Source organism: Varibaculum sp. C0165D1, from assembly GCF_056590355.1.
The window spans coordinates 173,015-230,685 of sequence record NZ_JBWPVY010000004.1; the positions used below are offsets into that span (position 1 = coordinate 173,015).

A 57,671-nucleotide genomic window follows, 5' to 3' on the forward strand; every position below is an offset into this window, starting at 1 on the left:
TACAGAGAAAATCTCGTTTTTAGAAACCCCCGGTGCTTCTTTCCAGGACACCAGCTTTACTTTTAAAGTCTGGGCTTCCACCCATAAGGTCTACTATTTGCATGATGCATTTGTGCATTACCGGCAAGATAATGAAAACTCTTCAGTAAACTCTCCCGGAAAAGTAGACGCTCTTTTTAATGAATATCGAGAGATTAGCCGTTGGCTGGAAACGGATCCTGGAAAACAGAAGACTTTTTCGCCTATAAAAGTAAAGATGCTTTATGACGCGTTGATCTGGAACTACGAAAGAGTCGCCGAGGAATACAAGGTAGAGGTGCTGCGGAAAGGACGTGCCATGTTCCTGGATGATTTTGCCCGGGGGAACGTGGACATTCGGCTCTTCGAGCCGTGGAAACTACTGGATATGAGGACAATCATGCTTTCTCCGGAACGATATCATCATGATAGAAGCCGAGGAGAATCATTAAGCCAGCGCGTTGGTAGAGTAATCCAAGACCGTGGTTTTGGCGGGTTTGCCCGCGCCGGTGCCGCAAAGGTGGTAAATAAAGGGAAAGGTCTGGTCAAATCGTGCCAACGATATCTGTAATCGTACCTGTCTACAATGTTGAGAAATATTTAGCTCATTGCCTGGAATCGATTCGAAAACAAGACTTTTCCGATCTAGAAATCATCTGCATTAACGACGGTGCTACTGATACTTCCCCCAGATTGCTAACCATGGCCTCTGAACTTGATCCTCGCATTGTGGTGATTAACCAGGATAACCAGGGGGTTTCTGCCGCACGTAACCGGGGTCTGCAGGCTGCTACCGGAAAAATAATAATGTTTGTTGACGGTGACGACTTCTTAGCTCCGGGAGCCTGCAGGACAGTAGCAGAAGCTTTCTCAAAAGATAAACCAGATATTTTTACTTTCGGAGGCAAGGCTATTTCCTATGGGAAGCCGTCACCCTGGTTACTAAATGCTCTTTCTCCCAAGAAAGAGGTTATTCGAGGTCTAGGCGGGAATCTCTTTAAAAAAGCGAAAGAAAGACCCTATATCTGGTTATCGGCTTTCTCTCGTGATTTCCTGGAAACTAACGCTGTGCGTTTTGAAGAGGGTCTCGCAGTTGGTGAAGATCAACTGTTTTACTTAGAGGCCTATGTTAGGGCAAATCTAATAGTAACTTCTCCGAAACCCCTTTATTTCTATCGAGCCAATCGCCTCGGATCCGCAATGTCTAGTCAACATAAAGATGATGACAAGCGGGTAAAGCAGCACTTGAACTTGGCTGACCGGGTATTTTCACGTTGGAAAGCGGCAGGACTATTTGAACAGTATAGGGCGGGGCTGCTGTATTGGTTTCTTGATTTTATTTCTTATGATGCTTTCCATACAGATAGCTCCGAAGAGGCACTTCACAGCGTACGAAAATTGATATTCAAGTATTTTGGGAATCCTAATGATGTTGATCTGGATGTTGCCACCACTTTAGCATTGCGTAATTTGGAGCATCCTGAAAATCCTCTCAGGTACCCCCGTAACCTTGTGGTGATGGTACTGGAAGGTATGCAAGATCCCGTACTTAGTTCCCAGATGGCTCTGGAAAAACTCGGAAAACTAACCCCGGTGAAAATACTTTCAGCCATTTATAGACGAATTTTTCCGGCCAGCAGTTTAATGCAATATTGGTGGATTGCAGGAGCCCGCATTATTACAGCTACCGCCGTGGAAGATGCGCAGTCCTATAATCGTCTAATCGCCGAGTGGATGTTGTATAGACGCTAACCAAATCGGATACCTCTGGTGCAGTTTGGTTAGGGGGTGTGTTTTGCAGTTGTGAATCCACCAGCTGCAGGTAGCCTTGCGGTTTTTGTATTATCAAGTAGATAATAATCAGAGCTTGAGCACGCAAATAGGAGAGTTAAGTGGATGTCGTGGGAGTAGCCTCAAACGCGGATTTCTTTAACTCTTGGCTGCTGTTCTTGATTCCCCTGGCTGTTTCTTTCGCGGTTCTATTCCTGCCCGGTCTGGCGTCTGGCTATGCCTTGGGTTTGCGAGGACGCTGGCTTTGGGGATGGGCACCCGCCGGTTCTGTGGGGATAGCGGTGGTAGCAGCTGTGATAGCTTCCAAGTTGGGATTTACCTGGGGATTTCCAGTTTTGGTGTTCTTCTGTGTTGTCGCAACTCTTATTTGCTGGCTGCTTTCTTTGCTCTATATACGTGTCTGTAAGTTAAAAAATATCGAAACGGGAATTAGTAGTCTCCCTAAGGTAGATCGGGGTAGTAAAAAGTGGGCATACTTACCACCTATATTGCTGCTCTCCATGTTCGTATATGAGACGATTCGTTTCGCGACGGCAGTAAAACGTCCCGGAGCATTTGCGCAAATTTGGGATAATCTTTTTCACTCTAATCTAGTTATGATGTTTCTCCAGCGTGGAGATGCTTCACCGTTCAGTGTTGATCTCTGGGATCCTAGTAGAGCCGGGTTCTATCCGGCAGCCTGGCACGAGGTGGTTTCCTTGGTTGCCAGTGCCTGTTCAGGGGCTGTAACCACCGCTACCAACGCTGTGAGTCTGGTAGTCGCTTTCATTATTTGGCCTTTAGGAATCTTCTGTTTGGCTTCCGTAATTTTTACTTCACGCGTGGTTCAGCTAATCTCCCTGGCTCTGTCCTTAACTCTGCCCCAATTCCCATTCGCCCTCTTCAGTTGGGGTCCTCTTTACCCGAATTTGCTTAGCTCCTCATTGTTACCTATAGTCATCGCCCTATTTGTTAAGTGGCTTTCTGACAATCTCCTCGCTCTCGTCCCAGGATTATTTGCTGCCGGCTGGGGTCTGGTAAGCGTGGGAGCCAGCCAACCTAATAACGTGTTTACTTTCGTCATTGTCGCCACGATTGCTACCTGGTGCTATGGGGTAACTCGGATAAACCTTTCTTCCGCAAGATATGGAGGTCACAAAGGGGTAAGAAGTGCAATCTTGGCGGGCTGGACTGGACTCTGCCTAGCCGTCTACGGTCTTTGGGAGTGGGGCACTTTTCAAATTTCGCTTATCAGAGGGCTGCGTACGAAGACCCCCGATTGGTTTCCTCAAGGATCTTACTGGTCAGGAATAGCTGAGATTTTTTCCTTGACGGGAGGTAAACCAAACGCTGACTTTATGGTTTATCAGCGATTACATCTGTTGCCGCTATCTGCTTTATTGATTATCGGTTTACTCGTGCTGATATTTAGTCGTAAAAAAACCTGGTTGGTTCTTAGTTGGATGGTTTTTTCCGGTCTTGCCCTCGTGGGGCGCTCGATGCAGGATTTGCAGCTCCGGCAGTATCTAGTAGGGGTCTGGTATGCAGATTCTCCCAGGCTTTTTGTGCCAGTCGTAATGTTTTCTATTCCTATAGCAGCCGGTGGTTTAGGTTGGTTGATACGCCAACTTCAAAAGTGGATTTCTCCAAAGGTAACTCGAAAAACTCAAGCCATTATTTTATCTGGCTCCCTGATACTATCGGTGGGAATAGTCGCTGCTCCGACGCATTTGAAGACGTCGTGGTATTGGATTGGCGATGTTTTCTCGATTCGCACCCCCTCAGATAGATCCCTTGGTTTAGTAGATGAGGACGAGCTCAACCTACTACTGGAACTTCCTCGTCTTACGCCCTCTGACAGTGTGATTCTAGGGAATCCTTGGGAAGGAGCTGCTTTTGCTTGGTCATTGGGGCAACGACGAGCTATTTTCCCGACCCTACGATATGCAAGCACTCCGATGCCGGATAGAGCGTTCTTAGCGAACGGGCTATATCAACCTGAACAGAGAAAACAGGTGTGCTCCTTCCTAGGTACCAAAAACATATACGTATTGAACTTCCGAAACCACTATTCGGGAGCCGAGGGGAAGACGGGTATCGAGAAGAAATATCCGTCATTCGACTCCACGAATACGCCCCTATTAGCTCCGGTTAAATCAGTTGGAGAGGCGCACCTTTTCAAATACCTGGGATGTTCTAAGCGAACACCCTAACGGGAAGCCTGATCCCCAATAACCATGCGGGGGGTACCTTTCCACAGCTGCGGATCGGTTACCCGGCGGCCATCAAATAGTAGCTTGATGCCGGGCAGATCTTTCGCGCTGATGGTTTTGTATTCGGCGTGGTCAGCCTGCACGATAGCGGCGGTAACTTCCTCGCCAAAGTGATAGGCATCCCAACCGAAGCCCGCTAGTTCCTCGTCGCTAAACATGGGGTCATGAACCAGTACTTTCGCCCCCCGCTTGCGCAAGGAGTCAACTGTAGCGAACACTCCCGAGAACGCGGTTTCTTTAACAGCGCCCCGGTAGGAAGCTCCCAGTACCACCACTTTGACACCCTTGAGATCCCCTAGCACTTCCTCTACGCGGGAAACTACGTATTCGGGCATCCCGGCGTTATAGGTACGCGCGGTGCGAACCACGGAGGCATCGGGATCGGTAGATAGGTACAGGCGCGGGTAAACCGGAATGCAGTGTCCGCCAACCGCAATCCCGGGGCGGTGAATGTGGGAATATGGTTGCGAGTTGCAGGCGTCGATTACTTTTTGCACGTCAATACCGACTTTGTCCGCGTAGACGGCGAACTGGTTGGCCAGCCCGATATTAACGTCACGATAGGTGGTTTCTGCCAGTTTTGCCATCTCTGCGGCCTCGGCGTTGCCCATGTCCCAAACCCCGTTTTCGCGCGGTAGGTCAGGGCGCTCATCAAATTGCAGCACGCTTTCATAAAACTTGATTGCTGCTTGGGTGCCCGTCTCAGTTAGTCCGCCCACGAGTTTGGGATAGCGGCGCAAATCCTGGAATACTCGCCCGGTTAGCACCCGTTCGGGAGAGAACACCAGGTGGAAGTCTTCGCCCTCTTTCAAACCAGAGATCTCTTCAATCAGCGGCTTCCAGCGGCCTCGGGTAGTGCCCACCGGCAAAGTGGTTTCATAGGAGATCAGGGTTCCCGGGGTCAGATGTTCGGCGAGGGAACGAGTGGCCGCATCCATCCAACCAAAATCTGGCTGCCAAGTTTCGTCATTAACGAAGAGCGGAACCACCAAAACGATGGCATCTGCTTCGGGGATAGCTTCCGCGTAGTCGGTAGTGGCGCGCAGTTTCCCCGCAGGTACTAGCTCAGAGAGTTTTTCTTGCAGGTGAGCTTCCCCCGGGAAAGGTTCTTTGCCCTGGTTAATAAGCTCAACGGTCTTTTCATTAACATCGACCCCAATCACGTCCTGTCCACTAGACGCAAACTGTACCGCCAGAGGCAAGCCGATTTTTCCCATTGCTACAACTGCTACGCGCATGAAAACTCCTTTGAGGTCTTCAACAACTCAACAAACTCTGAAGCTATTCTACGCGGGAATGGGCAAACAGTTCACATTCCCTGCGCGTAGAAAATAACTTATCAAGGTTATTGCTGTTGACATGGTCCCTGTTTTTTGATGAGGAAAAAATTTTAATCTAAACTGTATATACTGCGTATTGTTCCCATATAGATAGTGGATTGAGGTCTCAGTTATGACTGGTAAAAGCAGAATGATAAGAGGGCTGACGTGTTTTACCGCAGCTGCAAGTTTGATATTGGCAACAGTACCGGCCTATGGCGCTGAAGTTACACCTCCGCCAGCTCCGCAGTCTCCGGTACCGGCTGGAAGTGACAGTTCAACAAGTGTAGAAACTCCGGATCCCTCCCCAGCTCCGAACGGCACCGCAGCCGAGGAAACTGAAAACAGCGCTAACGATGGACTGGAAATCCAGGAGTCCGGCCCAGAAACTGCTACTCCCCAGGCCGCGAATCCACAGCAGATTCCTTATACAGGAGGAACAGTTCTAGCAGGGGCGAGCAATTCTTCCGGCAAACCGTTAACCAATCGGGCGTATCCCCGTCTTTCCATGTCCAGAGCCCAAAAGATAGGGCAAGGCTGGCGTACCGACGGGGTATTGATGCTCGGAGATATGACCGGTAATCGACGAGCTGATTTACTTTATTTCACCAAGCGTGACGATGACGTGTTTATCCGACTTTACGAGGGTTATGGGGTTGGAAAAGTCGTCGACCGGGGAGAGATCGGACACGGTTGGGGTCATTTTGATACCGTTGCCGCTGGTGATATGAACCGAGATGGCTTAGCGGACATGGTTGGTCGCGATCACCAAGGAGATTTATACCTCTACCGGGGGCTTGGCAATAAGAAACGGTTTGCCACTGGAAAGAAGATTGGTCACGGATGGAGCGATATGCGTTCTTTGACAATCTTGCCAAAGTCCTACGGTAATTTACCAACAATTGTAGCGATTGATAATGCCGGGCAGATGCACCTTTATCCGTATTCCGTTGGACTGGGGGGATTCATGAAGCGAATTTCTCTAGGGAACGGCTGGAAACCTTTCACCAGGATTATGAATGCTGGAGATTGGGACAGAAATGGGCGTGGCGATTTCATTGCCACTGATAGCGCGGGGTATATGTATATGTACCTGTCCGCACCTTCTGCTAAAGGTTTCAGCAGTTACCGTCTGGGACAGGGCTGGAACGGCATGTCCCAGATTTTGCCCATCGATGCGTCTTTGGTAGGCGCGGGAATCATGGCTATTAACCACTCCGGTCAGTTATTTTACTATTCGATGCATGTCCGTCCGCGGCATGTTGCGAGAGCTAGGCATTCTCGTTATCTGATGCCGGTAAACAGGATTACCCGAGTGCGCGGGACTGTTACTCCTCGTAGAGGCTGGAATGGAACTAAGGTACGCCAGGTTCGTTTAGCTGTAGGGGTGGGCGCACCGCAAAACGCCAGTATGACTTTTGACGGCTCTACTGAAGCAGCAGTTAAGAGGGTCCAAAGAAGACACAATTTGTCTGCATCCGGTGTGGTTTACCGTTCTACTTGGACTAAGTTGACTGGAAGATCCTGGTACATGGATAACTTCCAGATGAAGCCAGCTTTCAGTAGCTCAGTATCTCGAGCTAGGCGTATAAACGCAATGATCAACTTTGCCAAGAGCCAGACAGGGAGTGTTTACACCTGGGGAGGCGCTGGCGGCTATCGCGATGGGTATGATTGCTCCGGTCTCGCCTTGCAAGCGCTGTATGTGGCGGGGATTGATCCGCAACCTATCAACGTGTTGGCTCACGCCGCACCCACCTATCGCTCTTCAAAACAGCTGTATGCGCATCCTAAACTACGTAAAGTATCATTTAGGAGCCGTCAACCAGGAGATTTAATCTTCTGGGGTGGTAGCGGAGGCGTCTACCACGTAGCGATTTACATTGGTGGAAACCAGATTGTGGAATCAAACTATGGCGTTGCCAGGCAGCGGGGGCTCTACAAGACGGGCGCGATCATGCCCTATGTAGTGCGCCCTTAAAGTAGCTAGCCGAGCAGGAGCGGCCAGGTGGGCATGCACCAGGTTATTTGATCTAGTGCGGTGTCCACCTGGTTTGCGGTACGCACATATTCGGGGTTCTGAGTTGGCTGTTTTCCTTCCGCAAGTTCGCGTTGACTTTTTTCGAGATTACTGTATTCGGGAATCTTGCCAGTTAGAAGCTTAGGTTGTTTTTCGACAACTATCTTAATGTTCTTGACTGCTTCCTCCGCAGAGCGATCAGAGGCAGCTAACTGTTCAAATTCCTCATAGTGTTTGGGAAGAATCGCCAGGAAAGATACCCATTCTTTGCTGGCGTTTACCGGATTTCCCGATTGCGAAGACTGGTCACCATGTACCTGGGCGTAACGAGTGGTAAATGCTTGTCCCTCGGGAGTGTTAGTCAACAACTGGGAGAACTTTTTATCCAATGCAGCGCAACTGTTTGTCCCGGCACGGGTAGGGGGCATGGTCTTGTTGGGCCCGACCGAACTAGTGATAGTTGGTCCGGTTGCTTCAGTAGGACCTGTGTGAAAAAACCAGATAAAATAACCACCAGCAATCAGAGCGATAAGCGCTGCACTCACAGCTGCCCCTAGAAAGTATTTCCGTTTCAAATTGTCTCCCGTCTTCGCGTAATTTCTATTACCTATGAATTAAGTTTCCAGAGCGGTTTCTTCCTCTGTAGAATAGCAGGACTAGGAGAAAGGATAATCTATGACCCGCATAGTTGACAGTGCAGATGTTTCCCCTGAAGCGCAGATTGGGGAGGGCTCCAGTGTTTGGCACTTAGCGCAAGTACGTGAACACGCTCAGCTAGGTAAGAACTGCATCATAGGGCGCGGCGCCTATATCGGCGAGGGCGTGCATATGGGCGATAACTGTAAAGTGCAAAACTACGCCTTGGTTTATGAACCGGCATCTATAGAGGACGGAGTGTTTATTGGGCCGGCAGTGGTGCTGACCAATGATCATTTTCCCCGGGCGATTAACGAGGACGGCTCAATTAAGTCTGCCTCGGACTGGGAACAGGTGGGGGTCACTATTAAGCGGGGCGCGGCGATTGGTGCGCGTTCAGTTTGCGTAGCTCCAGTAACCATCGGCGCTTGGGCGCTGGTGGCGGCAGGTTCAGTAGTCACTAAAGATGTTCCCGAATATGCCCTGGTGGCTGGGGTTCCGGCGCGCCGTATCGGCTGGGTAGGGCCAGCGGGAGTAAAACTGCAGCCAGTTGCGGGCGAAGAGGGTGTATATGAGTGTCCCCAGTCCGGTAAACGTTTCCGCGAGATTTCCGATAACCAGCTGGTCGAGATCTAAGGGGATCCGTTTTGGTTAGCAATAACTGCGGCTCAGTTCAGGTAGTTTCTCGAATCTATATGCCAGAGGCAGCTGCTGCCTCTTTGCGCTTAGAAGGGTGTGTGAACGCTCTGAGAGAGGCTGGGATTGAGGTAAAAGTTATGACGACCACCCCTCCGAAAGGTACCCGATTTTCTGCTGAAAAAGACGTGTCACGTTTCCCGGTACTGCGTAACCACGAGGGGTACGTTAGAGGTTACCTGCAGTATTTGAGTTTTGATATTCCCGCGTTTTTTCGGTTGCTTTTTATGAATAAGTCGGACGTTATTCTGGTTGAGCCACCTCCCACAACCGGAGCTGTGGTTAGAGTAGCCGCAAGAATACGAGGTATTCCCTATGTGTACTATGCGGCAGATCTGTGGTCAGAAGCGGTAAAGAATATCTATCCTGGCTGGGTCTTCCGAGCATTGAGGATCGTGGAAAAGTTTGCGCTCCAAGGCGCAGAACAGGTGATCGCTGTCAACAGCGAGGTAGCTAACCAGGTTAAAGATATGGGTGCCAGGTCTGTTGCAATCGTCCCCCAGGGGGTGGACACCCGAAAATTTAAAAGGCAGGGACCTGCCCCCACCGCGCAAATGCGCACAGCAATGGGTGTAGGTGATTCGCCATATTTCATCTACCCTGGAAATGCTTCCGAATGGCACGGTGCCGGGATTTTTATTGAAGCTCTTAAGTTAATATCCAGTTCTCAAGATTGCCACCTGGTGTTTTTAGGTCGCGGAGGACAATGGGAGCTACTTCGAGAAATAGCTAAAGATAAAGGCCTGGAGGGGAAAGTTCATTTTTCAACTACAGTTTCCCCGGAGGTAGCTTCTCAGTGGATTAGGGGTTCCATATGTAGTTTAGCTGCTATAAAACCTGGCTCAGGGTACGAGTTCGCCTATACCACCAAAGCTCTTTCCTCTTTTTCTTGTGGTATCCCAGTACTCTATGCGGGACCGGGATCAGCCGGAGAAGACATCCGGGAAAATCAACTTGGGTGGGCGGTTAGTTACTCTCCCAGCAGTGTTGCTGCGGGGATGAAGCGTGCTATAGACGATACTAGAAAAGACTCCGACCTAGGAATTCGTATACGCGAATGGGTTTGTAATAATCGCTCGCTTACGGAATCTTCTGGAAAAGTTGCTGAACTATTGATGAAGTCTGCTCGCAGCAAGGGAAGGGAAAAGTAAAACCGATGAAAACGGCTTTTATCCGGCTGGGACAAACGCTCCCGTATCTACCTGCAGGGGCTAAGCGCTACATGAATATCTATATGATGGTGGCCTCGCTCCTAGCTATCTTGGACATTACCGCATTGATGGCGTTGGCATTTTCAGTCACCGCTATCTTGGGTAAACGCGATATCGTGGTTCCTGTTGTCAAGTGGACGTTTTCTCCCAACCAATATGTATATGTGATTCTTGCTATCTCAGGTGTTATCCTGCTTAAATCATTTCTGTCTTTGGTTCAGCAATGGTTCGCAACTAGAAAATTCGCTGAATTTGAGATGGTGCTAGGGAAAAAACTGTTTGATGCCTATCTAGGTGCTCCCTGGGTGGAGCGTCTGTCCCGGTCAACCTCGCAACTGGTAAGAATGGCTGACGTGGGGGTAGCGGCGATTAATGCCGGCTTGATATTGCCCATACTGGGATTGCCAGCGATGCTAGTGTCATCAGCATCAATTATCATCATCCTGCTAATTGCACAGCCAATAACGGCGGTAGCCACTATTGCGTATTTAGGAATTATTGCTGTCGGGATTTATTTTTTGCTCTCACGCAGAACGGTTGAAGCGGGAATTGTAAACCGCAGATATTCCTATAAAGCCGCCGGGCTTATGACGGATATGGTTGGGGCTTTAAAAGAGGTTACTCTACGCAACAAGTTCGATGAAGTTTCGGATGTGGTGCAAGGCGCTCGCTATCACGCGACCCGCGCACGCGCTAACATCCAATTCCTTAGTTCGGTTCCCCGTTTTGTTATGGATTCGGCACTAATTGGTGGTTTGTTAATTATTGGCGGAGCCGCCTACATGTTATCTGGATCAATGGACGCGGCTATAAACTCAGTTGTGCTTTTCGCTGTTTCCGGTATGCGCCTGATTCCTACCATCACCGGATTCCAGGGAACAGTCAATGTTCTCAACGCAAATGCCTCGCAAATAAATGCGGTTTTGAAAGACATCCAGGAGGCGCAGCATTACCTAGAAATGAAGGAAATTGTCGGAAAAGAACCGATCAAGGAAGAACCTAAACAGCTCATACTTGATAAAGTTACTTTCCGCTATCCCGGTAGGACGGATGCAGCAGTAAAAAATGTTTCCGCAACCATCAATATGGGAACTTCAGTAGGTATTGTCGGAGAATCCGGTTCCGGGAAATCAACTTTGGTGGATATTCTGCTTGGCCTTTTGGAGCCAGAATCTGGCTCTATCCATGTTGATGATGCGGATTTGAAGGATGTTATGGCAGCTTGGCGCGCTATTGTAGGTTATGTTCCTCAAGAGGTGTCACTTTTTGATGGATCTATTGAACAGAATGTGGCACTTACCTGGAAAGGAAAAATCGATCGCGAGAAAGTGATTTCTTGTTTGAAGAAAGCTCAAATGTGGGAGACAGTTCAAGCAAGACCAGGCGGATTAGCTTCAACGGTGGGAGAACGTGGTATTGGGTTGTCAGGGGGACAAAGGCAACGTCTAGGAATCGCGCGGGCACTGTACTCCGATCCGATTATCTTAATTTTAGATGAAGCCACTAGCGCCCTCGATACTGAAACTGAAGCAGAAGTTTCCAAAGCAATCCAAAATTTGCGGGGCGAAGTTACCATGATTTCTATTGCTCACCGCCTATCGACGATAAAAGATAGTGATGTACTCTTCTTTATGGAGGACGGAGAAATCAAAGCTAAAGGTACTTTTTCGGAAGTGGTAGCAGCTATGCCCGCCTTCGCCCATCAAGCGGAGCTAGCGGGGTTACTACCGCGAGAATCTGGCAAAGATAACCTCATTGCACATTAGCTACCTATAGCTAATACACACTTAAACTAGGGTAGGGAACGTTTAATAACGGAGGATTAGCTTGAAAATCTCAACTGAAATAGTTGTTCCGGTACACGATCAGTCGCGACCAATCCGTAGAGCGGTTGAATCGCTACTGAGGGATCCCGAGACCGCACCTCTTATTATTGCGCACAATATTGACCCGAGTGTTTTAGATCTACCCCAGGATGAGCGAATTCGTATTGAAAAGCTAGATGGTTTTGCGGGGAGACCGGGAGCATGTTTCGATGCCGGAATTGCCGCAGCTAAGGCAAAGTGGGTCGGCATTATGGGGTCTGATGATTGGTACGAACCGGGTGCCCTGGAAGCGATGCGCAGACACGCAATCCAGGATAAAGCTGATGGAGTGATTGCGCCCCAAAAACATCAGTTGCAGTTAAATAACCAGATTAAGCCACTTTCTCTTCGTCAGAAAAACTTGCAGGCGGCACGGGATAGAATGTTTTATCGTACTGCTCCCTTGGGGATTTTCAAGCGTGATATGTTAGCCGAATCTACCTATAAATTTGGCCCTGAATTTCCTGCGGGATCAGATATGCGGGTGACTGCCTTACTTTGGACCTCTGGGAGAAGATTTTCTTATTACTGGAATGATCCTGCCTATGTTGTGGGTAAAGACGCGAAGACCAGAGTTACTTTTACTCCCCGTCCCTTAGCGGAATCAGGCGCACCTTACGTTGCTCTCCTTAAAGAGCCGCAAGTTAAAGATTTCGATAAGAAAACCCGGCATTCTTTGGCAGTTAAAATGGTTAGGGTTCATGTTTTGGGTGCGGTGGTACTGCGTCCTTCGGCAGATCAGTGGCAGCCGGGGGATTTTGAGTGGCTCCAGAATTATTTGCAGACTCTTATCTCTTATGACCCCACCTGTTATCGGGGACTAAGCCTGCGGGATCAAAGAATAATCTGGGCGCTCAAAGATGGAAACCTGCAGGATGTGTTAGCCGCAAATGCGTCTTGGAAACGGGCGAATATGCGGGAGCGGATATTCCCCCGGGGTTACGTGGCGGCTATAACTGAAAAGGACTCTAATCTGCGTTGGGCATTTGCTACTGGAGTACGGCGGCTAATGTCAGGGAAAGTCAGATAGCTGGATACCCAAGGGTTTTTCGGTATTCCGCTTGTAACAGATCTATGTACGGGTCAGCGACGTTATGACTAAAAACCCATTTCCTTCCCTGAAGTTTAGCGCTGCCAGCAGCAGGATCTTGCAGAGTTTCCCGAATCTGGGAAACTACTTCATCGATGGTGCCCTCCAAAACCGGGGGAGTCGAATTGTCGTCTGGACGTGGAAGTCGGTGGCCGAGTACCGCTACGGGTAGGCCACTAGCTATGGCTTCAAACTCGGAAACCCCGAGAACGTTATTTGCTTGCCCGATGCCGATTGAGGCTGAACGCATCCAGTTAAGGTAATCACTATGCGTCATTTTGGGAACTAGTTTTACCCCCAAAGATTTAGCTTCTTCGGCTTGGGGCCCCCAATCTAGGCCTTCTAGTTCCACATTAGGTAATGCGGTTTTAAGCGCTTTTATAAACGGAAATTGCCGAGCGGTTCCCTTTACTGGTTCCCAGCGAGACAGAAAAATAATTTTTTGTGGTTCGGACTCGGGAGGATACCAATCAACGATGCTATCTGGATCTACGAAAGCTGGCATAAACTGAGCGTCAGATCGGGCTGCAGTGGCTTCTTCCTGAGTGTCAAGATTGGTGTAATAGACCTGTTTTGCACCGTCAATCCATCGTTGCACCAATCCATGAATTTTAGGGTTCTTCCAGTGTTTTCGGATATCCGTTCCGTGTAAATGCAAAAAATATGGTCGTTTTGGCATCGGTGGCCAAGTGGCTTTCGGGACTACCATAGCGTAGTGAATGTGAACCAGTTCTGCTCTGTGAACTGAGCGCCAACGATTTGCCAAAAGTTTAGCGGAAAATACCTTCCCAGCGACAAAACCAGCGTGAGTCTTTGGCGGGCGGACTTCCTCGGCGCTAAGGTATCGCCAGTTTAATCCCTGTCTATGAGCGGCCTTAACTAGATTTAGACCTACATCAGCACAATCATGAAAGTGGAGGATTCTTGGTTCGCTGTTTCTACCATGCATATACAGCAAGTTAGCACAGGCAAAACAGATACTAGGTTTAATTGACCTGGAAACTAAAGAGAACATTTAGAAACCGGGGGAAGATGCTTCCTTAGTATGATGGGATTACCGCTAGAACACCAGATTGAAAAGAGCCGAAGACTAAATGCCCGCAATGATTTTTCATGCCCCCTATCGTGTGGCGGCAGGTAGTAATACTGCGTCGAAGAATCGCCCCTACCAAATGCGTGAGGCGTTTTCGAATCTCGGCTACGAAGTTTTTGATTTAAGCGGAACTGGTGCTGAGCGGAAAGCTAAGTTTAAAGAACTGAAATCTCGAGTGAGATCGGGAACTAGGTTCGACTTTATGTATTCAGAGAATGCGAATATTCCCCTTTTGCTTTCTGAACCTAAACACTTTCCCCTCCGCCCCCTTTTGGACATGAAAATATTTAAGTTCTTAAGAGAGCAGTCGATACCGATGGGAGTATTTTATCGGGACATCTACTGGGCAGGGGATTTATACGTGAAAGCAGTTGGGCGACCTTTGGCCATGTTAATGCGCCAGCTATTCCGTCGTGATTTACGAGTTTATCTAAAGTACTGCAACCGCATTTTTGTCCCTTCGGTTGAGATGGCAGAAAAAATTCCCGAACTGCGGGTGGAAAAGGTTGTCCCCCTACCCCCTGGTTGCAAACTTCACGAATGCGCTACCGCCCCTCGTCAGCTTTCCCTTTTATATGTGGGAGGCTTAGGGGAGCACTATCAGTTAGATCGGCTCGTTGAAGCGGCAGCAGTTACGAAAATCCCACTTACCCTTTGTGTACCCGAAACTAGTTGGGAAAAATCGTCGTTAAGAGCGCTAGTAGTCGAAAATAATAACGTCAAAGTTGTTCACAGTGGGGCTGATAGTTTACAACCATTTTACGATGAGGCAACGGTATGCCTAATAACGGTGAAGCCGTCAAGCTATTGGAAATTTGCTGTTCCAGTTAAGCTTTACGAATATGTGGGTTATGGTAAGCCCATTCTTGCCAGTGAAGGCACGAAAGCCGCAGAGATTGTAGCCAAGAATAATTTGGGATGGGTGGTCCCCAACAATGTTAATAGTTATGTAAACGTCATAAGCGACCTTCGGGATAACTGGGAGGAAGTCTCAGAAAAGACCCAAAACTCTCTTGCCTTTCGCACCTCACAAACGTGGAGTGATCGCGCTAAAACAGTGGCAAAGGAACTAGCTGTTAGCTAGTTTCTTATAGGTGCTCAGATAAGGGCAGAAACAGTTGAAATGGTCTCGTTCTGGGTAGGCGCAAGAAAATGTCTCAAGGTAGGAGGGAAACATGTCTGACAACGAAGTTGAACTAATTGTTCGGTTTCATGATTTATCGCGTTCCGATTTACTGCAACGATGTTTTTCCTCCGTATTGAAGGAACCAGCGGTGGGAATTGTCCTGGTTCTACATAACTTGGAGTTGTCGCAACTTAATTTCGACCTACCCGAAAAAATAAAGGTGGTTGAACTTCTGGGGAAAGATGGTCAGCCAGGGGCGGCTTCAAATGCGGGTTTACGGGAAACAACTGCCCAGTGGGTTGGTATTTTAGATTCTGATGATTACTACCAACCCGGCGCCATTTCTACCATGCTTTCTCGGGCAAAAAAGGATGGAGCGAATGGCATCATTGCTCCATTGCAAAAACAGGGTAAAAGAAATCGCTTCCTGTTACCAACTCTGAAGAATTCATCTCTCTCACCGGTTAAAGACGGGTTGTTCTACCGTACCGCCCCTCATGGTCTCTTCCATAGGCATTTGATGACTATTGATGAGGATCCGTTCTTAGAAAATGTGGTAACTGGTGAGGATATTCGAGTTACTGCTCGCATGTGGACAGCTCCGGGGGCTCGAATTTCTTTCTACCCTAAAGATCCAGCGTATGTTCTATCCAATGATGCTTCGGATAGAGCCAGTAAACCGCGGGCGATAGCAGAAATGGGACCTGCTTGGGAAGAGATATGGCAGACTTCATTCGTCCAACGTTGGAATCAGCAGACTCGGCATGCATTAGCGGTGAAAATTGCGAGAATTCATGTTTTGGGTGCGATTCGTCAACGCCCGGAGGTTAACGATTGGGATGAACAAGACCTTGTCTGGATGAGTGAATATCTAACCCGATTACGCACGGAAGATCCGAAATATGACTACCCGCTATCCCGCTCGTATGCAATGACACTACGTCACCTGGAAAGAGGAGAACTATCGGATGCGCTCAAAAGCCTTAGTTTAGTACATAGAGGTGAACGTCCTCTTCATCTGTATTCAGCAATTACCGAGAGGGAATCCGAGTTTCGATGGGCGCAAATAAATCGGGTTAGATACTGGCGGGAACGTTTAGAAAACAAACTGAAATAAGCAGAAGAGATATCTGTATCCGATTTTAAAATACTGAAAATGAAGTATAGATAACCCTGATTTAGTGGTCTCTTTTTTTGACGCCAAACTTTCGATCCCCCCAGGCGCGAAGGTATTTTTCCGCCGGTTTTTCAACCAAAAGATGGAGAAGTGCGGTTACCGCCAGTCCTAGAAGGAAGAGCAGTAACCACCAGCAGAGATTTATGCCAATCTGTCCAGCCGGTTGCTGACCAAATAGATCTCGCAATATATATATGAAAGAGGCGTGCACTAGATAAAAGCAGTATGACCATTCCCCGCCTTTAACCAGTATCCACCTGTCCATGATGGTGGGTTTTTTTAGAATCTGCCTATAGGCGGTTGCCGCAATCATTAGGGCGAAAACAGTCCCAAATAGAACTGGTTGGAACAGGACTATCAGGTTAATCAGCCAGGAGGGCAGGTGTCTGGCGATAGGAGGCCAGGGGATTAATATTAGTCCAACTATTAGGATATATGTTCCTGATACTGGGATCCTAGGGCGCCACCCCCACCGCAGAGCGTTAGCGACTGACATCCCCAAGAAAAACTCCCATAACCGTAGAAATGGGACAGGCACTGAACTTAACCCCAAAAAGTTAATAATGGTAGCGACAATAACAGTAGCCCAAAATAGGGCAAGGTTACCGCGTTTCCCCCATTTGGAGGTTATTCCGTTAACAAACGGGTGCATAAAGTAAAAAAGAAATTCGCAGCTTAATGTCCAGGCAGCAGGGTTTCCAGAGAAAAGAATCTCAGGTCGCGTGGAATAACCTTGCAAAAAGAGAATCGAAAGGGCAATTACCAGCAGGGAGAAGGGTTTTTCCCACGGGCTTTGGGGAGAGTGCCACCAAGGGTGAAATATAGGAATAGCTATTAGCAAGGCCACCATGGCAGCCGGCCATATCCGCGCGATCCTGCGAAACCAGAACTGCCGCACAGTAACGGTGGGTTTTGCCGACCAGGTAAGCACAAAACCGGATAGTACAAAGAAAAAACTAACTCCATATCTGCCGTATTCCATCAGACCGTAACCAGGAAGCGGAGCAAAATTTCTGGCATGGAAGGCGAATACTGCAAAAGCAGCCCACCAGCGGAGTCCCGTTAATGCATCCAGACGCCCGACGAGTGGCGGCGGAGAACTGGTGCGAAACTTAGGGAAAACCATCTTGACTAGCTTACCGTATACCGAAATTTCGTCATGATTTACCTAATCAAGAGGACAGTATTTGGGGCTCCCCCAATGTTGCAATCTAACGCTTTGATTTAGAGAGATAATAAGTGTTTTTCTCTGCTCAATGAATGCTGAGTCTTACGTGGTTTCAAAAAATTAAATTAATAGCATTGAAGTGCTCCAGTTAGTCGACAAACAGCGCGATTGTAAGTTTTAAAGTTAGAAAAACGGGGTTCGGCAATCCTTATTGCGGATCGCCGAACCCCGTTAATTTAATTAACAGACGCTGGAAATATCAAACGCTAAGCTCGTGTGGCAGATTCCAGAATTTCTTCTACCACTTTCAAAGCTTGCAGAGCCTCCGACATGGAGACGTGATCGTTGCCTTTGCCTAAAATAGCGTCCCGGAAATGCTCGTGCTCTACCCGTAGCGGCTCCCGTTTGGTGAGCTCGTAGCGGGTCATTTCACCTTCGGAAACTCCACGGAAGTTAGCAACCTGGGTCCACTCCACCGGAATTGATCCGTTGCGATAGAAAGTGAGGTCGCCCATCATAGTGTCGGCCACCAGGGCACCCTTTTCACCAATCACAATAGTCTTGCGATCTTTGAAAGGACAAAGCCAGTTCACCAGGTTGTTTACCAGCACTCCGTTTTCCAGTTTGCCAACCACATTGACCATGTCCTCATTTTCGCGGCCTGACCGGTAAGCGGTTACCGCCGACACTGACGCATAGTTCGAGCCGGCCACCCAAGCAGTCAAATCCACATCGTGGGTAGCTAAATCTTTGACTACCCCCACATCCGAGATTCGGGCCGGGAACGGAGACTGGCGGCGGGTAGAAATCTGATAAACCTCACCCAGCTGCCCCGCAGAAATGCGTTTCTTCATTTCCAGGAGGGCGGGGTTGCAGCGCTCCACATACCCGACGGCTCCTACCAAAGAGGCATCCGCGAATGCTTTCACAATCCGTGCCCCGGATTCTGCGTCGGTAGAAAGCGGTTTTTCTACCAGGGTATGAACTCCAGCCTCGGCTAGTTTCAACGCGGTTTCCTCGTGGAAAACGGTCGGAACTGCTACTACGCAAGCATCCAGCCCTTGCGCAATCAAGGCGTCAATATCGGGGAGGACTTCCATCCCCTTGGAAACCCCAAACTTGTCCCCAGCTGGGTCCGCCATCGCTACCAGGTCAACGCCGGGCAACTCGCGGATATTACGTACATGGTGCCGGCCCATCGAGCCGATACCGATAATCCCGTAACGCAGGTTCGCCATTCTTTATGCACCCGCCTTGGCCAGTGTGTTTACCGCTTCCACGATCCGCTCCAGATCGCCTTGCGAGAGGGAGGGGTGAACCGGCAGCGATAGGCATTCTTTCGCGGCCTTTTCGGTGTGCGGCAGTTCCAGACCTTTGGCGTAGGGAGTCAAGGAGGGCAGGCGGTGGTTAGGAATCGGGTAATACACACCGGAACCAACCTGGTACTCATCCTTAAGAGCAGCCGCAAAACCGTCGCGGTCTTCGCTTACCCGGATAGTGTACTGGTGGTAGACGTGCTCAGCCTCTGGAGCTACCGGCGGAACCTTGACTCCCTGCAGATTCTCGTTTAGGAACTTCGCGTTGGCGCGGCGTTTTTCCATCCAATCGGAAACCTGAGACAGCTGCGCCAGGCCGATGGCGGCATTAATGTCAGTCATCCGGTTGTTAAGCCCCACTAGCTCATTAGCGTAGCGCTTTTCCATGCCCTGGTTACGAATCATCCGGGCTTCACGGGCGAGTTCGGCGTCCCCGGTGGTGATCGCCCCGCCCTCGCCGGCGGTCATATTCTTGGTGGGGTAGAAGCTGAAAGCTCCGAAAGCCCCGAAAGTGCCTACCTGCTGACCGTTCCAGGTAGCGCCATGTGCCTGGCAGGCGTCTTCGAATACTAGGAGGTCGTGACGCTTAGCAATATCCATAATGGCGGTCATATTTGCCGGATGCCCGTAAAGGTGAACCGGCAAGATAGCGCGGGTCTTCGGGGTAATGGAGGCTTCAATCGATTTGGGATCTAGACAGAAGTAGTCGTCCTCGATATCGGCAAAAACCGGGGTAGCGCCGATAATCGCGACGGAGTTGCCAGTGGCAGCGAAAGTAAAGGAGGGGACGATTACTTCGTCACCCGGTTTAATCCCGGCAGCCAGCTGTCCCACATGCAAGGCGGAAGTACCAGAGTTAACCATTACTGACTGTTGGCCATCGCCACTGGCCATCTGGGCAGTGAACTTTTCTTCGAACTCTGCTACCCGCGGGCCTTGCGCCACCATGCCGGATTTTAGAACCGCATCCACCGCGGCGCGTTCTTTATCGCCAATAATGGGTTTTGCGGCGGGAATAAACTCTGCAGTCATAAGAATAAGTAACCTCCTGGGTCTGGTATGGGATAGCCCTTAATGCCAGATGATTTTTGGCTGACTTCCCGATGTCCACCCTTATTATAAGTGCTAGCGAGCCTGGCGCCTATAAGAAAAGTCCCAAATGCTTGTTATTCTAGAAAAAGTAATCAGCTTCGCAGGAAAAGGGGACTAACCACGACCATGGCAGCTAGAGATGACACCTGGGTCATCATCCCCGTATATAACGAGGACCAGGTGATCGGGAAAGTAGTTAAAGATCTGCTACCCACCTTTCCTCATGTGGTCTGTATAGATGATGGTTCCCGGGATCGCTCCGCCGCGGTGGCAGCAGCTGCAGGTGCGACTGTTATTCGCCACCCGGTAAACCTGGGGCAAGGAGCGGGACTACAGACCGGAATCCAATACGTGCGGGAATTTACCCCGGCAAAATACTTGCTTACCTTTGATGCCGATGGCCAACACCGGGTGCAGGACGGCCTGGCGATGGTGGAACAGGCCGAAAAGGAGGACTTGGCAATAGTATTCGGGTCGCGGTTCTTGTCTTCCCAAACCCAAGTAGGTTGGGCGAAGCGTCTGGTACTAAAAACCGCGGCTCGGGTGACTGCCAACCGCACCGGATTGAAACTTACTGATGCTCATAACGGATTGCGGCTGCTACGGCGCGATGCGTTTGAGCAAGTAAACCTGCTGCAGAACCGGATGGCGCATGCCTCGGAGATCGTGGCGCAACTGGCGCGGACGAGACTTCCTTGGGCTGAGCACAACGTCCTAATCCGCTATACCGATTACTCCAAAGCCAAGGGGCAATCACTGCTTAACTCCATAAATATCCTCACCGAATTACTAATCAAATAGGGGTAGCTATGTTGATAAAAATCCTGCTGATTATTTTGGTGCTGGGACTTTCCCTCTTCATGTTCAAAGCCAATCTGGGGGCGAAACAGACCGCTTGGCGCCGCCTAGGGATTCTACTTTTTGCAATTGCTGCGGTAATAGTAGTGATTTTCCCGGGGATCACCACCGCGATTGCTCGTTTTTTAGGGGTAGGACGCGGGGCCGATCTATTGTTGTATGCCCTGGTAGTAGTGGTTCTTTACAATATGTTGATGCAGGCTAAGCAGCGTAACGCGGCGGAGCGGCGCCTAACCAAACTGGCGCGGGAAGTGGCGATTACTCATACCGTCCTCGGTGAGGACGCGAAAAAAGTTTTCCCTGCGGAAAACACTTCCTTTGAAACCAGTGAAGATAAGCGCAATGGCGCAACTGCCGGAAAATAGGCCCAGGACTAGCTCCTAATAGACCTATCGCCGCATATACCTATCGCCGTATATACCTAGCGGCGTACCTGGCGTACGGGGCGAATCGACACCATTTCCACCATCGCGTTTTCCGGAGAATCAATAGCGAAACGCACCGCTCTCGCGATAGATTCCACCGTCATATGATCTTCCGGATCATAGTAGCCTGCGTCGTCCTGTAGAATATGTTGCATATCGGTATCTACTCGCCCCGGATGGATGGAGGTTACCCGGATTTTGCCGCGCTCCTCCTCGCGCAGGCGATCAGCGAGGGCCCGCAAACCGAACTTGCTGGCGCCATAGATTGCCGAACTTCCGCGGGAATCTAACCCTGACCCCGAGTTTATGAAAATAACCTGCCCTTTTGTTTCCCGCAACAATGGGATGCAGAGGCGGGTTAAATCCATGGGAGCTACCAGGTTTATCTCCAAGTCATCACGCCAATTTTGACGGCAGGCGTCAGCTACCTTTCCCTTACTTAGCCGCCCGGCGTTATTGACCAGTAAATCTAGTCGCTTTAGCTGGGCAGCCTTAGCGGCGAGGGCGTCCTCGTCACAAAGATCAACCACCCAAGGCTCAGCCGAAGGGAGGGTATCGGCTACTGCCCGCGCACCCTCCTCGGTAGTTGCCCCCACCAAAACGTGGTGGTCACGAGAAAGTTCCTTACAAATGGCGGCGCCGATTCCGCGCGAACCGCCAGTTACCAGTGCTATCTTGTCCATGCAGCCTCCCTAAAGCATACCGGTTACTAGCCGCAAAAACCGGTGGGGTAAGAAGCTGTTCTCCCACCCCACCGGTATTGCGGAACTAGAAGTTCCTAGTTTTCTTTATCGCGATACTTCTTGAGATCTTCCCCTTTACCCTCCGCCTTCTTTTTCTTGTGTATCTCCACCTCTTTACCAGCGAAATCGGGAACATACTTGGAAACCGCCACCGAGGGACGCACGTAACCACTGGAACTGGGGCGCGGGGGTAGATGGATCGGCTCCGAATTGTTCTCAATCTCCGTATAGGGGATAGATTCGAGGAAATGGTGGATCATATTTAGCCGCGCCTGCTTCTTGGAATCAGAAAGCACATGATGCCACGGCGCTACCGAAGTGTCGGTATGCACCATCATGTCGTCTTTCGCGCGCGAATAATCTTCCCAACGGGTGATCGACTCTAGATCCATAGGCGAGAGTTTCCACTGACGCAAAGGATCGCCCAGGCGGGATTTGAAACGTTTGTACTGCACTTTGTCGGACACGCTGAACCAGTATTTACGCAGGTAAATTCCGTCCTCCACCAGCATTTGTTCAAAAATAGGGCATTGGCGCATAAAGAGTTGCACTTGGTCTGGGCTGGCGAATCCCATCACTTTTTCTACTCCGGCGCGGTTGTACCAAGACCGGTCAAAGAGCACGATCTCACCGGCAGCGGGCAGGTGTTCGATATAACGCTGGAAGTACCACTGGGTTTCTTGACGCTCGGTAGGTTTAGGGAGGGCTACGATTCGGGCCACGCGCGGGGAGAGATACTCGGTCATCCGTTTAATAGTGCCGCCTTTACCAGCCGCGTCACGTCCCTCGAAAATAACCACGATTCGGGCACCAGTGGCTTTCACCCAAGTCTGCAACTTCCCGAGTTCTCCCTGCAAGCGGTATAACTCGGCCTCATAAACTTTATTAGGGATTTTTTGGACTTTGATATTGTCGGCTTCGCTAATCCCGTGTTCTTTCTGGCTCATCTATCTCTCCTGGTTTGGGGGTAATTCCTAGGGTAGAACAGGGTTTGCCTGCCTGGAGGGGAAATGGGAGGGGATTTTTATGCGAAGTAAAACTATTCGGGCTGTGCGGGTTTGGATGGGTGGTATTAGGGAGGGCGAGCTCGCGGCTTAAGGGAATTGGTTTCGAGCAGATTTTGCGCGGATTCGCCTGCGGGAGAGTTTTTTCCAAAGAGGGAACCGTAAAGAGTGGGCGGAAGCGTCAAAAACAGGCTAATTTTGAGGTATGGAATTTAAAGTCATTGACCATCCGCTGGTGAAACATAAACTGACCATTCTTCGAGATAAAGACACTCCTTCTTCGGTGTTTCGGCAACTGGTTGATGAACTGGTTACCCTGCTCGCTTATGAAGCAACCCGGCACGTACGGGTAACCCCGAAGCAGATTGAAACCCCGATTCAATCGATGGAGGGCGCGGTGATCTCGACGCCTCGCCCGATCGTGATCCCGATCCTGCGTGCCGGTTTGGGAATGCTTTCGGGAATGACTGCCTTGCTGCCGACTGCAGAGGTCGGTTTCCTGGGGATGAAAAGGGACGAAAAAACCTTGGCGATCGAAACCTACGCGAATCGTCTACCTCAGGATTTAACTGACCGGCAAGTGTTCCTGGTCGATCCCATGCTCGCTACCGGGGGTACCCTGGTGGCGGCTATCGACTATGCCCTAGAGCGAGGCGCACGGGACGTGACCTGTATCTGCCTGGTGGCAGCGCCCGAAGGGGTTAAGCACGTGGAAGAACACATCGGTCATCGGGCAGAAGTAACCATAGTGGTAGCAGCGCTAGATGATGGGCTCACCCCCGAAGCTTATATTCGCCCCGGTCTAGGCGATGCCGGCGATCGGTTGTATGGGATCGTAGATCACTAGTTTCGCGCGGCAGGGTTTTCGCGACACCGTTTAGGGTGATTGTGCGGCGGTGATCGCTGTGTCGCGGTTGGGTATCCGCGGGAGTGGTCACATTTCGGCTCTAGAGTTTAGTTCTGGCGTGCATATCCGCTAAACTTTGGAAAGTCTGTTAACTCAGATGCTGGTAGCGGTTCCTCGCTTTTTGCCTCAGGTACCTTCGGTGCCTTCGGCCGCGAGATTCCGCAACCAAGAGTAGGTGGCGTTTTCTCGCTTTTTGCCTCAGGTACCTTCGGTGCCTTCGGCCGCGAGTAACCACACCAACAACTGAATACAGTACCTGGTAGCGTGTCCGAGCGGCCGAAGGTGCAGCACTCGAAATGCTGTGTGGGGCAACCCACCGTGGGTTCAAATCCCACCGCTACCGCAAGTGTGATGTCCCGCGACATGTGTCCGCATGTGTCGCGGGATTTTTTGGGTTTTTGGGGTGGGTGTTTCGGGTCATTTGTCCGTTTTGGGTTTGGGGTGTTTCAGGACATTTGTCCGTTTTTTGGTTGATAGGTTTGGTTGGGGTTGATGGTGTGTTCGGCGATGATTTCCCCCCGGGAATCAGATGAAATGCTAGGAACCGGGATTCTTGCATCTATTTGACGTATAATAGATGTTGAAATTAGGAGTGTTTGAGGTGGAATTTGAGTATGACCCGCGGAAGAGCATGGCTAATCACTCCAAGCACGGCATTAGTTTTGCTCAAAGCCAGAAGCTCTGGACACAAGGGAAAACGGTAACTTTTAACTCGATTAATGCGGGTAATGACGAATCAAGGCAAATAACTATTGGAAAAATAGAGGGTAAATACTATAGCGCTATTACTACCCAGCGAGCAGGACGCACGCGGATAATTTCGGTGCGGCGCGCCAGGCAGAAGGAGATAGAGATTTATGAGCAAAGCATTTGATACCTTGACCGCCGAGCAGATCGATAAAAAATTTGACGACGGTGAGGACGTCCTCGAATATTTTGACTTGGAAAATCCGCAGGTAAATGCCCCGCTGCGATCGGTCGAGCAGAAACGGGTAACGCTAACCATGCCCGAGTGGATGATTCAGGGACTGGATAAGCAGGCGGCTGATCTGGCTATTTCTAGGAACGCAGTAATAAACACTTATCTAGCAGAAAGGCTAACGAACCACGCCGCCAGTTAATCTCCGCCTCAGGATTTACTCGCAGCCGGGCGCGATAGGGTGGAAAAGTCAGTAGCGGTCGCGGCCAAGATAGCTAATAGGCGGGGTACGGTGGGAAGACGCAGAAAGCGCAGGCACGTGGTGCGCCCACCTGCGCGGGGTGGAATTGATCCGGTGGTATTTACCGCTAATAGTGAAGATACTTTAGAGCGGCAGTTGCAAGCCCAGCTGGAACGCAAACTATCGCTGTCTACCAGTGAGATTGCGAATTTTGTTGCGAAAGCGTTCGCGGCGGGGGATGTGGTTTCGCCCTTGGGGATCGCTCTCTCCCCGGATAGCAAACTCTTGGCGGGGCAACGCTACTACCTGCATCGAGCGGCTCCCGATGAAGGAGCTGACTTACCGAAGCTGCAGGTGCTTTGGGAGGGCGAGGGGGCAATCGTAGTAAATAAACCCGCCAGCCTGGCAACGATTCCCCGCGGCTCCTGGGTTACCCGCTCCGTGGTGGTGGCTGCTCGCCGACAGTTTCACAATGATCAAATCAGCGCCGCGCATCGCCTAGATCGCCTCACTACCGGATGCTTATTGCTGACCCTAGATCCGAAATATCGGGCGCGTTACCAGCAATTATTTGACCGCCGGCAAGTAAAGAAAATCTACCTGGCACGCAGTCTCGGCGGTGACGGCCGGGGAAAAGGCGCTATTCCCCAGGTGGGGGAGCATTTCGATTTCCAGCTAGATATGTATAAGGAAGCTGGCTCGTTGACAGTATCGATAGGAGCACCCCCGGTCGGGAGGAAAGTGACGCGCTGCCAAAGCCGTACCCGCGGCCTCGTCCTCGGAAAATTCCTCCTCCCCGAAAATGCAGAACAACCAGAGGGAGAGGGAAACGCAAACCCGGAGAACCGGGAATCCGTGCCAGAAGAAGAACTGTTGTGGCAGTTAGAGCCAGAAACCGGGTTTACTCATCAGCTGCGCGCTACTTTGGCGCATTTTGGGTATCCCCTCGTGGGTGATCCCCTCTATCCGATAGTCCTGCCTGCGGATGCCCCGGAAAATATTGAGCCCCAGCTGTGCCTGCACGCCCACAAGCTGCAGTTTCTCGACCCGGAAAATCAAGGTAATACGGTAACCGTGACTGCCCCGCCCCCACCTGGGCGAAAGGTGCCATGAATTGACTTCCAGATTGCTGAGATAGGTAGGCTTGCACCGCGTCCCCCGGTAAACACGCAAGAAAAACACGCAAGAATTGCGTATTAACTATTGATAAAACACGCAAGAATTGCGTAAAATAGTTGCGTGTTTTTATTTTTGGCGAGATAGTCCAAGAGAGGTGATGAGGGTGACCCTGAAGGAACTCCGCAAACAGAAGAAACTAACTCAGGTTGAATGCGCCTCCTACTTGGATATTCCGATTCGCACCTACCAAAATTACGAGAACGAAGAACAGAAGAGAAAATCTTTAAAGTACCAGTACATGATGGAAAAACTGGAGCGATACGGCTATATCGATGAAGGACACGGGATCCTCACCATCGCAAAAATCGAGGAGATATGTCGAAAAGTATTCGCCTCCTATGATGTGGAGTACTGCTATCTCTTTGGGTCCTATGCCAAGCGGAAAGCTACCCCGGAAAGTGATGTGGATTTGTTGATATCCACAGATATTTCCGGCATTAAGTTTTATGATTTGGCAGAATCCTTGCGAGAAGCGCTCAATAAGAAAGTGGATCTTTTAAAACTAGAGCAGCTTAAAGATAATCCCGAGTTGGTGAACGAAATACTGAGGGACGGAATTAAAATCTATGGATAATTCGAAGATCGCTTGGTGTTGTCTAATTCCGGAATTGCTACGCAGCTTGAGGGGGCTGTTATGACGGATGGCGCGCTAACCCGTAAGCTATAACTCATGCGAGAAAGGCTGCCGTTTTTATTTATTCAGTGCCGTCCGGCCGGAAGAATAGCGCGTGACGAGCTGCAAACCATTGCCGAAGTCACTGGGCTAAAGATCGGCCAGGAGCTGCACTCTCACCTGCTACCAGAGGAAAGCGACCTTGATTTGCCGCGCGACCTAGATATTGCCGGCGGATATAGCGCAGTCATTATTTCCGGATCTCCGTTTCGGGCAAAACTACCAACCGGCTCCGAAGATCCCATGCAGCGGCAGCTATATAACCAGTTAATGCCACTTATGCATTATCTGCTAGAGCAGGACTTTCCCACCTTGGGGCTCTGCTACGGGATGCAAATGTTGGCGTCGGCTTCCGGCGCAGATTTGACTGACCGCACTAACGAAGACCTGCAGGCGGTGGAGGTTACTTTGACCGATGAGGGTCGGTCCGACCCGGTGACCGAGCAGCTAGCGCCGGTAATCCGCGGCTACACCGGGCACGGGGATTCGCTGGCGGCACTTCCTGAGGGTGCAACCTTGCTTGGCAGTGGGAAACATTGCCGCTACCAGTTGCTGCGGTTTAAAAATCACCTGTATGGCACTCAGTTTCACCCCGAAATCACCACCGCGGGTATGCAGATCCGCATCGACCAATACGGGGATACCTACTATGCGGCCGCTGAACGCGAAGCGGTCATCGCCCGCTGCATGACCCAAGATGTAACCAGTTCGCACCGGCTGCTATCAGCCTTTACTGAACATTACCGTCGTTAGGAGGCACCTGATGAGCATAAAGTTTTCTCGTTCTGAGCGTTCCACCATCGGTATCGAATGGGAACTACAGCTAATCGATAAAGACTCCTTTGACCTGCGTCAATGCGCTAGTGCAGTGATAGAGGAAGTGGAGCGCTTACACCCGCAGAACTCACTGGTACACCGGGAAATGCTGCTCAATACGGTAGAAGTTATCTCCCGTCCTCGCCGCAACGTGCGCGATTGCCTCATGGATCTGAAAGAGGGAATCAACCTGGTGCGGCCGGTCACCTCCGCGCTGCGCGTGGAGCTAGCCTCCGCGGGATCCCACCCCTTCGCTAACCCCAGCTACCAGCAGGTAACCGATAGTAAACGCTATGAAGAACTGGTCAACCGCACCCAATATTGGGGGCGCCAGATGCTACTTTTCGGTACCCACGTACATGTCGGGGTAGAAGATCGCGATAAGGTACTGCCGATACAAAACTATTTTACCAGCAAACTTGGACATATTCAGGCGCTATTCGCATCCTCACCCTACTGGGCGGGAGTCGATACCGGTTACTGCGACAACCGCGCGATGGTGTTTCAACAGCTGCCCACCGCGGGTAAACCCTATCAATTTGAAACCTGGGAGGAGCTGGAAGATTTCACCTCCGGAATGCTCAAAACCGGGGTAATCGATTCCTTCGATCAGGTGCGCTGGGATATTCGCCCTTCCCCCAAGTTTGGCACTATTGAAGCACGCGTAGCCGATGCTTCCTCGACTTTGAAAGAGGTCGCAGCCTGCGCCGCTCTCACCCAAGCCCTGGTAGAAACCGCGTCCCGGCAGCTAGATGCTGGCAAAGAGCTGCCGGTACTGCCCGATTGGTTCGTGCGGGAGAACCGCTGGCGGGCTGCGCGTTACGGGATGGATGCCATCTTGATTGAGGACGCAGACGGGGAAGAAGCGCTGCTCACCGCATCTTTGCCGGTTTGGCTAGAGGAACTCTCGCCCGCCGCTGAAGATCTAGGCTGCGCGGAAGAACTCTGGTCACTGCTCGACATAGTGAAACTGGGAGTCGGCTACCAGCGGCAACGCACCATTTTTGAACACACCAACTCCTATGAGGCAGTAGTTGCCTTCCTAATGGCAGAAATGGAGGCGGGCGAGCCGCTGGATCCCGGGCACTTCGTAGACAAATCCCTGCACCAAAGCGGGGTCAAAGGCTGGAAAGTCCGCGCCCGCTAAGCCCGCCAAGTTCCGCTAGCAGTAACGCTTAAAGAGGGTGCGGGAAAAGATACGACCGGGGGCTTGAGCCGAACCTGTTGAGGCTCACGGGGTCCCCGGAGTGCTTTTCCCACGCCCGTTGCCCAGGGCATGCTGCTCTGCTAACACGTTATTAGCGCGGGCAAGGATTATAGCTGTTTGGCATTTGTGAGCGTGGGGGAGAGTTTTATCCGAGTAGACAGACTCCGCATTACCAGCTGTGATGTTCGGAAACTAGGAACTAAAATCATAAGCTTATAAACCTTAGGGCATAAGAAATCGAGGAGAGACCTAGTCTCTCCCCGATTTCTTGGGCGGGAGGAAAAACTCTCCCCCGCGCTTAAGTGTTACTGGTTATCGCTAGCTTCGGTTTCGGTAGAAGCGTCAGCAGTGAACATGTCATGGTCAACGTAGTTGCGCACCACCAACCAGGCCAGGGCCAACACTGCGGTCACCGAGGCAAACGCAATAATTGCTGCTGGCCCCAGTCCGCCCTCGAACCACATAAGCACGATCATCGAGGCAAACACCGCTAGCACTATGTAGTTGGTGTAAGGCGCCCAAGGAACGTGGAACTTCGGACGCTCCAGCCCGTTGCGGCGGCAGTGACGCACGAACAAGATATTCGAGATCATCACGGAGCCCCACATAGAGCAAATCCCGATACCTGCCATATAGGCGATGACGTCGAACGCCTCGGTGGGGTGAATCATATTGATAAATACCCCCACCAAGCCGACAGTGCCGGCAGCCACAATCGCCGCGTAAGGTACCGCGTTGCGGTTCATCCCTGCTAGGAAGCGCGGAGCCGAACCGGAAACCGCTAGCGAACGCAGACCGCGACCACAGGTATAAAGTTCCGCGTTAATCGCGCTGGCTGCCGCCAGCATCACCACGATATTCATAATGGTGCCGGCAGCGGGAATACCAATAGCGGTAAAGAAAGTAACGAAGGGAGATTCGTTCTTGTCGTAAACGTTGTGCGGCAAAAGCAAAGTGAAAAGCACGATGCATCCCATGTAGAACAGCAAAATTCGCCACATCATAGAGTTAACTGCCCGGGGCAATTCTTTTTGCGGATCCTCGGCCTCACCAGCGGCGGCGCCCAAGTATTCGGTACCACCGTAAGCAAAAAGCACTCCCAGCGACATAGTCACCATGGTGAAAGCGCCCTTGGGGAAGAGGCCGCCATGATTGGTAATCGAACCCACCCCCGGATGGTAAACCTGGCCACCCACGGTCAGGTTGATGCCTAGAATCAAGACCACAATCGCCAAAATCATGAAGATTACAATCGCCGCCACTTTGATCATCGCGAACCAGAACTCAAACTCCCCGAAGAACTTTACGGAAGCGAGATTGACTATCACCATCAGCGCCAAGGCGATGAAAGCCCATCCCCACTGGGGAATCACCTGGAAGATTTTCCAGTAATGCATATAGTTAGCGATTGCGGTGATATCGGCCATCAGCGCCGAAGAATAGGTAATAAAGGCAAACCAACCAGTGAAATAGGCGCCGCGTTCGCCCATAAACTCGCGGGCGTGGGAAATAAAGCCGCCCGAGGAGGGCCGATACAGGCTCAATTCAGCCAGGGCGCGCAGCATCATATAGGCTACGGCGCCGCAGATTGCATAAACAATGGCTACCGAGGGACCGCCCTCGGAAATACGTCCGGAAGCCCCAAAAAACAGGCCGGACCCGATGGCCCCGCCCAGCGCAATCATGCGCATGTGGCGAGACTTTAACCCTTTGCGGTATCCGACATCGGATTTGTCGCGGTGAGAGGCTGTCCCCGCTGCCGACGGTTGAGTTTCGCTCATTAGATTTCTCCTAAGTTTTACCTTTTGGTACTCGATAACAGAGCACATAGGGAGTATAGGTGAGGCGAGCGACAGACATTTTAGGTAGTCAGCATTTGGAATACGAGGTTGGTCAAGAAAATATTTAGGTAAAAGTCCCCGGCGTCACGGTAGACTAAGGGCGTAACCGTGACTGGCGTAGGTGGGATACCACCGGGGAGCAAGTGGTCAATCAGTCGCTCGCCTGGGCTGATTTGGCACTAGAAATAAGGAAAAGTCAATGGGAGATAACCTTCTTCTTCAATCGATTTCGCAAGTGGATCCCGAGATTGCCGCAGTGCTAAACCAAGAGTTAGAGCGCCAGCGTGGCACTTTGGAAATGATCGCTTCCGAAAACTTTGTACCGCGCGCCGTATTGCAGGCGCAAGGATCCGTCCTCACCAATAAATATGCGGAAGGCTATCCGGGGCGCCGCTACTACGGAGGATGCGAAGCGGTAGATGTCGCCGAGAATCTAGCTCGCGACCGCGCGAAGGCAGTGTTTTCTGCCGAATTCGCCAATGTGCAGCCCCATTCGGGGGCACAAGCCAATGCGGCCGTCCTTTCTGCCCTGGCTCAGCCGGGAGATACCATTATGGGCCTGGCGCTAGACCATGGCGGTCACCTCACCCACGGTATGAAAATCAATTTCTCTGGCAAGCTCTATAACGCCACCGCCTATCAGGTGGACAAGGAAACCAGCTGGGTGGATATGGATCAAGTCCGCGACGCGGCCTTGAAGAACCGTCCGAAAGTGATTATCGCTGGTTGGTCGGCCTATCCCCGGCAGGAAGACTTTAAAGCCTTCCGCGAGATCGCGGACGAGGTGGGCGCCTATTTGTGGACCGATATGGCACACTTTGCGGGGCTGGTAGCCGCCGGGCTGCACCCGAACCCGGTGCCGTACTCGGACGTGGTGTCTACTACCGTACATAAGACTTTGGGCGGACCGCGTTCCGGGATGATTTTGTCGCGTGATAAAGAACTGGGCAAGAAAATTAATTCCGCAGTTTTCCCCGGCCAGCAGGGCGGACCGTTGATGCACGTGGTGGCAGCGAAAGCAGTCGCGATGAAGATTGCGGGCAGCGAGGAATTTAAAAAACGGCAAAAGCGCACTCTAGAAGGCGCTAAAGTGCTAGCTAAGCGGCTAACGCAACCGGATGTGGCCGAATGCGGAATTTCCCTATTGACTGGCGGCACCGATGTGCACCTGGTGATGGTAGATCTGCGCAACTCTAAGCTCGATGGTCAGCAAGGCGAAGATCTACTGCACGAAGCAGGGATTACCATCAACCGCAACACCGTGCCTTTCGATCCGCGTCCTCCCCGGGTAGGCTCCGGGCTGCGCATTGGTACCCCGGCGCTAGCTACTCGCGGTTTCGGAAAGAAAGAGTTCACCGAAGTTGCCGAGATTATTGCCGGGGTTTTGGTGGATGCTTGCCAAGGGGAAGTGGATACTTCCAGCTATCGCGAGCGGGTGAAGACCCTGATTAAACGTTTCCCGCTGTATTTGGGGCTCAACCAGGTTGCCTAAAGCTAAATAGATAAGTGCAGAGTGGCGCGGGCAGATCGGCAAGGTCTGCCCGCGTCCTCAAGCTAAGGAGGAAAGATGCGTAAAGGATGGAGCGGGGACGCGATTTTGCTGGATGGGGCGGCGCGGGCTCGGGAATTGAAAGAACAAATGCGTCAGCAGGTTGACCGCCTGCATCAGCAGGGGATTAAACCGGGGTTAGGCACCATTTTGGTGGGATCCGACCCGGGATCGGTTTCCTATGTGGCAGGTAAACATCGCGACTGTGCCGAAGTGGGTATCGAGTCGATTCGGGTGGAACTGCCCGATACGGTTTCCACCGCCGAGGTTTTAGCCGAGATTGAAAAACTCAATGAAAATCCGGCGTGTACCGGCTATATTGTGCAGCTGCCGCTGCCGCGCCAAGTAGATGTCAACCAGGTGCTAGAAGCGATTGATCCCGATAAGGATGCTGACGGATTGCACCCCATGAACCTGGGACGCCTAGTGCTGCGGGTAAAAGAGCCGGTAACCTCGCCGCTGCCTTGTACCCCCCGTGCCTGTATCGATTTGCTGCAGCAATATCAAGTGCCGCTAAACGGCGCGCAGGTATGTGTAGTAGGACGCGGCACTACCGTGGGTCGTTCTCTGCCCTTAATGCTTACCCGCAAAGATATTAATGCCACCGTTACCTGTTGCCACACGGGAACCCGTGATCTAGCTGAGCAAACCCGTCAGGCGGACGTGATTGTTGCCTGCGCCGGATCTGCGGGAATTATAAAACCTGAGATGGTTAAAGAGGGTGCAGCAGTCCTGGATGTGGGGGTATCTCGCGGCGCCGTGAACCCGGAAACCGGGAAAGCCCGGCTAGAGGGCGATGTGGCCGACGGGGTAGATAAAGTGGCGGGTTGGCTCTCGCCGAACCCGGCAGGCATCGGCCCGATGACCCGGGCAAATCTGCTGCTCAACGTAGTAGAAACCGCGATGCGGCACGCAAAATAGGCGGGGAACAGTAGATGCGTTTGCGGAAAGTTTCGGTTGGCTTAACTTGGGCGCTTACTCTGGCGCTCACTCTGGGTGCCTGTGCATCCTCACCGAAAGCCACCCCCAGCCCCAAGCCGACGGTAGCAGCTAATACCAGCGGAGCTTTTTGCCTTCTAGAAAAAAAGAATTCGCAAGATATTAGAGCCGTGGAGTTGGGGAAGGCGATGGGGGATGCCTTGGCGGATCCCGCTAATAAACAGGTAGCTAAGCCCGTTAATCTCAGCGTGGAAAAAGCGGAAGAGATTGCCGGAAAGCTGCGGGAAAAGAAATGTAAAAATGTGCTTTCTTTAGAACCCGGATTTGCGGGGGACCTGGTACAGATCGCCAAAAGTTACGCAGATATAAATTTTGCGGTTATGGGAGCAATCGGGAAGACTAAAGCGTTAGCCAATGCCAGCGGGATCGATTTTGATTTGCGTCAGCCAGCGTTCCTAGCTGGATATGCTGCCGCCGGGGTTACCAAGAGCGGCCGCGTGGGGGCAGTCAGCGATTTAGCGTCAGAGAACACCGCGAAGAACGCGGACGTGAATCCGGGTATTGATACTGCATTTTCCTGGGCGAACGGCTTTCGGCTCGGGGTCGAATACTACAACCAATTCAAAGGTTCGGGTATAACCCTGGCTGCGTGGGATCAAAGCGCCGGGGGGCCGGTGCGGGTAGCAAGCGCCCAGCTACACGATCAGCTTATAAAATTGGCTGATGCGCAGGTGGACGTGATTTTTGTAATGGCACCCCCGGGGGAATCCGCCGTGGTCGAGGGGCTAGCCGGAAAAGATGCTGCCGCGATCTGGAATGGACAAGACTTGGCCGCTGCCTCTCCGCAGCTGAAAGCAAATATCCTCACTTCTACGGTTATTGACCCTTCCGGCTGCGTAAAAGAGCTAATGAAACAGCTGAAAACCGGCTCCGTTGCCGGGAAAGATTATTTGGGGACCCTAAAGAACTCCGGAGTTAAACTGGCTGGTTGGGGCGATTATGCTCCCAGGTTCTCTGATAGCCTCACCGCCGAACTAGCCGGGATTCGCAGCCAGATTGACAGCGGGAAAATAGATATTACAAAACTAGGGGCTCACCAAGGTTAGGGCCGGAAGCAAGACAAAGGGGAAACATGCTCAAGATTGCCACGGTTAACGTTAATGGGATCCGGGCGGCCTTCCGTAAAGGAATGGACAGTTGGCTAGAACGATCTGCACCCGATGTGGTGCTGGCCCAAGAAGTACGGGCCAGCGAAGACATTACCGCCGAACTATTCGGGGATAACTGGCAGGTAGCAGTAAATGCCTCGCAACTAAAAGGACGCGCCGGAGTGGCGGTCGCAGTTCGTAAATCATCGCCTTGGCGTTTAGAAGCAGCAGAGGCCGATACGGTTCCGGTCGAAGTTCCCCAAGATGGAGGGCGCTGGTTAGAGGCGGTTATTGCTCGGGACAAAGCCGATGGCGCAGAGGATAAGCGGCTGCGAGTGATCTCCGCATATTTCCATTCCGGGGAAGTGGGAACCGAAAAGCAAGAACATAAAATGGCGCACCTAGAGCGGATCGGGGAACGCCTAGAGCACTTACTTCCCGCCGGTTCCTCCTCAGAAAATGGGGAGCCCTTAGTGCTGGTAGCTGGGGATTTTAATGTGGTGCATACCGAGAGGGATATTAAGAACTGGAAACCGAACCACAATAAACGCGCCGGAGTGCTGGATGAGGAAATCGCCTTCTTAGATCGCTGGCGCGAACAAGGGTGGGTTGACGCGGTGCGCACCCTCGCCGGTGAGGTGCAAGGGCCATATTCCTGGTGGTCATGGCGGGGTAAAGCCTTCGATAATGATGCCGGGTGGCGCATCGACTATCAGCTAGTGACCCCGCGTTTGGCTGAGCTGGCGCGCAGCCAGCAAGTTGATCGCGCCGAAGCCTACGACCAGCGTTTTTCCGATCATGCCCCCGTAGTGGTTAGCTATGAGATTTAAGGCGTGGACTCGTAAGAAGTCTTAGCTGTCCCGGCCTAAAAAGGCTGAGCGTCAGCGCAGATTTGACTAAAGCCTGCTGCAACGCACTACTTATTTGGCGAGATTTTCGGCTAATGGTGCAAAACTAAGGCCGCGCCTGCCAGGATATTTACTGGCAGGCGCGGCCTTAGTTTAGTTGCTATTTACTTTCCGGCTTTCGGGTGAGTCATGTCGGCAACATTTAGGGCTTTATCTAAATCTTCCTCACTGATTTCCCCGCGCTCAACAAATCCCAGATCCAGAGCAGATTCCTTGACCGTCATCTTCTCTTTCACCGCGTGTTTAGCGATCTTAGCGGCATTTTCGTAGCCGATGTAACGATTCAGCGGGGTCACGATTGAAGCGGAGGATTCCGCTAGCTCCAGGCAGTGCTCCGGGTTGGCAACGATCCCGTCCACGCAGCGTTCCGCCAGCAAACCGGCGACTGCTCCTAGGCAGTTAATCGACTCTAGCAAGTCAATCGCCATCACTGGCAGCATCACCAACAGGTCGAAGTTGCCTTGCGCACCCGCGAAAGCAATAGTCTGATCATTGCCGATGACCTGGGCAGCTACCTGCACCGTAGCCTCGGGCAATACCGGGTTGATCTTGCCGGGCATAATCGAAGATCCGGGCTGCAGATCCGGCAAAGTGATTTCCCCTAGCCCACAGCGCGGGCCCGAGGATGCCCAACGCAAATCGTTAGCAATCTTGACGAAAGAAACCGCTACTACCCGCAGCGCCCCCGACATTTCTACCAGGGAGTCTTGCGCGGCCTGAGCCTCGAAATGGTTATCGGCCTGACGGAACGGCAAATCCATATTCTCGGCGATTAGGGCGATAACTCGCTCCGAGAAACCCTCCGGAGTGTTAATCCCGGTACCAACGGCAGTCCCACCCAAAGGCAGTTCCGCCAGGTTCTTTTCTGCGTCCTTTACCCGGTTGATACCCTTGCGTACCTGGGTGGCATAACCAGAGAATTCTTGCCCCAGCATGATCGGGGTGGCATCCATCAGGTGAGTGCGTCCCGCCTTGACGATGTTGGCGAACTCTTCTGCCTTCTTTTCCAAGCTGGTGGCCAGCTGGTCTAGCTTCGGTAGCAGTGCGTGCTCAACGGCCTCGTAGGCAGCGATATGAATCGAGGAGGGGAACACGTCATTAGAGGACTGGGAAGCGTTCACATGGTCATTAGGGTGAACCTGGCTGCCTTTAAAACCAGTGGCCAAAGTGGCGACGACCTCGTTGGTGTTCATATTCGAGGAGGTACCGGAACCAGTCTGGAAAATATCGATCGGGAACTGGTCATCGTGTTTACCGGCGATAACCTCTTCCGCGCCTTTGACAATAGCGTCACGGGTTTCGGAATCGATAACCTCTAGTTCAGCGTTAGCGATTGCCGCTGCCCGTTTGATTTGTCCTAAAGCCGCAATGTGGTGGCTGGAAAGGGTACGGCCGGAAATGGGGAAATTTTCTACCGCCCTTTGGGTTTGGGCTGCGTAGAGGGCGTCCTTAGGAACTCGAACTTCCCCCATAGTGTCATGCTCAATGCGATATTCTTCGCTCACGGGTAACTCCTTTAGTGTTAGTGAACAGTTGGTACTTACCTTCTACCCTACCGGGGTTTACAGTGAATAGTCCCCCTAAAACCTGGCGAAAATCACTATTGGATAGGGTATTTGCCTCCCCGACAGGCTCAACAGCTTAGACTGTAACTAGCGACAGAAAGCGGGAGCACCATGAGCAAAGATGCCTCAGACGATAAACCTACCGAATATCTGCCGGGCGGAGCGATGGCGAACGCCTACGTTCCGCGTGGCCATCAAACCAACCGGCGGATTACTCGCCGTGCCGCGCAACCCGATGTTGACAGTGCCGCGCAAAGAAAAATCTCGGTACCAAACCCGCCTGCGGGCGCTCCTTCCGCAGTTCCTGATGCTGCGGCGATGGCTGGAGACTATCAAACTGAAGTGATTCCGCCGGTTAAAACGCCCGCGCCCGCCTCCCCAGCCACAACTGATTATGTCCCCGCCCATTCCGCCGGTACCCAGGTTCCTGGTGACACCGAGGTACCCCCTCCAGCATCGACAGCCGCAACCACCCAGTTGCCGCCGATTGATCCGGCCGCGGCCACCCCGCAAGTGGATTCTTTTCCACAGGGAATTCCACCCGCCTACGATCCCCAGAGCGATGAAGAAAAACTGCGCGAAGAGCAAGAATACGAGGAAGAACGCGCCGATAAACGCCGGTTATTGAAAGTGGTGGGGATTGTAACCGCCATTGTGGTTCTACTGGCGGGAGCAGTTATGGTCGTGGCGCTAATGATCTCCTCTCAGCAAGTGATGCCACCGAATGAACCGGAAACCACGACCTCTGAAAGCGTTACTACCAGTCCTTCGGAACCGGAGACTACCCTTTCCACCCCGGAGACCAGTGAGCCTAGTACCACTGCACCCACGAGGACTCAACCCACCCAGCAACCGAGCGCTACCCGAACGACGCCTGCGGCACCCGCCACTACCAAAGAGACCCCTTCGAAAACGCCCAGTACCGGTGGCGCAGAGCAGCCCAGCTCCAGCCCGGAGCCCAGCGCTTCTGGCAATAACTAATAGGGAAACCTAGACGAATCAGGTTGCTGCAAATTATCGCGATCAACCTGATTGAAACCGGGTATCCCGATTTTCTTGATACTTGATACCAGCAAAGGGTGCGCCCGACGCTTAAAACCCCGGGCGCACCCTCTCAAAAGCTAAAACTGGGTTAGTTATCCCTGTTTGTGTTGGCGAGCAGCACCGGCAGCCGCTGCCCCTACAATCCCGGCGGTATTTCGCAACTCGGCGGGAATAATCGGGGTAGAAATGTCAATTAGCGGCAAGAATTTCTCGTGTTTGCGGGATACCCCACCACCTACTACGAACAAATCCGGGCTAAACAGCTTTTCCATTTCCCGGTAATACTTGGTTAGCCGTTTCGCCCATTTTTTCCAACCCAAATTTTCGCGTTTACGTACCGCCGCGGAGGCGCGGGTTTCCGCGGCATGACCGCCAATCTGGATATGGCCAAGCTCGGTATTGGGAAGCATTACCCCATCCACAAAAATGGCGGTTCCAATCCCCGTCCCCAAGGTGGTAAACACGGTAACTCCCGGCTGATCTTTGAAAACCCCGTACTGTTGCTCGGCCAAACCCGCGGCATCCGCATCATTTAGTACAGCTACCGGATGTCCGATAGCCTCGGAAAATACCTCTACCGCGTTCTTGCCGACCCACTCTTGATCCAGGTTTGCCATGAAACGCACATTCCCACCCGGGAGCGGACAGGGGAAACAAACACCTACCGGTACGTCCTCGGGAAGTTCAAAATGTGCTAGGACATCCGCTGCCGTTTTGGATACCGCCTGCGGGGTTGCCGGGTAGGGAGTATCAATGCGGAAACGTTCCTGGGTAAACTCTCCGGTCTCTAAATCTACCGGGGCTCCCTTAACGCCCGATCCTCCGATATCAATACCAAATGCGATAGCCATTAGTTACTCCTTGCTAGGTAGGGTCAGAATTTGCGCACCATCTTCGGTTACCACCACGGTGTGTTCGAACTGAGCTGTGCGTGAGCGATCCTTGGTGACCACTGTCCAACCATTATGCCATTGTTCCCACTCGATTGTCCCCAGAGTGAGCATTGGTTCGATAGTGAACACCATTCCCGGTTCCATCACCGTGTCATAGGAGGGGGCACAATCATAGTGGGGGACAATCAGGCCGGAATGGAACGCTTCCCCAACGCCGTGGCCAGTGAAGTCGCGTACCACTCCGTAACGGAAACGCTTCGCATAAGCGCTGATTACCCGGCCGATAATATTGATTTCACGTCCCGGCTTTACCGCTTTAATCCCGCGCATCATAGCGTTATAGGTGCGTTCCATCAGCAGCTGCGATTCTTTATCCACTTCACCCACGCTAAACATGGCGCAGGTGTCACCGTGCACCCCGTCCTTATAGGCGGTGATATCCACGTTGACAATATCGCCTTCCTGCAGGGGTTTATCATCGGGGATCCCGTGGCAAATAACTTCATTCACCGAGGTACACAGGGATTTCGGGAAGCCCATATAATTCAGGCAAGACGGGTATGCTCCCTGCGCGACGATGTAGTCGTGACCGATTTTATCGAGCTCATCAGTAGTTATCCCGGGACGTACCGCTTTTCCTACAGCGGCGAGGGCATCAGCCGCGATCCGTCCGGCAGCGCGAATCTTTTCGACCGTTTCCGGGGTTTTGGTATCGGAAGCGGTGACCTTTTCCGGACCGTCATGGAAAAGGTATTCGGGGCGCTCAATTTCCTTGGGCACCTGCAGCTCAGGGCTAATATTTCCGGCCTCCTGATTCCCAAGTGGGGCACGCTGCGCAAGTTCTTCAAGGCTAAGTCCTGGATATTCATTCATGCCTCTATCCTACGCGGACCGGGGACAGTTATTTACTTGAGGGTATTTTTCAAGGTCGAGGAGGCCGGGCTCTACGGAGGAGGCCGGGCCCGAGGGTACAGGGGCGGGTAACTTAAGGCGCGGGGTATTTTTGCCTGCTTAGTCTGACCGGTCCCCGGGTGCGGGTAACTTAAACAGATTCGCGGGCAACGTATTGCAGAATCTGCTTGCTGGGGGCGGCTCCCAAATCTAGCTCGTCGCCCTCGCGCTTAGCTATATGGGTAAGTTCCTGGTAGGCCAGAGCCTGGGTGTCTACCACCACCGAGGATAGAGGTGGACGAGAAACTTGCCCGGAAGGAGAATCATAGCCGCCGACTACCGAGGCATCCTGGGGAACCATTTTGCCGCATTCGCGCAGTCCATGAACCACTGCCATGGCGGTCATATCGTCAATCGCACAGAACCCATCTAAACCAGGATGCTTTTGCAGCGCCCCCAAAAGATAGGAAGGAATATTCGCCGGATCTTCCGGAAGCACCAGCTGGGTGGGGGCAGAAAGCCCGGCCGCCTGGCAAGCCATTTGCGCAAAGAAATAGTAAACGGTAGCGCCCTCTTCCGGATATTTTCCCCGCCAATACACAAAAGCCAAGTTGCGGCGATTACGTGCCGCCAGGGCATCTACCTGAATTTTCCCCATTTGGAAGGTCATTAAACTGGCTGGATTTTGCCGATCCTTGCCCTGCATCAAGGAATCAAGAACCGTCGCGCCGCATTGTTCTAGCAGCTGAAGAGTGTTTTTGTCTAAAGGTAAGAGCGGGAGAACTGCGGCATCGGTTTCCTTAATAGTTGAAATCAGGTTATCGGGATGATCTTCCAGGTGAACCGTGCAAACCACGCTCACCCCGGCCTGAGCTAGCCGTATTGTCATATCACGCAGCAAAGCGGAGTTAATGGCACCGATATCCACGCAGGGCACAACGATATCGACCTTTGATTTTCCAGCCAGGGTCGCCAAAATGCCTCCTCGATTACAAACCTGAATCTATTCTACATATTATTGCCGCTTGTGCCGGCTATCTTCACGCCTGAATATCTTGGCTATTTTCCACGGCGGGCCTTGATATGAAAGATTCCGTTAAGCGGCCTTAAATTACCCCTGAATTTGCTGGGCCACTAAAGTGTAAGACATACGAGAGAACCAACATTTAAGAAAGGTGAACCTGTGTCTGACGCGACCACACCTATCTCCCCGCTAGATCAAGAGGGAATCGCCCGGGCAGTTGCGGCTGCGAAAGCCGATTTTTCTGCTGCCGGCTCGCTAGAAGAATTAAAGAGGGCGCGCGGGGCTCATCTGGGTGATAGTGCTCCGATCATCCTGGCTAACCGGGAGATTCGTAACCTCGATAAGAAGGATAAAGCCCAGGCGGGAAAGAATCTGGGAGGCGCTAAGAAACAGCTGCACGCCGCTTATGACCAGCGACTAGCCGCCCTCGAAAAAGAAAAAGAAGCCCAAACCCTGGCGGCGGAGGCACTGGATGTAACCCAGGTTGCCGAGCGTTACCCGCAAGGCGCGCGTCATCCCCTCGAAACCCTGATGGAAGATATTTCTGACTTTTTCGTCTCTATGGGTTGGGAAATCGCGGAAGGCCCGGAAGTCGAACACGAATGGTTCAACTTTGATTCCCTCAACATTGACCCGGATCACCCGGCGCGGCAAGAACAGGACACCCTCTATATAGATGGTCGCTCCTTGGGGGGAGACGCCGCAGGGGATGGCAACCTGGTGCTGCGCACTCACACTTCGCCGGTTCAGGCGCGAGTGATGCTTTCGCGGGGAGTGCCGGTCTATATTGCTTGCCCCGGGAAAGTTTTCCGTGCCGATGAACTAGACGCCACCCACACCCCGGTATTCCACCAGGTAGAAGGGCTGGCAGTCGATAAAGGTCTGACGATGGCGGATCTGAAAGGCACCCTGGATCATTTCGCGCAATCTATGTTCGGGATGGAAGCCAAAACCCGCTTGCGTCCCTCTTTCTTCCCCTTCACTGAGCCCAGCGCAGAAATGGATCTGTGGTTCCCGCAAAAGAAAGGCGGACCGGGCTGGATCGAATGGGGAGGCTGCGGCATGGTTAACCCGAATGTGTTGGTAGCCTGCGGAATCGACCCGAATGTGTATTCCGGGTTCGCCTTCGGGATGGGGGTTGAACGCACCCTGATGTTGCGGCATGGAATCACCGATATGCACGATATTGTCGAGGGCGACGTGCGATTTTCTAAACAGTTCGGCACTACCGGAAGGGGAAACTAACAATGCCATTTGTAGCGCTTGATTGGCTAAAAGATCACGTCGAGGTAGTGCCAGGCACGGATATCAAACAGCTTTCCTATGACCTGGTGAAGGTGGGTTTGGAAGAGGAAGCTATTCACCCAGCCTCGGTAATCGGCCCCTTGGTGGCAGGGAAAGTTTTGACCTTGGACGCCAAAGAACAATCCAATGGGAAAGTCATTAACTATTGCCGAGTAGATGTGGGCAAGTTTAACGACCGTCCCGGGGAAGGCAAAGAGCCCTCCGAGCTGCCCAGTCGCGGAATTATTTGCGGTGCCCACAACTTTAAAGTGGGAGATCTCGTAGTGGTGTCGCTGCCGGGAGCAGTTTTGCCCGGTGATTTCCAGATTGCCGCCCGTAAAACCTATGGACATATTTCTGACGGGATGATTTGTTCCCAGCGGGAACTAGGGATTGGTGAGGACCATGACGGAATTATCGTCCTGGAGCAGTTACTGCCCGAAAAGGCGGCGGCCGGGGAGCTGCCCGCTCCCGGAGAATCGGTAATCGAACTGCTGGGATTGGGGGAGGAAACCCTAGAAATCAATATCACCCCCGATCGCGGCTACTGTTTCGCCATGCGCGGGGTAGGACGCGAATACGCCCATTCCACCAGCGCTAAATTCACTGACCTGGGGCTGGCAGAAAATCTGCCTTCCGGGTCAGTACCGGCGGTAACCGAAAATGGTTTTGCGGTTAAAGTAGCAGATGATGCTCCTATTAACGGCAAGACCGGTTGTGACCGTTTTGTCACCCGCATTGTGACCGGTATTGATGCGCAGGCTGCAACTCCGGACTGGATGGTGCGCCGCCTAGAACAGGCAGGCATGCGTTCCATTTCTTTGGCGGTAGATGCCACTAACTATGTGATGCTGGATTTGGGGCAACCCCTGCATGCCTATGACCTGGATAAAGTGTGCGGCCCGATCGTGGTTCGCCGGGCGCAAGCCGGCGAAAAGCTAACTACCCTCGATGAGGTAGAGCGCACCCTAGATCCCGAAGATTTACTGATTACCGACTCCCCGGAGGGCGCAGACGGCTCCCGAGTGCTGGGGTTGGCAGGAGTTATGGGAGGCGCCTCCACCGAGGTGACTGCCGATACCGTAAACGTGCTGGTTGAGGCGGCGCATTTCCAGCCCACTTCGATTGCGCGTACTGCCCGGCGGCATAAATTGCCCTCCGAAGCCTCCAAACGTTTCGAACGCGGCGTGGACTTCGAGGTGGCCCCGGTAGCTGCCCAGCGGGTAGTGGACATTCTGGTGGAATATGGCGGAGGCACCGACAGCGGACGGGTCAGCGACCTCAATAACACAGAGCCTTTTGCGGAAATCGTGATGCCGCTGCATGAACCGGCACGGCTAACCGGGGTGGAATACGACCAGGAAACCATCACTCGGCTGCTAAAAGAGGTCGGGTGTGAAGTGCGGGTTGCAGACGGCAATGTCATTGCTCAGCCGCCTTCTTGGCGCCCTGATTTGACCGGACCGGCGCACCTGGTAGAAGAAATTGCCCGGCTGGCCGGCTATGACACCATTCCTTCGCGGCGCCCGCGCCCGATTGCCGGACGTGGATACACCCCCAAGCAGCGGGCTCGCCGGGATGTAGCTCGCGCCCTGGCGCAAGGCGGCCTGGTGCAGGTGCTTTCTTATCCCTTTATTTCCGAGGACGTATTTGACGCCGAACTCTTAGGGGAAAAGGATGTGCGCCGTCAGGCGGTGCGGGTGGCTAACCCGCTGGCAGATGATCAGCCGTTGCTGCGCACTTCACTGCTAGATACTTTGCTAGGGGTAGCCCGGCGCAATATCGCCCGTGGCAATGAGCAATGCGCAATTTTCGAGACCGGTTTGGTTACGCGAGGAATGGGAACTGAACTTACCGGTTCTTTCGGGGTCGAGCAAAAACCGGATCCGGACCAGCAGCGTGCCCTCGAAAAAGGAGTTCCTTACCAGCCCGAACATATCGCCGGCGTGTTAGTCGGACAGGCGGAATTGGCCGGTGCTTTAGGGGCAGGACGCTCTTATGATTGGGCAGACGCGGTGGAGTTCGTGACTACGGTGGCACAAACTTTGGCGGTACCGATGCGCCTACAAGGCAAAGATGGACGTCAGCGCCTAGCTAAAGACAATATGATGGGGGAGCCCGGCTCGCCGGAGGCAGTTGCGCCCTTCCATCCGGGGCGTTGCGCTCGGATCGTGGTGCGAGGGGCCTGCGTCGGTTTGGCGGGGCAACTGCACCCGGCAGTTTGCCGCAACTTTGGATTGCCGGAATCAGCTTGCGCTTTCGAGATTGATTTTGAGAAGTTCACCGAAGCGATGCCGAAGAAAGACTTGCAGGTGAAGCCAGTTTCGTCCTTCCCGCCCGCGAAAGAAGATATTGCGTTGGTGGTGGATGCGGATATTCCTGCAGCTGACGTGCAGCAGGTGATCGAGAAACAGGTGGGAGACGTGCTGGAAGAAGTACGTCTTTTCGATGTTTTCAGTGGTGACCAGCTGGGTGCGGGCAAGAAGTCGCTGGCGTTCTCGGTGAAGATTCGCTCTGGTGAAGGTACGCTCAGTGCCGCTGAGATTCAGGCGGTGCGCACCCGGATTATCAAGGCTACGGCTAAGAAGTTCAAGGCGACTTTGCGCGCCTAAGGGTGGCGCGCCCCTGGGGGAGAGAGCTGTTAATTCCCCCTCGTTGCGAAAAGAAATAGTTCTCGAGGAGCTTCGAGGGGGTAAGGACTAGGAACGCAGGGGTGCCCCGTGCGGGACTTGAACCCGCGACCCACGAATTATGAGTTCGCTGCTACTAACCAACTGAGCTAACGGGGCGCATCTAGCCTACCGGATGGCGGGCGGATTATTTAATTTCGTTTAGGGTGGATAACGTGATCAACATTGTGCAACGACTGAAGGGTCGCCGGGTTCCAGATGCGGTGAAAGCCGTCCTTACCTCCTCTGATAGGGTTTTTGATTTCCTGAAGGTGGCGGAAGATCGCTTCCTGGTGGTGACTATGCAGGCATTAACTGACCTGGAATCGGCGCAGGTAAAGTCACGTTTTGGCTGGGATGAAGTTTCTCACGCTCGCTGGGATAGTGAGGCGGGCACCCTCCGGATTGTTTTTCACCAGGGCGAGGATCTGGTTCTTACCCCGATTGAAGCTCCCAGCCACAACTTTATGGACATCATCCGGGAGGCGCTCAGCGAATCGCAGGTGTTTACCACGCCTCTGGAACTGCCTTCGGGACAGAGAGTTAGCGCACAGATCTTGCGTGACGATAACCGCAATTTACGTTTGCACCCGCCTATATCTAGCTTCAAAAACCGGGATGACCAGCAGTATTTACGTTCGGTAGTGCGCGAGTGGGAGCAGAAATTGGGGATAGTTCTCGACTTGGAAGATTAGGCACTTTTCGCCCTCTCAAGGTAGGCTTACATTCGTCGATCCCCCATAGCTCAACGGTAGAGCATTCGACTGTTAATCGAAGGGTTACTGGTTCGAATCCAGTTGGGGGAGCTCAAAACCTCAGTGCTTTCGGCACTGAGGTTTTTTATTTTATCGCTGTTAGAAGGGCGGTTCAAGGCTGATGCCTGGATGAGGATTAGCCCTGACACGTGACTCTATCTGGCTGAATTGCTTGCTCTATTCTCGATTTGACCCTAGAGTTAAAGGGAACTGAATCTCAGTAAGCTTCGCCTCGTTAGCGAAGTTGAATGCTCAGCCTTTTGGCTATTATTTCCACCTCATCGTTTTGAGGTGGAAGTGTGTTTTCTCCCACTTTCCCCCATTGCTTGCTTATCCTTGTTCTATGAATGACAAGGAAATTACCCCTAAAAATAAGCGACGCTATCGGATTGGTATCGATGTAGGACGGAACTCTACTGGCTTCTGCGCTCTTGAGATTGATGATGAAGATAATCCGATTTCCTTTCTGAATCTTTCGGTTTTGTTGCACGATGCTGGTGTCGGTAAAGATGGCGGAGATGCCCAGGAAACTCGGAAAGCTGTTTCTGGACGAACCCGCAGAGCGCGCCGTTTGATTAGGAATAGACGTCGGCGGCTGGCGGAGCTGGATAGGTTTTTGGTTGACCTCGGTTGGCCGCTACCGGATTTGGAAAAGTATCCAGACCCGCACGAACCGTGGAAAGTTCGCGCCCAACTTATTGAGGAATATATAGAAGATGAACAGCTACGCCAGGAAAAATTGGCGATTGCGATCCGGCATATAGCACGGCATCGAGGGTGGCGCTCGCCTTGGGTTTCGGTTAGCAGTCTGCATGTTTCGCACCCGGAATCCGATGAAGTGATTGCTTTGCGGTCGCGAGTTGCAGAAAAAACTGGGCGAATTTTGCCTGAGGGTTTGACCCCGGGTCAGCTACTTTATCTTCTTGATCGCGGGGAAAAGATACGTGGTGATGCCGGTATTTTAGCCGGTAAACTCTTGCAAACTGATTACGCCACAGAACTTAAAAAAATCTTTTCCCGTCAGAAAATAAGCGAAGATTTAGGTAATCAGTTAATCGATAGAGTTTTTGCGTCAAAATCACCCAAGGGTAGCGCTGCCGAAAAGGTGGGGAAAGACGCCTTGCCGGGGCAGGAGCATTTAGATCGCGCTGAAAAGGCGCATCCGGCTTTCCAGCGTTATCGGATTGCCACCATTATTGCTAATCTGCGAATTCGCGAGGATGAGGATGGACAGAAAGAACGCCGTTTGACTGGCGAAGAAATGAGTTCTTTGTTCAAGTTTTTAAGCGATCCAGACCGCAAGAAGGTTCCCACCTGGATAGAGGTGGCTCAAGTTTTGGGGATCGAGCGTCAAGATTTGCTCGGAACCGGAAAATTGACGGCTGATGGAGAGCGAACCGGGAATACTCCGCCGGTTGATGAAACGAATATCCGTTTGACTAAGTGCAGTATTAAGCCAGTGCAACAGTGGTGGCGTGCAGCTAGTTACCTGGAAAGATGTGCGTTTATTGAGCAGATTTCTCGCGCATCCTCACCCGGGGAAGCTGCCAGCCGGGAAGAACAGATAGCTGCTGATTTTGTTGCCAGTCTGAATGATGAAGATTTGGAGAAACTAGAGTCATCGGTGAGGCTCCCTATCGGCAGAGCGGCCTATTCAGTAGAAAGTTTGGGGCGAATAACCGAACGAATTTTGGCCGATAATGTTGACTTGCAGCAGGCACGAGAAGCAGAGTTCGGGGTTTCCCCGGAGTGGAAGCCTCCCGCAGTTCCAGTGGGTGAGCCGGTGGGTAATCCAGTGGTGGACAGGGTTTTGAAGGGTGTTAATCGCTGGTTGTTGCGAGCAGAAGTCGAGTGGGGGATTCCGCAACAGGTCAATATCGAGCACGTGCGCGAAGCGTTCATGTCCAAGGCAAAGGCAAATGAACTGCAACGTTTTCAAGCGCAACGTTTTAAGAAAAACGAGGAGGCTCGGCAGCAGATAGAGGGGAGCCAGAATCTTTCGGGGTTGCCCCGTATCGCTGCGATTCGCAAGCAGCAGGCGCTGCAGCGGCAACATTGCGAGTGTCTTTACTGCGGAACCCATATTACTTTTGCCACTGCCGAAATGGATCACATCGTTCCGCGACGAGGGGTGGGATCTACGAACACTCGGGATAATCTGGTGGCGGTTTGTAGGCGGTGTAACCAAGAGAAAAGCAATATTCCTTTCGCGGTTTGGGCTGCACAAACAAATATTCCGGGAGTTAGCCAGAAAGAGGCGATCTCTAGGGTCAAAGGCTGGTTTACCGATACCTCTGTTAAGGATGACAAACGTTTGCGGGCGGGGGTGATTGACAGGTTAACGCGTACCAAAGCAGACCCCGAAATTGATAACCGCTCTATGGAAGCAGTCAGCTGGATGGCGCGTGAACTGGCTCATCGGATTGAGCAGCGTTATCGCACTCCGCAAGGTCAGCCGGCGACAGCAATTGATGTTAGCGGGGAGAAAGAAGCACCCTCTGAAAATAAAGTTAAGGTACGAGTGTTTAATGGCTCGATTACTGCTGCTGCCCGCCGAGCTTCAGGTTTTGAAGGACGGGTTAATCTGATTGGAGGACGGGGAAAAACCCGTCTGGACAGGCGTCATCATGCGATGGATGCCGCTACTATCGCGATGATGCGCCCCGCAGTAGCGCAGACTTTGGTGGAGCGAGAAAATCTTCGGCGCGGCCAAATTATGGCTGGTGGTGAGCAAAATTGGAAGAGCTGGAATGGTAGCACTTTTGCTCAGCAAAAGATCTATGCGGTTTGGCTAGAGCAGATGCGTTATCTGACAGAAATTTATAACCAAGCGTTGGCTGATGACCAGATTCCGGTGTTCTCTAATTTCCGTTTGCGGCTCGGGGACGGGAAACTGCATGAGGAAGTGAAGAAACTTCATCGTAAACGCCTGGGTGATGCCTGGTCGATGAATGATATTGATCGGGCGGAAACCCCGGCTTTGTGGTGTGCTTTGACTCGCTTGCCTGACTTTGTGTGGGCAGAGGGTCTGCCGGCTAATCCGGAACGAAAAATAGTGGTTAATGGCAGTCATTTTGTTGCGGAGGACAGTGTCGGAATTTTCCCAAGCAAGACTGCCCGGCTCAAAGTTCGGAATGGCTGGGCGTTGCTACGAAATTCTATCCACCATGCGCGGATATACCGAATCACGGGCCGTAAAAAACCGGTATATGCGATGCTCAGAGTGTTTATGGTTGATTTACCGAGCAAAGTCGGGGTTGATTTATTCCAGGTTGATTTGCCCGAGCAAACTATTTCGGTGCGTAATGCCGAAATGAAGTTACGGGAGGCTTTCCGGGAAGGCAATGCCGAGTATCTGGGTTGGCTTGTAGTCGATGACGAGCTTGAACTGGATTTGTCTGCGGAAAGAAAAGGGGATATTGCAACTTTATTATCGGAATATCCCGGACTTTCACATTGGTCGGTAGATGGGTTCCCTGCTGAAGATAAGCTCAGACTCCGCCCTCTTTATTTAGCTGGGGAGGGTGTGCCAGAAGATGCGCTGGCGGGCACTAAAAAAATTATTCAAGGCCGAGGCTGGAGACCGGCAGTCAATAAGCTATTTTCAACCTGTAAACCTAGGGTAATCCGGCGTGATGTGTTCGGAAATATTCGCGAAAATTCTTCACGGCTACCCAGCAGCTGGTCTTTATAGGGGGAAGCATGGCTGCCTGGCGGATTATTGATTTGACCCAATTTTCTGGGTCAATTTCCTCTAAAGTGGGAGCTGTAGTCCTACACCCAGAAGATAAACCGCAGGTGGTGCTGCCAGTTGCTGATGTTGCGGTAGTCCTTATCGGGATGGGAGTTAAACTTTCCGGAGCTGTGTTGCATCGCTTAACCGCTGCAGATGTATGTGTTTTGCTCTGCGATTGGCGGGGGATTCCGGAGGCGGGAGCTTTTTCTTGGCGGCCTCATTCCCGGGTGGCAGCGCGGCGGGTGGCACAGGCGGGCATGAGCGTTCCTAAGCAAAAAACTGCGTGGAAAGCAGTGGTGAAGCGAAAAATAGAAAACCAGGCGAAAACCTTGCTGCTATGTGGGAAAGCAAAAGACAGCAAGAAATTGTTGGAGTTGGTAAGCCTGGTACGTTCTGGTGATCCCGATAATACCGAAGGCAGAGCGGCCCGCTATTATTGGTTGGCGCTGTTTGGGAAAGAGTTCTCGCGTCAACCAGGGTTGGGCGACGGCATCAATTCTATGCTGGACTATGGTTATACGATTGTGCGCGGCCATGGGGTAAGAGCAGTGCTAGCTGCCGGTTTAGAACCATCACTGGGGATATTTCATCACAATCGCGCTAACCTATTTTGCTTGGTAGATGACTTGATGGAAATTTTTCGACCGCTGATTGATCTGGAGGTTTTTTGCCTCGAAAAGGCCGGTAAATCTTCTGCGGCTGATTGTAAAGCCGAGCTGGTGGCAGCGGCCAGTAGCCAGTATCGCGATGATGGCATTGGTATTCCTGCGGCCTTTGAGGATCTTGCTCAGCTATTTGGCCTTTACGTAGAGAGTCAAGTAAAAAGCTTTTCTCCTCCTAAGTGGTTTAAGTAGTTTCTATGAGTAAGAAACCGATGTGGTGCCTGGTGATGTTTGATTTGCCGGTGGATACCGCCCGCCACCGACGCGAAGCAAACGCTTATCGGCGAATGCTTTTAGATTTAGGGTTCAGTATGGTGCAGTTTAGTGTCTACGCCAAGTACACTCCGGCGGGGTTGAGTGATGTAACCACCATCGGTCAAGTCCGTGCCGGTATTCCTCCCGAAGGAAACGTTCGTATGCTCTTCTTAACGGATAAGCAATGGTCTAGGACGTTCCATTTTTCCAACGGAACCCCAACCAAAGCAGAGGAAAAACCGGAACAACTATCAATTTTTTGAGGAAAAATTGGGTGCAAAACCCTATACAACCTGGGGTTATTTACCCCTAATCAAGCATATCAGGGGTAAATAAGAACTGAATCCCAGCGACTACGGGCTAACCGTGGACGGGTACCCAAGCATATCAGGGGTAAATAAGAACTGAATCCCAGCCGTCGTCGTCATTATATTCGCGGTCACGCAAGCATATCAGGGGTAAATAAGAACTGAATCCCAGCCGTGTAGCGTGTCCCACGTGTCCGCCGGCAAGCATATCAGGGGTAAATAAGAACTGAATCCCAGCCAACAACTAAAAACTATTTAATCCCTTACAAGCATATCAGGGGTAAATAAGAACTGAATCCCAGCGTCCAGCCCTCCGGGAACGCCTCAGAAACAAGCATATCAGGGGTAAATAAGAACTGAATCCCAGCGCGGAAACGCTTTGCGGAGCGCCAGCATCAAGCATATCAGGGGTAAATAAGAACTGAATCCCAGCGATAAAATCAACTTCCCCGATTGTGAGTCAAGCATATCAGGGGTAAATAAGAACTGAATCCCAGCTTCTGGCAGTTCTGGCAGTTTTGAAACTCAAGCATATCAGGGGTAAATAAGAACTGAATCCCAGCACTGCGAGGATGCGGTTTTGTAGTGCTACAAGCATATCAGGGGTAAATAAGAACTGAATCCCAGCTCAAGAGTTGCGTTTATGTGGCGGTGCTCAAGCATATCAGGGGTAAATAAGAACTGAATCCCAGCACCCCAACCGTGAGAGCATGGGCATATACAAGCATATCAGGGGTGAATAAGAATAGACCTGGAAAACTGTTGGTAACATCCGTTGACAAGATGCTATTTGGTAACTAACGTTACCAATGTGATTAAGGACAGTGCGCGTAAGCACGGCTTCACCGACGAGGCGATAGCCCATGCTTATAGCAATGCCATTATCGTGCACTTCCTGGACGGATATCAGATTCTTATCGGGCCAACTCCCAATGGTGAGCTCCTGGAAATAGGGGTTAATCAAGACGGGGACATCTTTCATGCTATGAAAGCCAGACTGAAATTCTTGAGGAAAGGGTGGATGAAATGAAAACTGACGAAGAACTGCTTGCAGAAATCGCAGCGGATCCCGAACCAAAGATGACTATTACTGATCCCGCCTTGATTAAGGTTTATCAGGCGCTGGTGGAAACGGTTAGGGCAGATAAGCGGCTTGATGAAGCGGTTAGAGATGCCCGTGAGCAAGGTCAAACCTGGCAGGCAATCGGTGAAATCATCGGTATGACCCGCCAAGGTGCAATGAAAAAATTCGCTGCCTAAGCAGATTAGCTTGCTGGTTGCGCAGGGCTGGCTGAGTACAAGCTGAGGCGAAGCAGGGATACTTTTATCCCTCAGGTAACGCCAGTGAGACCTACGTCCGTTGAGGTCTATGAATCCACCTGATAAGGTTTTAACCATATGCCCTGGTGATTCTAATCACCGTTAGGGGCGCTCCAAATTTCAAAGTTGAGGGTTGAGATAGGTCATTGAGGGGTGACCTAAAGGAGATTTTTACGCAATGAAGCAGCATGCCACAAAACTAACTGCCACCGGATTCGCTTTAGCGTTGGCGGGGGTGCTACCAGCTACGGGGATTGCGCAAGCCGTACCCGAGCCTAGCAATCCCACTATTCCCACCGGGGGTGAGCAACAAAATCAGCAGGCCAATCCGAAAGTAAAAACGGCAACCGAGCTGGAGGCAGCCAAGCAGGCTGCCCAGGAGAGCGCCGCGAAGGCGGCAGAGGTCGATAGTAAAGCACAGGCAGCTACGAAGAAGGCTCAGGACGCGGCGAAAGAATCCGGGGAAAAGTCTGCGGCCAGTGAAAAGGCGAAGAACGACGCCCTCGGTGCCCTAGTTAAAGCGCAGGAAGAGAGTGCGCAGGCGGCAATTGACGCAGCTAACCAGCTCGAAAAAGCTAATCAGAATAAAACTGCCGCCGATGCCGCCGCAAAGACAGCAGGAGAAGCCTTGGCTCAAGCCGAGCAAGCTAAAGCGGACGCTGATAAAGCGGTTGCAGATAATCCCGCTCCTGATGCCGAGCAGCTTCAGGCAGCCAAAGATAAGGTAGCGAAAGCTGAAAAAGATAAGCAGGCAGCAGAAGCTAAGCAGGCAGAGAAGCAAAAGGCGCTTGAAACCGCGCAGGCAGGTGCACAAACGGCCGCCACGAATTTGCAGACCGCCAAGGATGCTAAGACGAAAGCCGAAAGCGCGAAGCAGACCACTGACGCCGATGTCAGCGCCAAGCAGCAAAAGGTTGCGGAACTAGAAGCCAAGGTCAAGCAGCTCACCGAAGACGCTGATCAAGCGTTAAAGGACGGGCAGGCAGCCGTAGAAGCGGCGAAAGCCCAGGTACAGACGGCTAAAAATACTGCTGCGCAGCGACAAGCAGAGCTAGATGAGGCTCGGAACGCAGTGACCGATGCGGAAAGCAAGCTGCAGGCAAAACGTGATGCGGTTGAGCAGGCGAAGAAGGATAAAGCTACTGCTGATCAGGCAGTGGAGGCGGCCGCTGCGCAGGTAACAGCTGCTCAGGCAGAACAGGCTCATGCCGAGGCGACTTTAGCTACCCGCCAAGGTGAGACCGCAGCTGCTGAAACGGCTGCTAAGGAGGCTAAAGCCGCGCAAGCGCAAGCCGAAGCAAATCTACAAAAGGCGCGCGAGGACAAGCAGAAAGCCGATGCCGCGGTCGCGGTGGCTCTAACAGAGGTAGCTAATGCTGAAAAAGCGGTAGCGGAAGCCGACAATAAGTTCAAACAAGGTAGCTTCGGGTTCTTCGAGAGTGTAGGGGCAAGCGATGCTCTCGATATTTTGAACGATAAAACCACGAAAGCTGATGATGGCACCCTGGTTAACGGTACTTTGAAACCCGGAGCCCCGGATGACAACACCAATTTAGACAATATGAAAGAAGCCATCGCCTGGGTACGGGTAGTTAATCAATATCGTGCCAAAGGTGGACGCAATGGCGAAAAGCTTGACGATTATGTGATTACAGACCGGTTAATGGCGATTGCCCAGTCGCAGGCCAACTGGTCCAGATACCATATTGGGCACTCGAGCGCCTTCAGGGTAGCAGAAAACTTAGCGTGGGGTAAAAGCGATCCGGTGGCCAGGTGGTACGCCGAGAAATCCATCTATGACGATGCCGTGAAACAGCATCCCGATATGGCAACTATGTCTTCCTACAATATTATGCTGAACTACCCTGATTTGTATCCAAAAATTGGACACTATTTAAATATCGTGGGGCACTCTACGGCTACTGGTTTTGCTGGCGCTGCCGGCGAGGGAATTAAGTATCGCGCTGTGTGGGGCGAAGTTTTCGACGGGGTTAAGCAGGGAGAAAAAACCTATACCGTTGATGAATACGAAAAACGGTTCATGGAGTACTACAACTCGGTGACCCCGGAGGGTGCAAAGAAAAATCTGGAGGCAGCGCAGGCGAAGCTGGCAGAGTTGCAGGCTAAGGCCAAAGCTGCAGGAGAAAAAGTCACCAGTGACGAAAAGGCTGTAACCGACGCCCAGGCAGAAACCAAAGCCAAGGATGCGGCCTGGAAAGCTGCCCAAAGCAAAGAAGCTGACGCCGCTGCGGCTATCGAAAGTGCCAAACAAAAGGTCAAGGAGGCTGAAAACCAGAAGAGAGCGGCCGAGGCAGTGGCACAGGCAAAAGAACAGGCAATGCAGATGGCTGCAGAAGCCGTTACTGCCGCTGAGGGCGTCCTCAAGAATGCCAAAGCCAAGGTAGTATCCGCGCAGGAAGCCTTGGAGGCAGCGCAGCAGGACATTAAAGATAAGGAAGCTGCGCAAGCAGAGAAGGAAAAACAGCTAGCGGAGCTGGCTGAAGGCACCGCGTTAGGAAGCGCGCAGCAAGAGTTGGCCGATACTAAGGCAGCTTTGGCTCAGGCAGAAACCCGAGCCCAAGAAGCTGCCACCCAGTTGGAGACGGCTACCCAGGCGCAGCAGCAGGCACAAGCAGCTAAAGAAGCAGCAGATACTGCGCTAACGGATGCCAACGCCGCAAACCAGCAGGCACAGGAGGCAGTTAGCCAGGCTGAAAACGAACGTGCGGCCGCACAAGCGGAACTAAATCCGCTAGCTGAGCAGCAGATGGCTCACGATCAGCTGGTAGCCAAGGCAGAAAAGGCAGCTCAAGACCTAAAGCAGGCGCAAGCTGACGCCGACAAAGCAAATAAAGACCTGGAAGTGGTAACCAAAGTTGCCACCGACCTGCAAAAGGAGCAGAAAGCTAAGCAAGCGCTGGCGAATAAACTGGCGGCTATCGATGGGCAACAGGCTTTGAAAGATGGGATCACCGCTGGGGACAGCGACCTCGATAATCTTGGATTACCTGCCCTCTTTAATGCCTATCCCAGTACCGTTACTGCTGCGCAGGATGCGCAGAAGGAAGCAGATCGGCTAGCAGGGTTGGCCAAAGAGGCGCAGGATCGCCAGGAGGAGGCTGCCGCGGTTAACCGGCAAGCCCAAGCTAAACTGGCAGCCGCGCAGACACAATATGGTCTTTACCATCAGGTGCAAGCAGCCACTTCCATTAACAAGGCCAGTTCGTTTGCCCCTGGAGATACCTTAAAGGTGCATTTTACGGGATTCAGTCCGGGGAGTAAGAACCGGGTAATCATGCATTCGACCGTGGTCGACCTGGGAGTACATCCGGCGGTAGGCAAAGGTGAATTCTATGTATCCGTACAAGTACCAAAGGAGTTGGGCACCCACACCATTACCGCCACCAATGAATGGGGCGAGAGTGCTAGCTTCCAATTCCAAGTTGGCGAGAAACCTAGCGGCAAAAAGACCGTCAGAACTGTTGTAGTTAAAGGTGCCACTACCGGGAAACCGGCGGCCGGCGAGCAAATGCCGGTAACCGGGGTATCGGTAACTACCTTGCTGGCGTTGAACTCGCTAGCGGTAATCACCGGAGTGGGACTGGTAGCCGCCAGTCGCCGCCGCTCGCGAGAAGTATAGGAGCCCCAATTTCCGAAAGCATTTAATAATCATCCCCGGGCCGACGAAGCCCGGGGATGATTATTATCCGTGTAGGTGGGGCGGGAATAACTGTTGGAAGACACCCTCGGGCTATGCCGCAGGTGCAGCGGCGTAAACGTGACTCGAAACCCAAGGCCCCGCCTCCGGATATCCAATACCAGTGGAGAGGGCTGATCATATTGAGGGAATCAGCAGCGGCACTGTATTTCCCTTAAAAAGTTTTGGCTACCTCTTGACCGTGGAGCCAAGAGGTAGCCAAAAGATTGAGAGGTTAAAACTAGGTATTATTTAGAACCTATTTGAGTAACCAGGTAGCTAACGCTTCTTTGTCCATGATGTTTCCGAAGTAGGAAATACTGGCAGCATCCGGTTTGACCGGAACAATCCCGGTCACGGTTCCACCGGCTTTTAAGGTTCCGCTACTTAGGGGCTCTTCGTCCAGGAGAGGAATCCCTGGATCTTCCATACTTCCTGTATTAGACGTTTGCTTCCAGTCGAACTCGTTGTAATCTACTGGATCAGACCCGGTATTCTTGTAGGTGACGGTCACAAGCAGGTATTTTTCACCCGCCTGATCAGTCTTTTCGGCTTTAGAATCAACTGATACTTGTAAACCATTGTCCAAAGTAACAGCTTTCCCGATAGCAAGCTTGGAGTTGTCTGCCTTCTGCTCAGTCTTCTTGGAATCACCGGCATCAGCTTTTTGAGTCGTACTGACAACTGTCGATCCAGCGTTCACTTCTTTGGATACCTCATCAAGCGCTTTCCCGAACACCCACTGAGTACAAATAACGATCACGATAGCAACAACGTTGATGATTATTGCTGCAATCGTTAGCCCTTTTCCTCCTACTTTGCCCTTGCGGATAGAAACTATGCCTACGATTCCAAGCACTAGACCAATAACGGCTAGTAGGAAAGAGAGGTTATTGAGAATAGGAACCCAAGAGCCGATTATTGCGACAATACCTAGTACAAGAGAAGCAATCCCTAAACCTGAGGTTTTCTTAGGCGCAATCGGCGGCTGCATATTTTGTCCTTGAGTAGTGCTTTGCTCTGGAGGCTGTGGATCCGACATGTCTACTTACTTTCTGTGATTTTTAATGTTGAAATAGTTTGTAGGATTTAGCCGGGAAGGCAAGACCTACAAGTTTGTATCTGAAGGACGAGGTAAGAGCGGTTTATTTTCCTAATCTTTCGTTAGCAAAACTCTGAAATAATCCCTTCATTCAGTACATGGTAATTTTCTCGGGGGGGGGGGTCGCTGTCAAGTGCATTTGCCGCCTTTTGGCTACTAGGGGCAGATTTAGCGATTCCTTATCTAAAAATGCATTGCGTCTGGCCAAAAGTTCCCCCGCAAAGTGATTTGCTTGGTGCCGGAGAGATTGCCTGGACTAAGAAAATAAGTGGGGGAGGGAGAATCCATCTCCTGCGTAACCAACTATCTGCCGAGAGTTTGCCCGGCAATGAAACAGTATTGTTTCCAGTGGTTGACATGACGCAGATTTGTTAACTAAAGTTAACAAGGTGGAGGTTAAGGAAAGCGCCTATAAACACGGCGTAAGCACCATAGACCTACTCCACGCAGTAAATACCCCTATAGATGTATTCCCCATGGACGGATACCGCATAGTGATAGGAGCTGGCACAGATGGCACGCTTCTGGAAATAGGAATCCGAAACCAAGTCATCTTCCATGCGATGAAAGCAAGACCGAAATACTTAAGGAGGAAGCGATGAGTAAACGGACTATTGAAGAAATGATTGATGAGATTGAAAACGCTAACAATGGGGCAGGACCCGACCCGGTGGCTTCCGTCTACCGCGGTAAAGGACTTGCGCAACTAGCAGCAGCAATCCAGGCAGAAAAACGTGCCCAGGACGCCATTGCCCAAGCGGTAAGTACCGCTAGGGAAGAGGGGGCAACTTGGGAAATGATAGGTGACTATTTAGGGATGACTAGAGCGGGAGCATACAAAAAATTCAAATCCCTGCAGGTCGCTTAACCTAAGGAATGTTTTTCAAAATGCGCGGTTAATACCTGAATGGAGGTGCGGATTATTTTTTGGGCAGTTTTAGACTACCGGCTAGTAGTGGTGTCTGTATTGTTTTATGGTTAATCCGCCGAGGGTGAGTTTGATGCGATGGCTGTAGTAGAAATGAATGTAGCGTTTCACACCTGGAGGGGGATTCGGTTACTGCTGGTATAGGCGCGCCAAACAAAATGAAGAAAACTGACGATAACTGACGAACCCAATGACAATAGCGAAGATGAAAGTGGCGGGTTCCTAGCGCAAATTATGCTAGGAACCCGCCAGTTTCTATCTAGCCCTAACTCTTAAGCGAATAAAGCTAGGCAGAAATTTTTCGTATAGCT

General features: G+C 51.9%; 49 protein-coding genes, 3 tRNA genes, 1 CRISPR repeat array and 1 riboswitch (2 of these 54 running past the window's edge). Of the genes, 36 read left to right on the plus strand and 16 right to left on the minus strand.

Annotated elements, in window-relative coordinates:
* The 3 genes from AC1EKS_RS07180 to AC1EKS_RS07190 all read left to right on the plus strand — a co-directional run.
* On the plus strand, positions 1-589 hold the 3' portion of the coding sequence (locus AC1EKS_RS07180; RefSeq protein ID WP_481008563.1) for a glycosyltransferase family 2 protein. It extends 512 nt beyond the left edge of the window; only the last 589 of its 1,101 coding nucleotides appear in the window; its start codon lies beyond the left edge, outside the window; it ends in the stop codon at positions 587-589.
* Entirely contained in the window at positions 571-1,770 is a 1,200-nt protein-coding gene (locus AC1EKS_RS07185) for a glycosyltransferase family 2 protein (protein WP_481008562.1), read from the plus strand. Before AC1EKS_RS07180 ends, AC1EKS_RS07185 begins: the two co-directional genes overlap by 19 nt.
* A 140-nt stretch (positions 1,771-1,910) precedes the next feature.
* Positions 1,911-4,001, plus strand: a complete 2,091-nt coding sequence (locus AC1EKS_RS07190) for a DUF6541 family protein (RefSeq protein ID WP_481008561.1) — start codon at positions 1,911-1,913, stop codon at positions 3,999-4,001.
* On the opposite strand, the gene AC1EKS_RS07195 is transcribed toward AC1EKS_RS07190, so the two are convergent.
* Positions 3,998-5,299, minus strand: a complete 1,302-nt coding sequence (locus tag AC1EKS_RS07195; protein WP_481008560.1) for a nucleotide sugar dehydrogenase — start codon at positions 5,297-5,299, stop codon at positions 3,998-4,000. The two genes, AC1EKS_RS07190 and AC1EKS_RS07195, sit on opposite strands and share 4 nt — an antisense overlap.
* A gap of 277 nt (positions 5,300-5,576) precedes the next feature.
* Between AC1EKS_RS07195 and AC1EKS_RS07200 the strand changes: the two genes are divergently transcribed.
* Positions 5,577-7,361: an NlpC/P60 family protein gene (locus tag AC1EKS_RS07200; RefSeq protein ID WP_481008559.1), complete on the plus strand. Its 1,785-nt coding sequence runs from the start codon at positions 5,577-5,579 to the stop codon at positions 7,359-7,361.
* Between the two features lie 5 nt (positions 7,362-7,366).
* Here the strand turns inward: AC1EKS_RS07200 and AC1EKS_RS07205 are convergent, their stop codons facing one another.
* On the minus strand, positions 7,367-7,945 hold the full coding sequence (locus AC1EKS_RS07205) for a hypothetical protein (RefSeq protein ID WP_481008558.1): 579 nt from the start codon (positions 7,943-7,945) through the stop codon (positions 7,367-7,369).
* A 130-nt stretch (positions 7,946-8,075) separates the two neighbouring features.
* Between AC1EKS_RS07205 and AC1EKS_RS07210 the strand changes: the two genes are divergently transcribed.
* From AC1EKS_RS07210 to AC1EKS_RS07225, 4 genes are all read left to right on the plus strand, one after another.
* Positions 8,076-8,672 (plus strand): acyltransferase, encoded by a 597-nt coding sequence (locus tag AC1EKS_RS07210; RefSeq protein ID WP_481008557.1) that lies wholly within the window; start codon positions 8,076-8,078, stop codon positions 8,670-8,672.
* An 11-nt stretch (positions 8,673-8,683) separates the two neighbouring features.
* Positions 8,684-9,883: a glycosyltransferase family 4 protein gene (locus AC1EKS_RS07215; protein WP_481008556.1), complete on the plus strand. Its 1,200-nt coding sequence runs from the start codon at positions 8,684-8,686 to the stop codon at positions 9,881-9,883.
* Between the two features lie 5 nt (positions 9,884-9,888).
* Positions 9,889-11,709, plus strand: a complete 1,821-nt coding sequence (locus AC1EKS_RS07220; protein ID WP_481008555.1) for an ABC transporter ATP-binding protein — start codon at positions 9,889-9,891, stop codon at positions 11,707-11,709.
* Between the two features lie 61 nt (positions 11,710-11,770).
* Positions 11,771-12,838, plus strand: coding sequence for a glycosyltransferase family 2 protein (locus tag AC1EKS_RS07225; protein WP_481008554.1), 1,068 nt, complete (start codon positions 11,771-11,773; stop codon positions 12,836-12,838).
* Here AC1EKS_RS07225 and AC1EKS_RS07230 read toward each other — a convergent pair.
* Positions 12,831-13,496: a glycosyltransferase family protein gene (locus AC1EKS_RS07230; protein ID WP_481010335.1), complete on the minus strand. Its 666-nt coding sequence runs from the start codon at positions 13,494-13,496 to the stop codon at positions 12,831-12,833. The two genes, AC1EKS_RS07225 and AC1EKS_RS07230, sit on opposite strands and share 8 nt — an antisense overlap.
* Before the next feature lie 496 nt (positions 13,497-13,992).
* On the opposite strand from AC1EKS_RS07230, the gene AC1EKS_RS07235 reads away from it, so the two are divergent.
* Positions 13,993-15,075 (plus strand): glycosyltransferase, encoded by a 1,083-nt coding sequence (locus tag AC1EKS_RS07235; protein ID WP_481010337.1) that lies wholly within the window; start codon positions 13,993-13,995, stop codon positions 15,073-15,075.
* Between the two features lie 91 nt (positions 15,076-15,166).
* Entirely contained in the window at positions 15,167-16,234 is a 1,068-nt protein-coding gene (locus AC1EKS_RS07240; RefSeq protein ID WP_481008551.1) for a glycosyltransferase, read from the plus strand.
* Positions 16,235-16,295: 61 nt separating this feature from the next.
* Here the strand turns inward: AC1EKS_RS07240 and AC1EKS_RS07245 are convergent, their stop codons facing one another.
* From AC1EKS_RS07245 to AC1EKS_RS07255, 3 genes are all read right to left on the minus strand, one after another.
* Positions 16,296-17,420, minus strand: coding sequence for an acyltransferase family protein (locus tag AC1EKS_RS07245; RefSeq protein ID WP_481008550.1), 1,125 nt, complete (start codon positions 17,418-17,420; stop codon positions 16,296-16,298).
* 308 nt (positions 17,421-17,728) lie between these two features.
* A complete protein-coding gene (locus AC1EKS_RS07250; RefSeq protein WP_481008549.1) occupies positions 17,729-18,700 on the minus strand; it encodes a Gfo/Idh/MocA family protein in 972 nt (323 codons plus the stop codon).
* 3 nt (positions 18,701-18,703) lie between these two features.
* Complete coding sequence (locus AC1EKS_RS07255; RefSeq protein ID WP_481008548.1) at positions 18,704-19,810, minus strand: DegT/DnrJ/EryC1/StrS family aminotransferase; 1,107 nt, start codon at positions 19,808-19,810, stop codon at positions 18,704-18,706.
* A 186-nt stretch (positions 19,811-19,996) separates the two neighbouring features.
* Between AC1EKS_RS07255 and AC1EKS_RS07260 the strand changes: the two genes are divergently transcribed.
* Positions 19,997-20,671 (plus strand): glycosyltransferase family 2 protein, encoded by a 675-nt coding sequence (locus tag AC1EKS_RS07260; protein WP_481008547.1) that lies wholly within the window; start codon positions 19,997-19,999, stop codon positions 20,669-20,671.
* A gap of 8 nt (positions 20,672-20,679) precedes the next feature.
* Positions 20,680-21,093, plus strand: coding sequence for a DUF2304 family protein (locus AC1EKS_RS07265; RefSeq protein WP_481008546.1), 414 nt, complete (start codon positions 20,680-20,682; stop codon positions 21,091-21,093).
* A 56-nt stretch (positions 21,094-21,149) separates the two neighbouring features.
* On the opposite strand, the gene AC1EKS_RS07270 is transcribed toward AC1EKS_RS07265, so the two are convergent.
* On the minus strand, positions 21,150-21,836 hold the full coding sequence (locus AC1EKS_RS07270) for an SDR family oxidoreductase (RefSeq protein ID WP_481008545.1): 687 nt from the start codon (positions 21,834-21,836) through the stop codon (positions 21,150-21,152).
* A gap of 95 nt (positions 21,837-21,931) precedes the next feature.
* Positions 21,932-22,843, minus strand: coding sequence for a polyphosphate kinase 2 (gene ppk2 / locus AC1EKS_RS07275; RefSeq protein WP_481008544.1), 912 nt, complete (start codon positions 22,841-22,843; stop codon positions 21,932-21,934).
* A 262-nt stretch (positions 22,844-23,105) separates the two neighbouring features.
* Between ppk2 and upp the strand changes: the two genes are divergently transcribed.
* The 8 genes from upp to AC1EKS_RS07315 all read left to right on the plus strand — a co-directional run bounded on the left by upp (position 23,106) and on the right by AC1EKS_RS07315 (position 28,782).
* Positions 23,106-23,747 (plus strand): uracil phosphoribosyltransferase, encoded by a 642-nt coding sequence (upp, locus tag AC1EKS_RS07280; RefSeq protein ID WP_481008543.1) that lies wholly within the window; start codon positions 23,106-23,108, stop codon positions 23,745-23,747.
* A gap of 318 nt (positions 23,748-24,065) precedes the next feature.
* Positions 24,066-24,150 (plus strand) — tRNA-Ser (locus AC1EKS_RS07285).
* Between the two features lie 258 nt (positions 24,151-24,408).
* A complete protein-coding gene (locus tag AC1EKS_RS07290) occupies positions 24,409-24,681 on the plus strand; it encodes a BrnT family toxin (protein WP_481008541.1) in 273 nt (90 codons plus the stop codon).
* A complete protein-coding gene (gene brnA, locus AC1EKS_RS07295; RefSeq protein WP_481008540.1) occupies positions 24,665-24,928 on the plus strand; it encodes a type II toxin-antitoxin system BrnA family antitoxin in 264 nt (87 codons plus the stop codon). The genes AC1EKS_RS07290 and brnA overlap by 17 nt, the downstream gene beginning before the upstream one ends.
* A 90-nt stretch (positions 24,929-25,018) precedes the next feature.
* Positions 25,019-26,080, plus strand: coding sequence for a pseudouridine synthase (locus tag AC1EKS_RS07300; protein WP_481008539.1), 1,062 nt, complete (start codon positions 25,019-25,021; stop codon positions 26,078-26,080).
* A gap of 169 nt (positions 26,081-26,249) precedes the next feature.
* On the plus strand, positions 26,250-26,720 hold the full coding sequence (locus tag AC1EKS_RS07305; protein ID WP_481008538.1) for a nucleotidyltransferase domain-containing protein: 471 nt from the start codon (positions 26,250-26,252) through the stop codon (positions 26,718-26,720).
* Between the two features lie 96 nt (positions 26,721-26,816).
* Positions 26,817-27,572, plus strand: a complete 756-nt coding sequence (locus AC1EKS_RS07310) for a glutamine amidotransferase-related protein (RefSeq protein ID WP_481008537.1) — start codon at positions 26,817-26,819, stop codon at positions 27,570-27,572.
* Positions 27,573-27,582: 10 nt separating this feature from the next.
* Positions 27,583-28,782: a glutamate--cysteine ligase gene (locus tag AC1EKS_RS07315; RefSeq protein ID WP_481008536.1), complete on the plus strand. Its 1,200-nt coding sequence runs from the start codon at positions 27,583-27,585 to the stop codon at positions 28,780-28,782.
* 365 nt (positions 28,783-29,147) lie between these two features.
* Here the strand turns inward: AC1EKS_RS07315 and AC1EKS_RS07320 are convergent, their stop codons facing one another.
* Positions 29,148-30,623: an amino acid permease gene (locus AC1EKS_RS07320; protein ID WP_481008535.1), complete on the minus strand. Its 1,476-nt coding sequence runs from the start codon at positions 30,621-30,623 to the stop codon at positions 29,148-29,150.
* 158 nt (positions 30,624-30,781) lie between these two features.
* A riboswitch (ZMP/ZTP riboswitch) is annotated at positions 30,782-30,859 on the plus strand.
* Positions 30,860-30,882: 23 nt separating this feature from the next.
* Here AC1EKS_RS07320 and glyA point away from each other — a divergent pair.
* The 4 genes from glyA (at position 30,883) to AC1EKS_RS07340 (ending at position 35,149) form a co-directional block, all read left to right on the plus strand.
* Positions 30,883-32,175, plus strand: coding sequence for a serine hydroxymethyltransferase (glyA, locus tag AC1EKS_RS07325; protein WP_481008534.1), 1,293 nt, complete (start codon positions 30,883-30,885; stop codon positions 32,173-32,175).
* Positions 32,176-32,250: 75 nt separating this feature from the next.
* The gene (locus AC1EKS_RS07330) at positions 32,251-33,153 is read left to right on the plus strand and encodes a bifunctional methylenetetrahydrofolate dehydrogenase/methenyltetrahydrofolate cyclohydrolase (protein WP_481008533.1); all 903 of its coding nucleotides are present in this window, start codon (positions 32,251-32,253) and stop codon (positions 33,151-33,153) included.
* A gap of 14 nt (positions 33,154-33,167) precedes the next feature.
* Complete coding sequence (locus tag AC1EKS_RS07335) at positions 33,168-34,277, plus strand: BMP family lipoprotein (protein ID WP_481008532.1); 1,110 nt, start codon at positions 33,168-33,170, stop codon at positions 34,275-34,277.
* A gap of 26 nt (positions 34,278-34,303) precedes the next feature.
* Positions 34,304-35,149: an exodeoxyribonuclease III gene (locus AC1EKS_RS07340; protein WP_481008531.1), complete on the plus strand. Its 846-nt coding sequence runs from the start codon at positions 34,304-34,306 to the stop codon at positions 35,147-35,149.
* 182 nt (positions 35,150-35,331) lie between these two features.
* Here AC1EKS_RS07340 and AC1EKS_RS07345 read toward each other — a convergent pair whose 3' ends face one another.
* Positions 35,332-36,732 carry a class II fumarate hydratase gene (locus tag AC1EKS_RS07345; RefSeq protein ID WP_481008530.1) on the minus strand — a complete coding sequence of 467 codons (1,401 nt, stop codon included), beginning with the start codon at positions 36,730-36,732 and terminating at the stop codon, positions 35,332-35,334.
* A 171-nt stretch (positions 36,733-36,903) separates the two neighbouring features.
* Here AC1EKS_RS07345 and AC1EKS_RS07350 point away from each other — a divergent pair, with 171 nt between their 5' ends.
* Complete coding sequence (locus AC1EKS_RS07350; RefSeq protein ID WP_481008529.1) at positions 36,904-37,773, plus strand: hypothetical protein; 870 nt, start codon at positions 36,904-36,906, stop codon at positions 37,771-37,773.
* A 155-nt stretch (positions 37,774-37,928) separates the two neighbouring features.
* Here the strand turns inward: AC1EKS_RS07350 and ppgK are convergent, their stop codons facing one another.
* The 3 genes from ppgK to AC1EKS_RS07365 all read right to left on the minus strand — a co-directional run bounded on the left by ppgK (position 37,929) and on the right by AC1EKS_RS07365 (position 40,596).
* On the minus strand, positions 37,929-38,687 hold the full coding sequence (gene ppgK, locus AC1EKS_RS07355; RefSeq protein WP_481008528.1) for a polyphosphate--glucose phosphotransferase: 759 nt from the start codon (positions 38,685-38,687) through the stop codon (positions 37,929-37,931).
* Positions 38,688-38,690: 3 nt separating this feature from the next.
* Positions 38,691-39,602, minus strand: a complete 912-nt coding sequence (map, locus tag AC1EKS_RS07360; protein ID WP_481008527.1) for a type I methionyl aminopeptidase — start codon at positions 39,600-39,602, stop codon at positions 38,691-38,693.
* A gap of 169 nt (positions 39,603-39,771) precedes the next feature.
* Positions 39,772-40,596 (minus strand): substrate-binding domain-containing protein, encoded by an 825-nt coding sequence (locus AC1EKS_RS07365; protein ID WP_481008526.1) that lies wholly within the window; start codon positions 40,594-40,596, stop codon positions 39,772-39,774.
* A 207-nt stretch (positions 40,597-40,803) separates the two neighbouring features.
* Between AC1EKS_RS07365 and pheS the strand changes: the two genes are divergently transcribed.
* Together pheS and pheT are read left to right on the plus strand one after the other, a co-directional pair.
* The gene (pheS, locus tag AC1EKS_RS07370) at positions 40,804-41,889 is read left to right on the plus strand and encodes a phenylalanine--tRNA ligase subunit alpha (protein ID WP_481008525.1); all 1,086 of its coding nucleotides are present in this window, start codon (positions 40,804-40,806) and stop codon (positions 41,887-41,889) included.
* Between the two features lie 2 nt (positions 41,890-41,891).
* Positions 41,892-44,540, plus strand: a complete 2,649-nt coding sequence (pheT, locus tag AC1EKS_RS07375) for a phenylalanine--tRNA ligase subunit beta (RefSeq protein ID WP_481008524.1) — start codon at positions 41,892-41,894, stop codon at positions 44,538-44,540.
* Between the two features lie 102 nt (positions 44,541-44,642).
* Here the strand turns inward: pheT and AC1EKS_RS07380 are convergent.
* Positions 44,643-44,717 (minus strand) — tRNA-Ile (locus tag AC1EKS_RS07380).
* Between the two features lie 56 nt (positions 44,718-44,773).
* Here AC1EKS_RS07380 and AC1EKS_RS07385 point away from each other — a divergent pair.
* The 8 genes from AC1EKS_RS07385 to AC1EKS_RS07420 all read left to right on the plus strand — a co-directional run bounded on the left by AC1EKS_RS07385 (position 44,774) and on the right by AC1EKS_RS07420 (position 55,273).
* Entirely contained in the window at positions 44,774-45,292 is a 519-nt protein-coding gene (locus AC1EKS_RS07385) for a hypothetical protein (protein WP_481008523.1), read from the plus strand.
* Positions 45,293-45,331: 39 nt separating this feature from the next.
* Positions 45,332-45,403: transfer RNA gene (locus AC1EKS_RS07390), tRNA-Asn, on the plus strand.
* A 292-nt stretch (positions 45,404-45,695) separates the two neighbouring features.
* Complete coding sequence (gene cas9 / locus AC1EKS_RS07395) at positions 45,696-49,046, plus strand: type II CRISPR RNA-guided endonuclease Cas9 (RefSeq protein ID WP_481008522.1); 3,351 nt, start codon at positions 45,696-45,698, stop codon at positions 49,044-49,046.
* Positions 49,047-49,054: 8 nt separating this feature from the next.
* A complete protein-coding gene (cas1, locus tag AC1EKS_RS07400; protein WP_481008521.1) occupies positions 49,055-49,942 on the plus strand; it encodes a type II CRISPR-associated endonuclease Cas1 in 888 nt (295 codons plus the stop codon).
* A 5-nt stretch (positions 49,943-49,947) separates the two neighbouring features.
* Positions 49,948-50,268, plus strand: a complete 321-nt coding sequence (gene cas2 / locus AC1EKS_RS07405; RefSeq protein WP_481008520.1) for a CRISPR-associated endonuclease Cas2 — start codon at positions 49,948-49,950, stop codon at positions 50,266-50,268.
* 51 nt (positions 50,269-50,319) lie between these two features.
* A CRISPR array of direct repeats spans positions 50,320-51,006; the repeat unit is 37 nt; unit sequence CAAGCATATCAGGGGTAAATAAGAACTGAATCCCAGC.
* Positions 51,007-51,103: 97 nt separating this feature from the next.
* The gene (locus tag AC1EKS_RS07410) at positions 51,104-51,343 is read left to right on the plus strand and encodes a hypothetical protein (protein ID WP_481008519.1); all 240 of its coding nucleotides are present in this window, start codon (positions 51,104-51,106) and stop codon (positions 51,341-51,343) included.
* Positions 51,340-51,573, plus strand: coding sequence for a hypothetical protein (locus AC1EKS_RS07415; protein ID WP_101930665.1), 234 nt, complete (start codon positions 51,340-51,342; stop codon positions 51,571-51,573). Before AC1EKS_RS07410 ends, AC1EKS_RS07415 begins: the two co-directional genes overlap by 4 nt.
* 238 nt (positions 51,574-51,811) lie before the next feature.
* A complete protein-coding gene (locus tag AC1EKS_RS07420) occupies positions 51,812-55,273 on the plus strand; it encodes a hypothetical protein (RefSeq protein WP_481008517.1) in 3,462 nt (1,153 codons plus the stop codon).
* A 316-nt stretch (positions 55,274-55,589) separates the two neighbouring features.
* On the opposite strand, the gene AC1EKS_RS07425 is transcribed toward AC1EKS_RS07420, so the two are convergent.
* The gene (locus AC1EKS_RS07425) at positions 55,590-56,372 is read right to left on the minus strand and encodes a DUF4190 domain-containing protein (protein ID WP_481008516.1); all 783 of its coding nucleotides are present in this window, start codon (positions 56,370-56,372) and stop codon (positions 55,590-55,592) included.
* 658 nt (positions 56,373-57,030) lie between these two features.
* Here AC1EKS_RS07425 and AC1EKS_RS07430 point away from each other — a divergent pair.
* Positions 57,031-57,300 (plus strand): hypothetical protein, encoded by a 270-nt coding sequence (locus tag AC1EKS_RS07430; protein WP_022864807.1) that lies wholly within the window; start codon positions 57,031-57,033, stop codon positions 57,298-57,300.
* 346 nt (positions 57,301-57,646) lie between these two features.
* Here the strand turns inward: AC1EKS_RS07430 and AC1EKS_RS07435 are convergent, their stop codons facing one another.
* Positions 57,647-57,671: the 3' end of a hypothetical protein gene (locus AC1EKS_RS07435; RefSeq protein ID WP_481008514.1), read on the minus strand. It continues 1,013 nt past the right edge of the window; the window shows 25 of its 1,038 coding nt (coding positions 1,014-1,038); its start codon lies beyond the right edge, outside the window; the stop codon is at positions 57,647-57,649.

What these genes read in the sequence shown, in the direction of transcription:
- AC1EKS_RS07195 (WP_481008560.1), bottom strand. Translation starts at nt 5,299, where the DNA reads ATGCGCGTAGCAGTTGTAGCAATGGGAAAAATCGGCTTGCCTCTGGCG.
- AC1EKS_RS07210 (WP_481008557.1), top strand. Translation starts at nt 8,076, where the DNA reads ATGACCCGCATAGTTGACAGTGCAGATGTTTCCCCTGAAGCGCAGATT.
- AC1EKS_RS07220 (WP_481008555.1), top strand. Translation starts at nt 9,889, where the DNA reads ATGAAAACGGCTTTTATCCGGCTGGGACAAACGCTCCCGTATCTACCT.
- AC1EKS_RS07235 (WP_481010337.1), top strand. Translation starts at nt 13,993, where the DNA reads ATGCCCGCAATGATTTTTCATGCCCCCTATCGTGTGGCGGCAGGTAGT.
- AC1EKS_RS07240 (WP_481008551.1), top strand. Translation starts at nt 15,167, where the DNA reads ATGTCTGACAACGAAGTTGAACTAATTGTTCGGTTTCATGATTTATCG.
- AC1EKS_RS07245 (WP_481008550.1), bottom strand. Translation starts at nt 17,420, where the DNA reads ATGGTTTTCCCTAAGTTTCGCACCAGTTCTCCGCCGCCACTCGTCGGG.
- AC1EKS_RS07250 (WP_481008549.1), bottom strand. Translation starts at nt 18,700, where the DNA reads ATGGCGAACCTGCGTTACGGGATTATCGGTATCGGCTCGATGGGCCGG.
- AC1EKS_RS07255 (WP_481008548.1), bottom strand. Translation starts at nt 19,810, where the DNA reads ATGACTGCAGAGTTTATTCCCGCCGCAAAACCCATTATTGGCGATAAA.
- AC1EKS_RS07260 (WP_481008547.1), top strand. Translation starts at nt 19,997, where the DNA reads ATGGCAGCTAGAGATGACACCTGGGTCATCATCCCCGTATATAACGAG.
- AC1EKS_RS07265 (WP_481008546.1), top strand. Translation starts at nt 20,680, where the DNA reads ATGTTGATAAAAATCCTGCTGATTATTTTGGTGCTGGGACTTTCCCTC.
- AC1EKS_RS07270 (WP_481008545.1), bottom strand. Translation starts at nt 21,836, where the DNA reads ATGGACAAGATAGCACTGGTAACTGGCGGTTCGCGCGGAATCGGCGCC.
- ppk2 (WP_481008544.1), bottom strand. Translation starts at nt 22,843, where the DNA reads ATGAGCCAGAAAGAACACGGGATTAGCGAAGCCGACAATATCAAAGTC.
- upp (WP_481008543.1), top strand. Translation starts at nt 23,106, where the DNA reads ATGGAATTTAAAGTCATTGACCATCCGCTGGTGAAACATAAACTGACC.
- brnA (WP_481008540.1), top strand. Translation starts at nt 24,665, where the DNA reads ATGAGCAAAGCATTTGATACCTTGACCGCCGAGCAGATCGATAAAAAA.
- AC1EKS_RS07310 (WP_481008537.1), top strand. Translation starts at nt 26,817, where the DNA reads ATGCGAGAAAGGCTGCCGTTTTTATTTATTCAGTGCCGTCCGGCCGGA.
- AC1EKS_RS07315 (WP_481008536.1), top strand. Translation starts at nt 27,583, where the DNA reads ATGAGCATAAAGTTTTCTCGTTCTGAGCGTTCCACCATCGGTATCGAA.
- AC1EKS_RS07320 (WP_481008535.1), bottom strand. Translation starts at nt 30,623, where the DNA reads ATGAGCGAAACTCAACCGTCGGCAGCGGGGACAGCCTCTCACCGCGAC.
- glyA (WP_481008534.1), top strand. Translation starts at nt 30,883, where the DNA reads ATGGGAGATAACCTTCTTCTTCAATCGATTTCGCAAGTGGATCCCGAG.
- AC1EKS_RS07330 (WP_481008533.1), top strand. Translation starts at nt 32,251, where the DNA reads ATGCGTAAAGGATGGAGCGGGGACGCGATTTTGCTGGATGGGGCGGCG.
- AC1EKS_RS07335 (WP_481008532.1), top strand. Translation starts at nt 33,168, where the DNA reads ATGCGTTTGCGGAAAGTTTCGGTTGGCTTAACTTGGGCGCTTACTCTG.
- AC1EKS_RS07340 (WP_481008531.1), top strand. Translation starts at nt 34,304, where the DNA reads ATGCTCAAGATTGCCACGGTTAACGTTAATGGGATCCGGGCGGCCTTC.
- AC1EKS_RS07350 (WP_481008529.1), top strand. Translation starts at nt 36,904, where the DNA reads ATGAGCAAAGATGCCTCAGACGATAAACCTACCGAATATCTGCCGGGC.
- ppgK (WP_481008528.1), bottom strand. Translation starts at nt 38,687, where the DNA reads ATGGCTATCGCATTTGGTATTGATATCGGAGGATCGGGCGTTAAGGGA.
- map (WP_481008527.1), bottom strand. Translation starts at nt 39,602, where the DNA reads ATGAATGAATATCCAGGACTTAGCCTTGAAGAACTTGCGCAGCGTGCC.
- pheT (WP_481008524.1), top strand. Translation starts at nt 41,892, where the DNA reads ATGCCATTTGTAGCGCTTGATTGGCTAAAAGATCACGTCGAGGTAGTG.
- cas9 (WP_481008522.1), top strand. Translation starts at nt 45,696, where the DNA reads ATGAATGACAAGGAAATTACCCCTAAAAATAAGCGACGCTATCGGATT.
- cas1 (WP_481008521.1), top strand. Translation starts at nt 49,055, where the DNA reads ATGGCTGCCTGGCGGATTATTGATTTGACCCAATTTTCTGGGTCAATT.
- cas2 (WP_481008520.1), top strand. Translation starts at nt 49,948, where the DNA reads ATGAGTAAGAAACCGATGTGGTGCCTGGTGATGTTTGATTTGCCGGTG.
- AC1EKS_RS07415 (WP_101930665.1), top strand. Translation starts at nt 51,340, where the DNA reads ATGAAAACTGACGAAGAACTGCTTGCAGAAATCGCAGCGGATCCCGAA.
- AC1EKS_RS07420 (WP_481008517.1), top strand. Translation starts at nt 51,812, where the DNA reads ATGAAGCAGCATGCCACAAAACTAACTGCCACCGGATTCGCTTTAGCG.
- AC1EKS_RS07425 (WP_481008516.1), bottom strand. Translation starts at nt 56,372, where the DNA reads ATGTCGGATCCACAGCCTCCAGAGCAAAGCACTACTCAAGGACAAAAT.
- AC1EKS_RS07430 (WP_022864807.1), top strand. Translation starts at nt 57,031, where the DNA reads ATGAGTAAACGGACTATTGAAGAAATGATTGATGAGATTGAAAACGCT.